The sequence below is a fragment of the Halopseudomonas pelagia CL-AP6 genome, assembly GCF_000410875.1.
Taxonomy (GTDB): domain Bacteria; phylum Pseudomonadota; class Gammaproteobacteria; order Pseudomonadales; family Pseudomonadaceae; genus Halopseudomonas; species Halopseudomonas pelagia.
The window spans coordinates 56633-114303 of the sequence record NZ_AROI01000014.1 but is presented as its reverse complement, the minus strand read 5'-3'; the positions used below and the strand labels follow the sequence as shown (position 1 = coordinate 114303).

General features: G+C 59.4%; 51 protein-coding genes and 1 pseudogene (2 of these 52 running past the window's edge). 44 read left to right on the top strand and 8 right to left on the bottom strand.

Going from position 1 to position 57671, the window contains the following annotated elements; translation table 11 throughout:
• From K787_RS22990 to tal, 19 genes are all read left to right on the top strand, one after another.
• Positions 1–586, top strand: partial view of a PA2778 family cysteine peptidase gene (locus K787_RS22990; protein ID WP_022963070.1) — the 3' portion only. 413 nt of this gene lie to the left of the window's left edge; 586 of the gene's 999 nt are visible here — the last part of the coding sequence; its start codon lies off the left edge, out of view; it ends in the stop codon at positions 584–586.
• Positions 587–1309: 723 nt separating this feature from the next.
• Entirely contained in the window at positions 1310–2878 is a 1569-nt protein-coding gene (gene tssA / locus K787_RS0112090) for a type VI secretion system protein TssA (RefSeq protein ID WP_235801933.1), read from the top strand.
• Positions 2879–2889: 11 nt separating this feature from the next.
• Positions 2890–3399 (top strand): type VI secretion system contractile sheath small subunit, encoded by a 510-nt coding sequence (gene tssB, locus K787_RS0112085; protein ID WP_022963068.1) that lies wholly within the window; start codon positions 2890–2892, stop codon positions 3397–3399.
• A gap of 37 nt (positions 3400–3436) precedes the next feature.
• Complete coding sequence (gene tssC, locus K787_RS0112080; RefSeq protein ID WP_022963067.1) at positions 3437–4912, top strand: type VI secretion system contractile sheath large subunit; 1476 nt, start codon at positions 3437–3439, stop codon at positions 4910–4912.
• A 3-nt stretch (positions 4913–4915) separates the two neighbouring features.
• Positions 4916–5320 (top strand): type VI secretion system baseplate subunit TssE, encoded by a 405-nt coding sequence (tssE, locus tag K787_RS0112075; protein ID WP_022963066.1) that lies wholly within the window; start codon positions 4916–4918, stop codon positions 5318–5320.
• An 89-nt stretch (positions 5321–5409) separates the two neighbouring features.
• A complete protein-coding gene (gene tssF, locus K787_RS0112070) occupies positions 5410–7197 on the top strand; it encodes a type VI secretion system baseplate subunit TssF (protein ID WP_022963065.1) in 1788 nt (595 codons plus the stop codon).
• Positions 7161–8180: a type VI secretion system baseplate subunit TssG gene (gene tssG / locus K787_RS0112065; protein ID WP_022963064.1), complete on the top strand. Its 1020-nt coding sequence runs from the start codon at positions 7161–7163 to the stop codon at positions 8178–8180. Before tssF ends, tssG begins: the two co-directional genes overlap by 37 nt.
• 14 nt (positions 8181–8194) lie before the next feature.
• Positions 8195–10783: a type VI secretion system ATPase TssH gene (gene tssH, locus K787_RS0112060; protein ID WP_022963063.1), complete on the top strand. Its 2589-nt coding sequence runs from the start codon at positions 8195–8197 to the stop codon at positions 10781–10783.
• Between the two features lie 16 nt (positions 10784–10799).
• Positions 10800–12347: a sigma-54-dependent Fis family transcriptional regulator gene (locus K787_RS22985; protein WP_052185366.1), complete on the top strand. Its 1548-nt coding sequence runs from the start codon at positions 10800–10802 to the stop codon at positions 12345–12347.
• A gap of 58 nt (positions 12348–12405) precedes the next feature.
• The gene (locus tag K787_RS0112050; protein WP_022963061.1) at positions 12406–12543 is read left to right on the top strand and encodes a hypothetical protein; all 138 of its coding nucleotides are present in this window, start codon (positions 12406–12408) and stop codon (positions 12541–12543) included.
• A 20-nt stretch (positions 12544–12563) separates the two neighbouring features.
• Positions 12564–13763, top strand: a complete 1200-nt coding sequence (gene tagH, locus K787_RS0112045; protein ID WP_022963060.1) for a type VI secretion system-associated FHA domain protein TagH — start codon at positions 12564–12566, stop codon at positions 13761–13763.
• 5 nt (positions 13764–13768) lie between these two features.
• Entirely contained in the window at positions 13769–14251 is a 483-nt protein-coding gene (tssJ, locus tag K787_RS0112040) for a type VI secretion system lipoprotein TssJ (protein WP_022963059.1), read from the top strand.
• 3 nt (positions 14252–14254) lie between these two features.
• Positions 14255–15586, top strand: coding sequence for a type VI secretion system baseplate subunit TssK (gene tssK, locus K787_RS0112035; protein WP_022963058.1), 1332 nt, complete (start codon positions 14255–14257; stop codon positions 15584–15586).
• A gap of 5 nt (positions 15587–15591) precedes the next feature.
• The gene (gene icmH, locus K787_RS0112030) at positions 15592–16506 is read left to right on the top strand and encodes a type IVB secretion system protein IcmH/DotU (protein ID WP_022963057.1); all 915 of its coding nucleotides are present in this window, start codon (positions 15592–15594) and stop codon (positions 16504–16506) included.
• Position 16507: 1 nt separating this feature from the next.
• Entirely contained in the window at positions 16508–20032 is a 3525-nt protein-coding gene (tssM, locus tag K787_RS0112025) for a type VI secretion system membrane subunit TssM (RefSeq protein WP_022963056.1), read from the top strand.
• A complete protein-coding gene (locus K787_RS0112020; protein WP_022963055.1) occupies positions 20032–20763 on the top strand; it encodes a PP2C family protein-serine/threonine phosphatase in 732 nt (243 codons plus the stop codon). The genes tssM and K787_RS0112020 overlap by 1 nt, the downstream gene beginning before the upstream one ends.
• Before the next feature lie 17 nt (positions 20764–20780).
• Entirely contained in the window at positions 20781–21758 is a 978-nt protein-coding gene (locus K787_RS22980; RefSeq protein ID WP_022963054.1) for a serine/threonine-protein kinase, read from the top strand.
• 514 nt (positions 21759–22272) lie between these two features.
• Positions 22273–23316 (top strand): tRNA dihydrouridine(20/20a) synthase DusA, encoded by a 1044-nt coding sequence (dusA, locus tag K787_RS22975; RefSeq protein WP_022963052.1) that lies wholly within the window; start codon positions 22273–22275, stop codon positions 23314–23316.
• Positions 23317–23370: 54 nt separating this feature from the next.
• Entirely contained in the window at positions 23371–24321 is a 951-nt protein-coding gene (gene tal, locus K787_RS0112000; RefSeq protein ID WP_022963051.1) for a transaldolase, read from the top strand.
• Here tal and rssC read toward each other — a convergent pair.
• Positions 24310–24795, bottom strand: coding sequence for an anti-sigma factor antagonist RssC (gene rssC, locus K787_RS0111995; RefSeq protein ID WP_028614880.1), 486 nt, complete (start codon positions 24793–24795; stop codon positions 24310–24312). The genes tal and rssC overlap by 12 nt on opposite strands.
• On the bottom strand, positions 24795–25985 hold the full coding sequence (locus K787_RS0111990) for a PP2C family protein-serine/threonine phosphatase (protein WP_022963049.1): 1191 nt from the start codon (positions 25983–25985) through the stop codon (positions 24795–24797). Before K787_RS0111990 ends, rssC begins: the two co-directional genes overlap by 1 nt.
• A gap of 226 nt (positions 25986–26211) precedes the next feature.
• Here K787_RS0111990 and K787_RS0111985 point away from each other — a divergent pair, with 226 nt between their 5' ends.
• Positions 26212–26517, top strand: a complete 306-nt coding sequence (locus tag K787_RS0111985; RefSeq protein ID WP_022963048.1) for a PilZ domain-containing protein — start codon at positions 26212–26214, stop codon at positions 26515–26517.
• Between the two features lie 46 nt (positions 26518–26563).
• Here the strand turns inward: K787_RS0111985 and K787_RS0111980 are convergent, their stop codons facing one another.
• Positions 26564–27217, bottom strand: a complete 654-nt coding sequence (locus K787_RS0111980; RefSeq protein ID WP_152486834.1) for an MlaA family lipoprotein — start codon at positions 27215–27217, stop codon at positions 26564–26566.
• Between the two features lie 279 nt (positions 27218–27496).
• On the opposite strand from K787_RS0111980, the gene K787_RS0111975 reads away from it, so the two are divergent.
• Positions 27497–27775, top strand: a complete 279-nt coding sequence (locus K787_RS0111975) for a DUF4404 family protein (RefSeq protein ID WP_022963046.1) — start codon at positions 27497–27499, stop codon at positions 27773–27775.
• A gap of 57 nt (positions 27776–27832) precedes the next feature.
• On the opposite strand, the gene queF is transcribed toward K787_RS0111975, so the two are convergent.
• The 3 genes from queF to K787_RS0111960 form a co-directional block, all read right to left on the bottom strand.
• The gene (gene queF, locus K787_RS0111970) at positions 27833–28669 is read right to left on the bottom strand and encodes an NADPH-dependent 7-cyano-7-deazaguanine reductase QueF (protein ID WP_022963045.1); all 837 of its coding nucleotides are present in this window, start codon (positions 28667–28669) and stop codon (positions 27833–27835) included.
• Between the two features lie 71 nt (positions 28670–28740).
• Positions 28741–29532 carry an ABC transporter permease gene (locus K787_RS0111965; protein ID WP_022963044.1) on the bottom strand — a complete coding sequence of 264 codons (792 nt, stop codon included), beginning with the start codon at positions 29530–29532 and terminating at the stop codon, positions 28741–28743.
• Between the two features lie 2 nt (positions 29533–29534).
• The gene (locus K787_RS0111960) at positions 29535–30467 is read right to left on the bottom strand and encodes an ABC transporter ATP-binding protein (RefSeq protein WP_022963043.1); all 933 of its coding nucleotides are present in this window, start codon (positions 30465–30467) and stop codon (positions 29535–29537) included.
• A gap of 212 nt (positions 30468–30679) precedes the next feature.
• On the opposite strand from K787_RS0111960, the gene K787_RS0111955 reads away from it, so the two are divergent.
• The 3 genes from K787_RS0111955 to K787_RS0111945 all read left to right on the top strand — a co-directional run bounded on the left by K787_RS0111955 (position 30680) and on the right by K787_RS0111945 (position 35129).
• Positions 30680–31999 carry a spinster family MFS transporter gene (locus K787_RS0111955; RefSeq protein WP_022963042.1) on the top strand — a complete coding sequence of 440 codons (1320 nt, stop codon included), beginning with the start codon at positions 30680–30682 and terminating at the stop codon, positions 31997–31999.
• A 172-nt stretch (positions 32000–32171) separates the two neighbouring features.
• Positions 32172–34646, top strand: a complete 2475-nt coding sequence (locus K787_RS22970) for an acyl-CoA dehydrogenase (protein ID WP_052185365.1) — start codon at positions 32172–32174, stop codon at positions 34644–34646.
• 81 nt (positions 34647–34727) lie between these two features.
• The gene (locus K787_RS0111945) at positions 34728–35129 is read left to right on the top strand and encodes a PA2817 family protein (RefSeq protein ID WP_022963040.1); all 402 of its coding nucleotides are present in this window, start codon (positions 34728–34730) and stop codon (positions 35127–35129) included.
• 588 nt (positions 35130–35717) lie between these two features.
• On the opposite strand, the pseudogene K787_RS22965 reads toward K787_RS0111945, so the two are convergent.
• Positions 35718–36062, bottom strand: a pseudogene (locus K787_RS22965) (transposase); the annotation flags it as partial.
• A 234-nt stretch (positions 36063–36296) separates the two neighbouring features.
• Between K787_RS22965 and K787_RS0111935 the strand changes: the two are divergent.
• From K787_RS0111935 to K787_RS0111860, 15 genes are all read left to right on the top strand, one after another.
• Positions 36297–37196 carry a LysR family transcriptional regulator gene (locus K787_RS0111935; RefSeq protein ID WP_022963038.1) on the top strand — a complete coding sequence of 300 codons (900 nt, stop codon included), beginning with the start codon at positions 36297–36299 and terminating at the stop codon, positions 37194–37196.
• A gap of 483 nt (positions 37197–37679) precedes the next feature.
• Positions 37680–37889 carry an AlpA family transcriptional regulator gene (locus K787_RS0111930; RefSeq protein WP_022963037.1) on the top strand — a complete coding sequence of 70 codons (210 nt, stop codon included), beginning with the start codon at positions 37680–37682 and terminating at the stop codon, positions 37887–37889.
• A 30-nt stretch (positions 37890–37919) separates the two neighbouring features.
• A complete protein-coding gene (locus K787_RS0111925; protein WP_022963036.1) occupies positions 37920–38783 on the top strand; it encodes a ParA family protein in 864 nt (287 codons plus the stop codon).
• A complete protein-coding gene (locus K787_RS22960) occupies positions 38767–38952 on the top strand; it encodes a hypothetical protein (RefSeq protein ID WP_022963035.1) in 186 nt (61 codons plus the stop codon). The genes K787_RS0111925 and K787_RS22960 overlap by 17 nt, the downstream gene beginning before the upstream one ends.
• Positions 38953–38962: 10 nt before the next feature.
• Complete coding sequence (locus tag K787_RS0111915) at positions 38963–40633, top strand: ParB family protein (protein ID WP_022963034.1); 1671 nt, start codon at positions 38963–38965, stop codon at positions 40631–40633.
• A gap of 18 nt (positions 40634–40651) precedes the next feature.
• On the top strand, positions 40652–41212 hold the full coding sequence (locus K787_RS0111910; protein WP_022963033.1) for a DUF2857 domain-containing protein: 561 nt from the start codon (positions 40652–40654) through the stop codon (positions 41210–41212).
• 4 nt (positions 41213–41216) lie between these two features.
• Positions 41217–42368, top strand: a complete 1152-nt coding sequence (locus K787_RS0111905) for an STY4528 family pathogenicity island replication protein (protein WP_022963032.1) — start codon at positions 41217–41219, stop codon at positions 42366–42368.
• A gap of 293 nt (positions 42369–42661) precedes the next feature.
• On the top strand, positions 42662–43453 hold the full coding sequence (locus tag K787_RS0111900; protein ID WP_022963031.1) for a PFL_4669 family integrating conjugative element protein: 792 nt from the start codon (positions 42662–42664) through the stop codon (positions 43451–43453).
• The gene (locus K787_RS0111895) at positions 43450–44001 is read left to right on the top strand and encodes a DUF3158 family protein (RefSeq protein ID WP_022963030.1); all 552 of its coding nucleotides are present in this window, start codon (positions 43450–43452) and stop codon (positions 43999–44001) included. The genes K787_RS0111900 and K787_RS0111895 overlap by 4 nt, the downstream gene beginning before the upstream one ends.
• On the top strand, positions 43998–44393 hold the full coding sequence (locus K787_RS0111890) for a single-stranded DNA-binding protein (protein ID WP_022963029.1): 396 nt from the start codon (positions 43998–44000) through the stop codon (positions 44391–44393). The genes K787_RS0111895 and K787_RS0111890 overlap by 4 nt, the downstream gene beginning before the upstream one ends.
• Before the next feature lie 241 nt (positions 44394–44634).
• Positions 44635–46653 (top strand): DNA topoisomerase III, encoded by a 2019-nt coding sequence (locus K787_RS0111885; RefSeq protein ID WP_022963028.1) that lies wholly within the window; start codon positions 44635–44637, stop codon positions 46651–46653.
• Positions 46654–47465: 812 nt separating this feature from the next.
• Positions 47466–47711: a hypothetical protein gene (locus K787_RS0111875; RefSeq protein ID WP_022963026.1), complete on the top strand. Its 246-nt coding sequence runs from the start codon at positions 47466–47468 to the stop codon at positions 47709–47711.
• A 23-nt stretch (positions 47712–47734) separates the two neighbouring features.
• The gene (locus K787_RS0111870) at positions 47735–48127 is read left to right on the top strand and encodes a hypothetical protein (RefSeq protein ID WP_022963025.1); all 393 of its coding nucleotides are present in this window, start codon (positions 47735–47737) and stop codon (positions 48125–48127) included.
• A 95-nt stretch (positions 48128–48222) separates the two neighbouring features.
• Positions 48223–48936, top strand: coding sequence for a DUF5983 family protein (locus K787_RS0111865; protein WP_022963024.1), 714 nt, complete (start codon positions 48223–48225; stop codon positions 48934–48936).
• A 312-nt stretch (positions 48937–49248) separates the two neighbouring features.
• Positions 49249–50046 (top strand): hypothetical protein, encoded by a 798-nt coding sequence (locus K787_RS0111860; protein ID WP_022963023.1) that lies wholly within the window; start codon positions 49249–49251, stop codon positions 50044–50046.
• Between the two features lie 274 nt (positions 50047–50320).
• Here the strand turns inward: K787_RS0111860 and K787_RS0111855 are convergent, their stop codons facing one another.
• On the bottom strand, positions 50321–52474 hold the full coding sequence (locus K787_RS0111855) for an AAA family ATPase (RefSeq protein WP_022963022.1): 2154 nt from the start codon (positions 52472–52474) through the stop codon (positions 50321–50323).
• Positions 52475–53529: 1055 nt separating this feature from the next.
• On the opposite strand from K787_RS0111855, the gene K787_RS0111845 reads away from it, so the two are divergent.
• The 5 genes from K787_RS0111845 to K787_RS0111825 form a co-directional block, all read left to right on the top strand.
• Positions 53530–54414 carry a DUF3577 domain-containing protein gene (locus K787_RS0111845; protein WP_022963021.1) on the top strand — a complete coding sequence of 295 codons (885 nt, stop codon included), beginning with the start codon at positions 53530–53532 and terminating at the stop codon, positions 54412–54414.
• A 181-nt stretch (positions 54415–54595) separates the two neighbouring features.
• Positions 54596–55423 carry a DUF932 domain-containing protein gene (locus K787_RS0111840; protein WP_022963020.1) on the top strand — a complete coding sequence of 276 codons (828 nt, stop codon included), beginning with the start codon at positions 54596–54598 and terminating at the stop codon, positions 55421–55423.
• A 91-nt stretch (positions 55424–55514) separates the two neighbouring features.
• Entirely contained in the window at positions 55515–56186 is a 672-nt protein-coding gene (locus K787_RS0111835) for a DUF3275 family protein (RefSeq protein ID WP_022963019.1), read from the top strand.
• Between the two features lie 136 nt (positions 56187–56322).
• Positions 56323–56979: a hypothetical protein gene (locus tag K787_RS0111830; protein WP_022963018.1), complete on the top strand. Its 657-nt coding sequence runs from the start codon at positions 56323–56325 to the stop codon at positions 56977–56979.
• A gap of 67 nt (positions 56980–57046) precedes the next feature.
• Positions 57047–57671 carry the 5' portion of a DUF6094 domain-containing protein gene (locus K787_RS0111825; RefSeq protein WP_022963017.1) on the top strand. Its footprint extends 485 nt past the window's final position, so only the first 625 of its 1110 coding nucleotides appear in the window; it begins with the start codon at positions 57047–57049; its stop codon lies beyond the right edge, outside the window.

Sequence of the window (57671 nt, the reverse complement as noted above, 5' to 3'; positions counted from 1 at the left end):
GCACTACGCTGTGGTGGTTGGCTACGATCTGGAGCAACGTGAAATGATCGTGCACAGCGGTCTTAACAAGGCGCAGCGCGAACCTTTCAAGGTATTTATGCGCACCTGGGATCGAGCAGATCGCTGGGCCAGAGTCATGCTACCCGCACATCAGCTGCCGGCCACCGCCGAGCCCCTGGTTTACCTGCGCGCAGCCAGTGATCTGGAGCAAACCGGGCGTCTGGACAGCGCCAGGCAAGCCTACGCTACAGCGTTGAGCACCTGGCCGGAGCAGCCTACCGCACGATTCGGCCTTGGCAACGTCGCGTGGGCCCAGCAGCAGCCCGAGATCAGCGTGGAGCATTTCCGCACCCTGGTCACTGATTTCCCCGATTTCAAGCCAGGCTGGAACAACCTGTCTGTCGCGCTTGAGGCGATTGGTTGCGCACAAAGTGCGGCAGCGGCGAAAGCTTGTGCCGCAGATGATGCGGCAACGGAAGCTGCCACGCCGGAAGACGCCGCGCTGGATCTAGACAAAAACGCGCCAGAGACCGGCCGTTGTGCCATTCCCCGCTGTACTGATCGAGCCCCGACTCAGTCTGATTGAGCTCCTAATTACAGCGCATGCGGTAGTTTTACCCTATGCGCTGTAATTCGGCATTATCTATTAGAGCCTCTCACCATTAGCACCTTTCGGTACTGCTCCGCAAAATAACACCTACCCTACTCCCCACACTCCAATTCTAAAAACATGGTTTGCCTAAATTAAACCTGGTATTTACGGAAAATTGATTAGAGTGGAAATCAATACTCGCTTTCCAACTATGCGATACAGTTCGCATTTTCGACCAAAGTCATCACAGCGTCTCACTCGAGTACAACTACTAGAGCAGCCGCCAAAAGACAAAACATAAAAGTCATTTTAATCAATATCTTACAGGCTATTTTGAAATCCTTATCTAGAGGCAATAGTATGACTTTTCGTGCCAATAAAAACCTTCCAGACAGGAAGAGGTTTTTTTGACGCCATTTACTTATAAGAAAACTAATTAGCCATAAAGCAAAACAGTTCACATTTTCTCGCCTTGCTACTGACTTTACGCACGACTAGGATACACCCCGTTCACAGCCTATGCGCAACTTGTTGCACATAGATAACTGCGCCAAAAGTTGCTCAATTTAATAGTTGCGCAACTTATTGCGCAGTTAGTGATGAATGAAAGTTGTGCGTTGTGCAATGAACTTGGCTGATCCTGCTTTATTTCAGACTGGAATAAACGGATGAGTACCGAATCAGGGATTGATGTCGCTTATGCTCGCAGATCGCTATATGAAATTGGCCGAAACGCCCATCAGCGCCGGGGACTTCTACGGCGCTGACGTGCGCTATTCTGCTGAGTTCGAACGCATCGAGAATGAGCTGAGCAAAGCCAGTTCGCTACACGCACAGCAAACTCCTGACTGGTCGCTGGTGCACGATGGTTGCGAAGCATTGTTGCTCTCCCAATCCAAAGATCTACGCGCGGCGGTCTGGCTGGCATGGAGTCTCTACCAGGTGGAATCAGTTCCTGGCCTGGAGGCTGGCTTGACCGCGCTCAATGCGCTCTGCGCCCAGCACTGGGAGGCACTGCATCCCCGCAAGCCGCGCACGCGCTTGGCAGCGCTGACCTGGCTGACCTCACGCATCGATCAGGCCATGGCTGACCTGCCCACAGCCGCACCAGACACACTGAAACGCTTGGCTAGCCAGTTGCGCAAGCTTGATGAATGCCTGGCTGGCCACTTTGCCGATCAGGCGCCGCTGCTGTTGCCCATCTGCCGCCGGCTTGATGCCCTCGTTAGCAGCCCCCAGAGTCAACATCAGGCGGTTGAAGACGCCACGCGGTCAGCGCTGGCGGCAGTACCCAGTGCTCAGGTTATACCCATAAATCCTAACAGCAGTGACACGCTGAGCGCGATTAACGATAGCCGCGACGCGCACAAATGCCTGCGAATCATTCAGGATCAGGCGCGCCTGTTGAGTCACTGGTGGTCGCAAGAGTCGGTTACCGACCCGCGGGCATACCGGTTGACCCGCACCCTGCTCTGGTTACCCATCGACACCCTGCCGGAACATGATGCCGACAAAAACACCACTTTGCGGGGGCTGCCAGTTGACCGGCTGGCGAGCTATCGAGAACGTCTTGCCCAGGGCCAATTCAACGCCCTTCTGATCGATCTGGAGGGCAGCCTGACGCGTTCGCCGTTCTGGCTCGACGGTCAGTATATGGCCTGGCAATGCTTGCAGGCGCTTGATGCACAGCCAGCCATGCACGAGATTGAAGTTCAACTCGCGCTGTTCCTACAACGGCTTCCAGGCCTCCAGCTGCTGTGTTTCCACGATCACAGCGCCTTTGCTGACGAGCAAACCCGTGCTTGGATCGAGTCGCGCGTGCAGCCACACACAGCAACGGCCAATCAGCGCGTCGAATACGCCGCAGAGGCTTCGCCACAGCGCGCCCAAAGCCCATGGGAAGATGCCTTGGACGCAGCCGTCCAGCAGTTGCGCAAGGGCTCGCTGAAGGCCGGCATTCAGCTCATCAAGCAGGCCATGCCGGTTCTACGCAGCGACCGCGAGCGCTTTCACTGGCAGCTTGCGCAAGCTCGGCTCTGCTATCAGGCCAGACAGTACGAACTGGCCTATCACCAACTCGAATCCCTTTATCAAGTTCTCAAGGACGTCCATCTGGATCGTTGGGAACCCGATCTCGCTTTGACCCTACTGCGTTTGCTACTGGACTGCTGCAACAAGCTGCCAGGCAGCTCCGCCCTGCGTGAACGCAAAAGCGAGATTTACCAAAGGCTGTGCCAACTCGACCTTGAAGCGGCACTCGACCAGGCCTCAGGGCCATCACAGTAACGGAGAAGATCATGGCCAAAGAAGGCTCAGTAGCCCCAAAAGAACGCGTCAATGTGACGTTCACACCTACCACCGGTGGCGCTCAGGAAGAAGTCGAGTTGCCCCTGAAGCTGATGGTGCTGGGTGATTTCACCCAGCGTCCCGATGACCGCAGTATCGAACAACGCAAGCCGATTGCCATCGACAAAGGCAACTTCGACGAGGTACTGGCCAAGCAGGAATTGAGTCTGGACTTCGTAGTAGCCAACCGGCTGCACAACGACGAGAACGCTGACGACAGCCTCAACGTACACCTGAAGATCGACTCGATGAAAGATTTCAATCCCGCCAGCCTGGTCAGTCAGATACCTGAGCTGCAGAAGCTCATGGAGCTGCGCGATGCGCTGGTCGCCCTGAAAGGGCCCCTGGGTAACGCGCCGGCTTTTCGCAAGGCAATCGAAAGTGTGCTTAGCGACGACGATTCCCGCGAGCGCGTACTCGCCGAACTGGGTCTCGACGCTCAAGACCAGCCCGAAGCCTGATCACCCAAACTGATCAACTGAACAAGGACGCTTACCCATGAGTACCCGTGCAGCAGCAAAAAGCGGCCAGCAGGCCGGAGCAGTCAGTATTCTCGACAGCATCATCGCTGAAACCCGTCTAACCCCCGATGACGAGGCCTACGGCATCGCCAAGCGCGGCGTATCGGCCTTTATCGAAGAACTGCTGAAACCGCAGAACGACAAGGAACCGGTCAAGAAAGCCATGGTCGATCGCATGATCGCCGAGATCGACGCCAAACTCAGCCGGCAGATGGATGAAATCCTGCACCAACCCAGCTTCCAGGCGCTGGAGTCATCCTGGCGCGGCCTGCAGGTGCTGGTAGACCGGACCAATTTCCGCGAAAACATCAAGCTGGAGCTGATCAACGCCTCCAAGCAAGACCTGCTGGAAGATTTTGAGGACAGCCCCGAGATCGTTCAATCCGGTCTGTACAAACACGTTTACACCGCCGAATACGGGCAGTTTGGCGGCCAGCCGGTCGGCGCCCTGATCGCCAACTACTATTTCGATCCGAGCTCGCAGGATATGAAGACGCTGCAGCACGTGGCCAGTGTCGCCAGCATGTCCCATGCGCCCTTCATTGCGGCGGCCGGTCCCAAGTTCTTCGGCCTGGAAAGCTTCACCGGGTTACCTGATATCAAGGACCTGAAAGACCATTTTGACGGTCCGCAGTTCGCCAAATGGCAAGCCTTCCGCGAACAGGAAGACGCGCGCTATGTAGGGCTGACGCTGCCGCGCTTCCTGCTGCGCAACCCCTATGATCCGGAAGACAACCCGGTCAAAAGCTTTGTGTACAAGGAAAACGTCTCCAACAATCACGAAGACTATTTGTGGGGCAATACCGCTTTTACCTTCGCCACACGGCTGACCGACAGCTTCGCGAAATTCCGTTGGTGCCCGAATATCATCGGCCCACAAAGCGGCGGCGCAGTGGAAGACCTACCCCTGCACCACTTTGAAAGCATGGGCGAAATCGAGACCAAGATTCCGACCGAAGTACTGGTCTCTGATCGCCGCGAGTACGAACTGGCCGACGAGGGCTTTATTGCCCTGACCATGCGCAAGGGCAGCGACAACGCCGCGTTTTTCTCGGCCAACTCCACGCAGAAAGCCAAGTTCTTCGGCAACAGTGAAGAAGGCAAAGCTGCCGAGCTGAACTACCGCCTGGGCACGCAACTGCCCTACCTGTTTATCGTCAACCGCCTGGCCCACTACCTCAAGGTATTGCAGCGCGAACAAATCGGCTCCTGGAAAGAGCGCACCGATCTGGAGCTGGAGCTGAACAAGTGGATTCGTCAGTACGTGGCCGATCAGGACAACCCGAATGCAGAAGTCCGCGGTCGTCGCCCGCTGCGCGCGGCGCAGATCACCGTCAGTGACATCGAAGGTCAGCCGGGCATGTATCGGGTAGGCCTCAGTGTGCGTCCGCATTTCAAGTACATGGGTGCGGACTTCACCCTGTCGCTGGTCGGCAAGATGGAGAAGGAATAAACCATGGGGTACGGCAGCCTGTTTGAACGCCTGGCCGGCGAACCTGGAAAGCGCAGCAACCTGAGTGTGGATCAGGCGATTGTTGCCTCGATTGCCGCGCATCTGGCGAAGATGCTCAGCACCCGCGCAGGCAGTGTCCAGGCGCTTCCGGATTACGGGCTGCCCGACCTCAACGACATGCGCCTGTCACTGCACGATTCGTTGCAGCAAGCCCGTGTCGCCATCGAGAGCTTTATCGAGAGCTATGAACCGCGCCTGTCCCAGGTCCGGGTCATTGCTCTGCCCCGGGAGCAAGACCCGCTGAACCTGTCGTTTGCGTTGGAAGGCATGGTCGACCTAGACGGGCAACGACGCCCGGTCAGCTTTACCGCGCGGCTCAACGGCAGCGGCCAGGTACAGGTTCAATAGGCAAGGCGAGCCCTTCACCTATTGGCAACACACTAAACACGACGCACACCCGATTACCGTAAATACCGCAAAAACCAGGGACTGGCTGAATGTCATTCAATCATTACTACCAAAGCGAGTTGACCGCACTGCGTCAGCTTGGCAAGCGCTTTGCCGAACGCAGCCCGGCACTAGCCCCGTTTTTGGGCCAAAGCGGTCGCGATCCCGATGTTGAGCGTTTGCTCGAAGGCTTTGCGTTTCTCACCGGGCGTTTGCGGCAAAAGCTCGATGACGAATTGCCTGAGCTGACTCACTCGCTGATGTACTTGTTGTGGCCGAATTACATGCGGCCATTACCAGCCTTCAGCATGCTGCAATTTGAACCGCTGAAGACCCCCGGTGCCGCCGTGGTAGTACCCCGTGACACCCCGGTGGAGTCCAACCCCATCAAGGGCGTGGCCTGCCGATTTCGTACCACCAGCACGACCGAATTGAGCGCTCTGGCCATGCGCGGCGTGGATTACTCGGTCAAGGGCGACGGCGCGCTGCTCAGTCTGCGCCTGGGGGTTAACAGCGGCACCCTGGCAGACATGCCGCTGACCAGCCTACGGCTGCACCTGGCCGGTGAGCGTTATATCAGCCAGACCTTGTATCTAAGCCTATTGCGTCATGTAGAGGATATCTACCTGGTGCCCCTGGACGCCGCCAACAAGCCGCTGAAAGATAGCTTTGATCGTCCGGTGGCTGGCGTAAAACTCGACCGCGGCCTGATCACACCGGGTGGGTTTGCGGAAGATGAGGCATTGGTGCCCTACCCCATCAACACCTTCCGCGGCTACCGCTACCTGCAGGAGTATTTCGCCTTTCAGGAAAAATTTCTATTTGTCGATATCGGCGGCCTAAACGCCCTGCAGAGCTTGTCTGCTGACCTGCTCAAGCGCGCCAGCGGTTTCGAGCTGCGCATCGAGTTGAACCGTTCAGGCTCCCAGCGTATCAACCCGACCCTGGACAACATCCGCTTGTACTGCACCCCGGTGGTAAATCTGTTTGCCCATGACGCAACGCCTATCCGCCTGGATGGCCGCCAGGACAAATACATGTTACGCCCGGCAGAGTATGAAAGTGCGCACTGTGGGGTGTTTTCCGTCGACCGGGTCACCGGGTGGAAACCAGGTGGCATGGGCTATGAGGAATATGTGCCCTTTGAGTCGTTCGAGCATGACGCCAGCTTCGACTTTCCCGAGGCACGCCCCTATTACAGCCTCAGGCAGAACCCCTCCCTGCTGGATGGCAGCACGGATACCTATTTGAGCTTCGGCCTACGCAGCCTGGAGCAGCACGAAACCTTGTCCGTAGAATTGACCTGCACCAACCAGAACCTGCCATTGCAGTTGCCACTCGGGGCGATTTGCCGGCCCAGCGAGGGTACGCCTGAGCACCTGCGCTTTCGCAACATCAGCGCGGTAACCGCTACCTATGCACCGCCACTGCAGCAGGACTTTCTCTGGAAGCTGATCAGCAACATGTCGCTGAATTACCTGTCACTGGCGAATGTGCAGGCACTCAAGGTCATTCTGGAAACCTATGACCTGCCGCGTCACTACGACCAACACGCCGCCAAAGTCAGCCAACGCCTGCTTAACGGCCTGCAAAGCATCAGCCACAGCAGTGTTGACCGCCTTTACCGTGGGCTGCCGATACGCGGCGTGCGCACGGAACTGGTGATGGATACCGATGGCTATCTGGGCGAAGGCGATTTGTTCGTGTTCGCGTCAATTTTGAACGAGTTTTTTGCGCTGTACGCGAGCCTCAATTCCTACCACGAACTTACGGTACGCAGCACCAAGGGAGAGATTTACCAATGGACACCACGCATGGGGCAACAGCCCCTGCTTTGAACCTGCTGAGTCGCAACATCCGCGAGTACAGCCTGTTTCAGGGTGTGCTGCTGGTGATGGAGCGGCTGCGCAACGAGTATCCCGAGCGCGATGAACAGGCGCTCTACAGCCTGATTGAATTTCAGGCGAATCCGAGCATGGGCTTCCCGGGCAGCGATATAGAGCGCGTCGAGTTCTTCCGTGAAGATGGGGAGACCCGCGCACGCTTGCGACTCAATCTGGTCAGCCTGTTCGGTGCCGGATCACCCCTACCGGCCTTTTACGGCGAGCAGGCGCTGGGCGACACGGTTGAGGGCAATCCAACGCGGCAGTTTCTCGATCTGTTCAATAATCGCCTGCAGCGCCTGCTGCTGCCGATCTGGCAGAAATACCGCTATTACTCACGCTTCTCCAGTGGCGCGCTTGACCCGTTTTCCTCGCAACTATTCTCGCTTGTCGGACTGGGTAGCGAGTCGATTCGTTCGGAGTCGGAGCTGAACTGGAAACGCCTGTTGCCGTATCTGGGCCTGCTTAGCCTGCGAGTTCAGTCCGCTGCGGTTATCGAGTCAGTGCTGCGTTATTACTTCCGCCATCAGGACCTGCACATCGAGCAGTGCATGGAGCGTCAGGTAGAGGTTCAGGCCGATCAGCGTAACGGCCTCGGACTGGCCAATAGCGCCTTGGGCGAAAGCCTGGTGATTGGCGATCAGGTACGCGACCGCAGCGGCAAATTCCGCATCCACATTCAGCAACTGGACTGGGAGCGCTTTCACGAATTTTTACCGACGGGAACCGGTTTCCGGCCGCTGTGCGCATTGGTGCGCTTCGCCCTGCGCGACCCGCTTGACTATGACATCCGACTTCAACTGTGCCGCAACGCGGTGCGCGAGCCGCGCCTGGAAGCAGGCACCCCGTGCCTGCTGGGCTGGACCAGTTGGCTTGGCAGCGATGCTATCGACGCCTGCGCCGACCCCGCAGTAACGCTCAGCAGCAAAGCCTATTAAAGGACTGATAACCCATGATCAATGTCGATCTGCAACAACTGGTACAGGCACTAGATGCCCAAAGCCGGCAAGACCTGGAAACCGCTGCCGAACGTTGCGTAGTGCGCCACGGCAGCAAAGTACTTGTCGAGGATCTGCTGCTAGGTTTGCTGCAACGCAGTGACGGTCTGCTGCAGCGCGCCCTGCAAGATGCGCACCTGGATGCCGGCGAGTTCGCGCGTGTTCTGCAGCCCTGCAGCGAAGATAACGCTTCGCGCAATCCAGCCTTCTCGCTGGAGCTGGTCCAGTGGCTACAGGATGCCCTGTTGGTGGCGAGCCTGGAGTTTGGTCAAAGCCAGATCGATCAAGCAGCCTTGATCCTGGCACTACTGCGCAACCCGATGCGCTATGCCGGCAGCCAGCTCCAGCCGATGCTGACGCGCCTGGACGCCGAGCGGCTGCGTGACTACGCCCTGGCGCAACAAGACGCCAACCCAGTGTCAGCGCCCACGCAAGGTGCACAGTCTGCTTTGCAGCGTTTTACCCATAACTTCACCCAACAGGCCCGCGACGGCCGACTGGATCCGGTGCTATGCCGTGATGCCGCGATCCGTCAGATGATCGATATCCTCGCCCGGCGGCGCAAGAACAACCCGATCGTGGTAGGTGAGGCCGGCGTCGGTAAAACCGCACTGGTGGAAGGCTTGGCCCTGCGCATTGTTCAAGGCGAGGTGCCTGCGGCCCTGCAGGATGTCGAGCTGCATTGTCTGGATCTTGGCTTGCTGCAAGCAGGCGCGAGCATCAAGGGTGAATTTGAAAAGCGCCTTCAGGCAGTCATTGATGAGGTAAAAGCGGCCGTCAAACCCATCATCCTGTTTATCGATGAAGCGCACACCTTGATCGGCGCCGGCGGCCAAGCCGGTAGCGGCGACGCCGCCAATTTGTTGAAACCTGCGCTGGCACGCGGCGAACTGCGCACTATCGCCGCCACGACCTGGAGCGAATACAAACAGTACTTTGAAAAAGACCCGGCCCTGGCCCGGCGCTTCCAGCCAGTGCAGCTGCACGAGCCGAGCATCAGTGAAGCGGTGACCATCCTGCGCGGTCTGGCGCCGGTGTACGAGAAAAGCCACGGTATCTATCTGCGCGATGATGCGGTGGTTGCCGCTGCCGAATTGTCCGCCCGCTATCTGGCTGGCCGGCAGTTACCCGACAAAGCCGTTGATGTACTGGACACCGCCTGTGCCCGCGTCCGCATCAGTCTCGCAGCCGCCCCCGATGCATTGGAGCGGCTACGCACTGCGCTCGCCGAAGACCAGCGCCAATGGCTGGCGCTGACCCGTGACCAGCAGGCCGGACTGGCCGTTGACGAAGAGCAATTGAGCAAACTGCAAGACAAACGCGAACAGGATCGGGCGGACGCTAGCGCATTGGAGCAGCGCTGGCTGACGCAGAAAGCACTGGCTGATCGATTGCTCGAGCTGCGCCAGCAAGCCGCCACCCTGCGTGCGGCGGAGCAGCCGGACACCAGCGCCGATCTAGCCGACATCGAGACGGCTTTGCGTGCTACCCAGGCCGAGTTGGCTGTGGCCCAAAGTGAAGAGCGGCTGGTTAGCCATGAAGTCTGCCCACGTCTGGTCGCAGAAGTGATCAGCCACTGGACCGGGGTACCGGTAACCCAGCTTGCGCGCGAACATAACGCCAGCATTACCCGCTTTGCCAGCGACTTGCGCCAGCGCGTACGCGGCCAGGAGCAGGCCATCAGCGCTCTGGATCGGGCCATGCGCGCCAGCGCAGCGGGCCTGAACCGTGCCGAAGCACCGGTCGGTGTGTTCCTGCTGGTCGGCCCCAGTGGCGTCGGCAAGACTGAAACGGCGCTAGCCCTGGCCGACCTGCTGTATGGCGGTGAGCGTTTCCTGACCACCATCAACATGTCCGAATTCCAGGAAAAACATACGGTATCGCGGCTGATCGGCGCGCCGCCCGGCTATGTCGGCTACGGCGAAGGCGGCATGCTCACCGAAGCAGTACGGCAGAAACCCTATTCAGTGATTCTGCTCGATGAAGTCGAGAAGGCCGATCCCGACGTCATGAACCTGTTCTATCAGATCTTCGACAAGGGCGTGGCCAATGACGGCGAGGGGCGCGAAATCAACTTTCGCAACACCTTGATTCTGATGACCTCAAACCTCGCTAGCGAGCACATTGAGCAACTCTGCCAGGGTGCCGAGCACCCCGACGCCCAAGTGCTGGAAGACGCCATACGACCGCGCTTGAGCCAGCATTTCAAGCCAGCTCTGCTGGCTCGCATGCGCGTTGTGCCTTACTACCCAATAGCCGGAGAAGTACTGCAGGAGCTGGTCGGCATGAAGCTCGCACGCTTTGCTGAGCGCTTGCAACGTCGCGACCTGACATTTACTCACAGCTCTGCGCTGGTGAGCTATTTTGCTGATCGTTGCGCTCAGGGCAATAGCGGTGCGCGCCTGGTTGACCGCTTGATTGATCAGCACCTGCAACCGCTGGCGGTCGACCGTCTGCTAGAGGCGATGGCGTGCGGCGAACAGCTGCAGCGCGCCCATGCCACCCTCGACAATGAAGGAGCGGTGGTCTGTGAATTCGCCTGATAATCCAACGCCGCAGATGTTCGCCCAAGTGCCGCAGCCGCTGCATTTTGCCGAAGCCCTGCTGGAGCGTTTCACCGCGCTGTCGCTGCTGCGTACGCCGAGCGCACTATGCAGCGGGCTGGTGCAAGCCTGTGCCGAGCTCAGCGACGCAACGCTTAGCCAGCTGTATCTGCTGGACGCCACTCAAACTCGGCTGTCACTCTGCGCCCAGTGGCATCAGGGCCAAATGCAGTTGCCTGATAGCGTCAGTCTGCCAAGCGACTATTCCGACATGCATCTGTTGCAATATTGCCTGTGTCAGAACCGCCCGCTGCTGATGAGCAATCTGGACGCCAATCTGCATAGCACTGCCTTTCTGCCAGACAGCGATCAATCCTGGCGCAACCTCATGTGCCTGCCGCTGACAGACGGCCAACAGCACGTCCGCGGCCTGTTGGTGACCGCCAGCCGCCACCAGCGCGAGCTGGATCATATGGATGAAGCCCTGCAGATGCTTGGCAACTTTGCCGTTGCCCAATTGCAACTGCTCGGCCGGCCCGCAGCCCCCAGCTTACCCGCGCTGGCAGTCGCGGATATCACTCCACCTAGCCGGGAGCATTTTGGCCTGATCGGCGAGAGCGCCGAAATGAAACAGGTCTATAGCCTGATCAGCAAAGTGCTGCACAACCCGGTCGCGGTGCTGATCACCGGCGAAACCGGCACCGGCAAGGAGCTGGTAGCGCGCGCTATTCATGAGTACGGCCTACGCCGCAGTAAATCCTTTATCGCCCTGAACTGCGCCGCCATGCCGGAAAACCTGCTCGAAAGCGAGCTGTTTGGTTACCGCAAGGGCGCGTTCAGCGGCGCTGACCGGGATCACAAGGGGCTGTTCGACGCCGCTGACGGCGGCACCCTGTTCCTTGATGAAATCGGTGACATGCCCCTGCTGCTGCAAGCCAAGCTGTTGCGGGTATTGCAGGAAGGTGAACTGCGGCCGTTGGGCAGCAACGACACCCACAAGGTCGATGTGCGTGTGGTGACCGCCACCCATCATCACCTGCGCGAGCAAGTCCAGGCCGGCCTGTTCCGTGAGGACCTGTTTTACCGCCTGACGCATTTTCCGATCCACCTGCCACCGCTACGTGAGCGCGGTGAAGACATCCTCCTGCTAGCCCGCGAATTCGTCGAATCTGCCTGCTGCTTTCTGCAGCGTGAACCCTGCCGCTGGTCCGACGCCGCGCTGGAGCAACTGGCCAGCTATGAATTCCCCGGCAACGTTCGCGAATTGAAGGGTCTGATCGCCCGCGCGCTGCTGCTGTGCGACGGCAACCTGCTGCTCGCAGAACACTTCAACTTGCCCGGCACTGCGCCGAATGAAGCCCAACTGAGTCTGCGCGAACGGATGGAACGGGTCGAGCGCAACTTGCTGATCGACTGCTTACGCAAAAACCAGGGCAATCAAACCAGCGCTGCCAGCGAGCTTGGCCTGCCGCGCAGGACGCTGCTTTATCGCATGCAACGGCTGAACATCTGCCCCGCAGAACTCAAAGCCAGCCGGGGTAAGAACAATGCCTCGGCACACTGACCCGGCTTTATTCGCCCAAGAATCCAGCATTACGCCACCCGAAAAAGAGGAAGTACCCATGATCACACGACGCTACTGGCCTGCCGCCCTGTTATTACTGGTCGTTAGCCTGAGCGCCTGCTCGGGCAACCACAAGTTCAACGACGGCGAATACCGCCCCTTGGGCGACCCCCAATCGGTGAAGCGCGGCGAATAGGCGCAAAGGAGAGCAACATCATGGAACTGATACTGGATATGGTTGGCTCTGAGCAATTTATCAGCGGCATGCCGGTCAGCAAAACCTTCCGCCAGGCCGGAGGCATCATCGGCCGCGCCGAGGACTGCGACTGGGTGATACCCGACCGCAAGCGGGTAGTGTCCGGGCGGCATGCCCAGGTGAGCTTTGAGAACGGGGCTTTCTACCTTACTGACACCAGCAGCAACGGCATACTCCTGAAACCCGGGAATACGCCGCTGCCCAAGGGCCAACCGCAGCGCATCGAACACGGCACGCTCTATTCGCTTGGCGATTTCGACATTCGCGCAAGGGTCGTGCAAGACCCTGCGGTGTTTAGCGAAGATCTTGGCCGCCCACAGGACGCTGGCAGCATCATCCCCGATGATGCCTTTCTTGATCTGGATCCACTGCACGCACTCGATCAACAGGAAGAAATGTACGCCGCCGGTGATGATCTAGCCACGTTCAGCCTCCCACCCTCAGCTGAACCCGCCCAGGCACCAGATTACGCCCCGATCAATATGGAGAATCTGACGATCCCGGAACTGGTCGCCGCCCCGCCCCCAGTCCAGGCCGCGCCACAAACGGCACCCGCACTTGCCGCGCAACCAGAGCTGTTCTGGCAGCAGTTTGCTGAAGCGCTGGGTATCAGTCTGGATGAACTGGACGAAACACAACGCCAGGCATTGGCAGTCAAGGCCGCCCGTTTGCTAAAGCAACAGGTTGGTAGCCTGCAACAGAGCCTGCGCAACCGCAATGAGCTGAAAAGCGAGATGAAGCTGGCGGTTACCAGCGTCGAGCAGGTCAGCAACAATCCGCTGAAGTTCAGCAGCGATAGCCGCCAGGCACTCGGCAGCCTACTGCGTCCGAGCGCTACCGATATGCCCGCCGAACAGGCGATCAATCGGGCGTTTCGCGATCTGCAGGCACATCAGGTGGCGCTGATTGCCGCCAGTCGCGCAGCAATCAAAAGCATCCTCGAGCATTTGTCGCCAGACCAGCTGACGCTGCGCTTCGAGCGCGAAAACAAATCACTGATGAATACCGCCGGCAGCCGCTGGCGCGCCTACACCCACCTGTATCAAGCGCTGCAGCGCGACGACAACTGGAGTCAGCGTCTCTATGCGCGTGACTTTGTTGTCGCCTACGAAGAGCAGATACGCCTGATCGCCACCCTCAACACCGATCATCAAGGATGACCACCATGTGTAAAACGCTTTTCCTGGCCCTGACTGCCAGCCTGTTTGTACTGGTCGGCTGCTCGACCGTATCGCCCTATTCGGACCTGACCAAGCTTGATCTGAACTTGGAGGGGAGCAGCCAGCTTAATCCAGACCTGAATGACCGGCCCTCGCCCATCGTGCTGCATCTGATGGAGCTCAAACACCCGGTGGCATTTGAAAATGCCGATTTTTTCAGCCTGTACCAGCGCCCGCGCGAAGCCTTGTCGCCTGACTTGATCGCCATTGAAGAACTGGAGTTACGCCCCGGCGAACGACGTGAGTTGAAGCTGAGCGTGCAGGAAGGCAGCCGCTATGTAGCCGTTCTCGCCGCCTATCGCAATCTGCCCGACACCAACTGGCGTTTTATTATTCCTCTGCAAGAGAAAGGCCTGAACCAGATTAATCTGCGTCTGGACGCCGAAGGGATTCATGAGCTGGACAGCGCCACCAAGGACAGGAACTGAGCCATGATGATTCAAAAAGTCGTCTGGCAGGAGGGCATGTTGCTGCGCCCACAACACTTCCAGCAAAACGACCGCTACCACGATCACCAGTTGACCAGCCGCACCCGGCGCATGAGTCATTACGCCTGGGGTTTTTTCAACCTGGAGATCGATACCCAGTTTCTCAATATGGGCAAACTGGTGATCAGTCAGGCCAGCGGGCTGTTACCCGACGGCAGCTTTTTCGAGCTCGGTAACGAGCGTGAGGCGCTGGCCATGGATGTACCCGCCAACACCAGCAACAGCCCGGTTTATCTGGCCCTGCCGCTGGTAACCGGCAACCACGTGGAAACCCGCCGGCCTGAACAGCGTGATGTACTGGCGCGCTATACCGCGTTTGACAATCAGGTCGCCGACTCCAATGCCGGGGATAGCAGCAGTAGTCAGGTCAGTTGCGGGCTTCCCGACTTCCGCTTGTTGCTTGGCGAGCAGCATAACGATCATGCCTACGTAAAGCTGAAAATCTGCGACGTGCTGGATACCACGCCCGATGGCGCAGTCAGCCTGGATGCGGACTTCGTTCCCGCTTACCTGCATTTTCACGCCAGCCCTTTTTTACAGTCGTGCATGAAAGAAGTGATCAGCATGCTGGCACACCGTGGCGACATTCTTGCCGAGCGCATCCGCGCCACCGGTAAGGTCGGCGGCGCCGAGGTCGGCGACTTCATGATGCTGCAATTGATTAACCGCCATGAACCCGTGCTGCGGCACTACCAGGGCATAGAGCAGGTGCACCCGGAGCAGATGTACCGCGAGCTGCTGGGTTTGCTTGGCGAGCTCTCAACCTTCGCCAGCGAGACCAAGCGGCCACGCCTGGATGGCCGTTACCAACACAACGATCTGGGCCAGAGCTTTCGCAAGCTGATGGACGCCATACGCCAGGTCCTGTCGATGGTCCTCGAACAGCACGCGGTGGAATTGGTACTGCAGCAACGTCAATACGGCATTCAAGTGTCGCCGTTGCAGGATCATACCTTGCTCGGCAGCGCCTCCTTCGTACTCGCTGCCAGCGCCGATTGCGACTCTGAAGAACTGCGCAAGCGCTTGCCGTCACATTTGAAAATCGGCCCGGTCGAACGCATTCGTCAGTTGGTCAACCTGCACCTGCCAGGCATCAAGGTCAAACCGCTGCCAGTCGCTCCACGGCAGATTCCGTTCCACTCGGGGAAAACCTACTTCGCGCTGGAACTGAGTGCTGAAGAGCTCTCCCAGTTGGAGCGTTCCGGAGGTTTTGCCTTCCATGTATCCGGTGAATTTACCGGCCTTGAGCTGAAATTCTGGGCTATCAGGAGCTGACCGTCATGATCAGGGAAATGGATTACAACCAGGATGATCATACGGTCATCGTCAATCGACAAGGTTCGGTACCGGCGCAGAGCCCGCTGACCGATTCCGCCGCCCCTCAGAAGTTCGACAAGCTGGAAGAGCGCATGGTTTATGCCGCGCGCCTGCGCCCGGCGGAAACGCTGAACCTGGGGATCAATCCGCTGGTCGCTGTGGCCTCGGCGCTGCTCTCGGAAATGGTGCGCCTGCAGCAAAACGTCGAACGCGAAGATCTGTTCGCGCTCAAGGATCGGCTCACTGCAGAAATCAAGCGCTTTGAGCATCGCGCCTTGCAAGATGGCGCAGAGAGCAGCCAGGTCATGGCCGCCCGTTACGTGCTCTGCACGGCCCTCGATGAGGCCGTGGTAACCACCCCGTGGGGCAATGAAAGCGAGTGGTCGCAGATGAGCCTGCTGAGCAGCTTCCATAACGAAACCTTTGGCGGCGAAAAATTCTTCCAACTGCTAGAGCGCCTGTCGCGCGACCCAGTCAAGCATCTGCCGATGCTGGAGCTGATGTATATCTGCATGTCGCTGGGCTTTGAGGGTAAGTACCGGGTGCTACCCCGCGGTATGCTCGAACTGGAAAGCCTGCGTGACAGCCTGTACCGCCAGATCCGCCAGCTTCGCGGCGACGTGCCGCGCGATATTTCGCCGCACTGGCAAGGTTTGACCGACAACCGCAGACGTCTGATCCGTATCGTGCCCTTGTGGCTGGTCAGCCTGTTTACGCTGATATGCCTGGGCGTCATCTATGGCGTTTTCAACTGGATGCTCACCGAACAGCGCGGCGCGGCCCTGCAGCCCTTTGTGATGGCTGAAATCCTGAGTCCAGAACCTGCACCGAATGCCACTGCTGTAAATGAATCAACTGACTCTTCAGGGATGAACTGATATGAAGTCCTTTTTCCTCAAATCCGGACGTTTTTTCCGGAAAAGCTGGGTATGGAGCCTGTGCCTGGTATTTGCCCTGGCCTTGCTGGTGTGGTTTGTCGGCCCCTTGCTAGCCGTCAGCGACAAACGTTTCTGGGCCTCCGCCAGCAGCCGCCTACTGACCATCAGCCTGATCTTCCTGATATGGGGACTCTCGATGGTCTACGCCAGTTGGCGCTCGAGCGTCGAGAACAAGCACAACGCCGAAGACGAAGACTACCAGGCGCGCCAGCAACGTCAGGAGCTGATACTCGAAGAGCATGTGCAACTGACTGGCCGATTCAAGGATGCCATGCGCACGCTGCGTCGCTCCAGCCTCTATAGCGGACGTAGCGAACGCTGGCGCCGCGAATTGCCCTGGTATCTGGTACTCGGCCCGGAAGGGAGCGGCAAGACCAGCTTACTGGACTTTTCCGGCCTCGAGTTTCCGCTCAACAAAGGCGACAAGCAGCGTTTGACCCGCGATGTCAGCAGCACCCACTACGCCGATTGGTATTTTGCTGAGCATGCAGTGCTGATCGATACCGCCGGCCGCTATCTCAGCCAGCCGGCCGCCGATGTGGATGCAGCCGGCTGGTCCAGCTTGTTGGGCCTGCTGCGTAGCCGCCGGCCGCGCCCACTGAATGGCGTGCTGATCAATCTGCCGGCCGAGCTGCTGCTGCGCGGCAGCGAGCTGGAACTGGAAAGCCTGGCGCGTCAGACCCGCTTGCGCTTGCAAGAGATAAATCAGCGCCTGGGCGCTGACGTACCCGTGTATCTGGTCATCAGCAAGGCTGACGGCATTGTTGGTTTCAACGAGTTCTTCGACCAGTTGTCACGCGAGGAAAGCGATCAGGTTCTGGGCGTGAGCTTTCGCAAAAGCCAGGACGGTACCGACATACAGGTAGTGCGTGGCGAATTCGAAACCCTGATGCAGCGGCTCAATAGCCAGGTAGTGATGCGCATGCACCAGGAACGTGATAATCAGCGGCGCGGACGCATTCTTGATTTTCCGCTCAAGCTGGGCCAGATCGAAGAGCATCTGGGGCTGTTTATCGAACTGGCCTTCGCGGGTAACCGCTATCAGCGCGCCAGCCAGCTGCGCGGCTTCTATTTGACCAGTGCGCCACAGGTACTGGATCACGCCCATCAACCGGCACTGCGCCAGGGCGGGGCAAACAGCCTACCGACCTTCCATGCCAGCCATGGCCGTTTTATCAAGAATCTGCTCAGCCGGGTGATCTTCCCCGAGGCGGACCTGGCCGGACTGGACGAGCGCGAGGTCAAGCGCATCAATTGGAGCCAACGGCTAATGTACACCATCGCCCTCGCCTGCCTGCTGGTGTTCGGGGTGATCTGGGGTAGCAGCTTCTCGAGCAATCACCAGCGCCTCGAGCAGCTGCGCGAAGTGGCTCAGGCGCTAACCGGTGACAAAAAACTGATCCAGCACCAGGATGACGCCGCCGAAGTGTTAAGCGCGTTGGATACCAGCTACGCCGCCACGCGGGTATTCCCGCCACGCGATCAAGTAGGCACTTTGCAGCGCGGCGGTTTGTATCAGGGCGACCAGGTGGACCCTGTGGTCTATCAGGCCTACCGCCAGGAATTGGAGACGCTGTTGCTACCACGTGTGGGCGCACAACTGGAAAGCCAGATCCGCACGAGCCTGGCTGACCGGGAAAGTCTGCTAGGCAGTCTGCGCGCTTATCTGATGTTGAATCTGGAAAAACGCCGGGAACCCCCCTACCTGCAGGAGTGGATGGCTACCGAATGGTCCTTTTTGTATCGCGGTGATACCGATACTCAGAACGGCTTGAATACCCATTTCTCCCGTTTGCTCAGCGAGCCATTCACAGCCTACTTGCTGGATGACCAACTGGTCGCAGATGCCCGTCAGGAGCTGCGCAGCGAATCCCTGGCTACCGTGGTCTACCGCATGCTCCGCGATCAGGCCGCCAGCTTGCCAGAGTACCGCTTAAGCCAGCGTCTGGGGCCCCACGCCCGCCTGCTGACCAGCAACGACAACAGTATCCCGGGCTTTTTCACCCGCCATGGCTACGAGCGCACTTTTATGGCAGAAGGCGGTGAACTGGTCCGCGAGATTCTCCAGGACAACTGGGTACTCGGCGATAGCGAACGCCTCAGCGCCAGCGATCTCGGGCGTTTAATGGTGGAAATGGAACAGATGTACTTCCAGGACTACGCCAGCCACTGGAGTGAAGCTTTGGCTTTGCTGCATCTGGAGCCGCTGGCCAGCGCCGCGCTGGGGGTTACCCAGCTTGGCAAGCTGACTGCAGCCAACTCACCCCTGCTGCTGCTACTCACCGAAGTACGGGATAACACCCTGCTCAGCGGCATGCTGGATACCGAAGTATCGGCACGGGATCTGACTGATACCGCCCAAGCCGCCGGAGTCCGGGTAGGCCGTACCGGGCGCCTGGCCGCGGCTGCGGCAGAACAGGCCCAGTCTGCAGTGGCGCAGAGCTTGCCGGACACCGCACGCAAGAATCTGGCCCGCCAGTTCGAGTCACTGCACCGCTTGCTGGATGTACAGGGTGCGCCGGGAACAGAAATGACCAGCGCATTGCAGGCACTCGACGCCTTGAAGATGCAGCTCAGCGGTCTGGCCAACGCCAGTGTGCCTGAGCAGGCGGCGTTCGAAATGGCCCGCGTGCGCATGCAGGGCCGCAGCGATGCAATCAACCAGTTGCGCAGCAGTGCCGATAGCCTGCCCGCACCCATGACCGACTGGCTAAAGACCTTGGCCGCCGATAGCTGGATGCTGGTGCTCAACGATGCCTACCAATACCTCAATCAGCGCTATCGCAGCGAGCTGTATGCCGCGTACACGACCTCGGTAGGCAAACGCTATCCCTTTGTAGCGACTAGCGAAAGCGATGTAGCCCTGGCGGACTTCCGTGAATTCTTCAAGGCTCAGGGTACCGCCGACAGCTTCTTTGACCGCTATCTCTCTGGTTTTGTCAGCGACAACAGTGGTGCTTTCCAATTGCGCCGGGTAGATGGTCGCAGCCTGCCAATGTCACGCGAATTCCTCAAACAGATGGCTACGCTACAGACCATTCGGCGCAGCTTCTTCGCCGAAAATCCGAACGAGCCGCAGATCCTCTTCAAGCTGGAACCGCACTCCCTGGATTCAAGCCTTGGTCGCGCCAACTTCCGCTTTGGTAATCAGAATATGGAATACCGCCATGGCCCGATCGTGCAGACGGCGTTCCGCTGGCCCGCCGAGGATAACGAGGGACGCACCAGCCTGATGGTCGAAGACCTGGGCGGGCGCAGAGTCGGCATCGAACAGAACACCGGACCCTGGTCGCTATTCCGGTTGCTGGATCTGATGGACGTGGACCACCACAGTGATCGCGACGTATTGATGTTGCGCGCCAACCTGGACGGCATGCGCGCGCAGTATCTGCTGCATAGTCAACGCTCGCCCAACCCCTTCGACCTAAGCCTGCTGCGCGGCTTCAGCCTGCCGGCGCGTCTGTGATGGCGGAGGTAACCATGCTCTGGCAAAGCACTGCCAGGACCGACAAAGGCAAGGTACGCAAACGCAATGAGGACGCCGTGCTGGATCTTCCGGAACGCGGCCTCTGGGTGGTCGCCGACGGCATGGGCGGCCACCAGAATGGTGCGTTAGCCAGCCGGCTGATTATTGAGGAAATGCTCGAGCTGCCCGATCAGCTGAGCCTCGATGAGCGCCTGCTAGGCGTGCGCGACTGCCTCTATCGGGTCAACCGGCTGCTGGGTCACGACATTACCGTCACCGCTGACCGGCCTGACAGCATCATGGGTAGCACCGTGGTGATATTGCTTGCAGAGGGCGAACGCGCCATCTGTGTCTGGGCCGGTGACAGTCGTTGCTATCTGTGGCGCAGCGGCCGACTGTTTCAGTTGTCACGGGACCACTGTCTGATGCAGGAGCTTATGGAGGAACAGCAGATGAGCGCAGAAGAAGCCGCCAGCCACCCCTCCGCCCGTGCATTGACCCGCGCGGTGGGCGCTAACGATCAACTGATGCTTGATGTCGTCGACTTCACCGTCTACCCGGGTGACACCCTGCTGCTGTGCAGCGACGGGCTTTACCAGGACGTCAGCAGAGCGGCGATTGGCGATGCGCTCGCCCTGGAGTCAACCGGCCACGCCGTGCAGCGCCTGTTCAAGGAGGCCCTCGACGGTCCGGCTCGTGACAATATCAGCGCCGTTGTGGTGCGCCCATGAACTCTCCGGACTCTGCCATGATCTCTGTAGAACCGAAACAGCCCCCTTCTGCGCTGCACCAATTAGCTGAAAACCCGGAGGCCCTTGCCCGCGAAATAGCCGATAACGCGGGCACCCAGACCACCGAGCTACCTGAGATCCTGTGTAAGCGTTACAAGATCGAACGCTTGCTGGGCGTGGGCGGTATGGGGGCGGTCTACCGCGCCCGCGACCTGCTGCGCGAGCAGTATGGTGATCCTGATCCCTATATCGCCATCAAAACCTTGAACGAGGAGTTTGCCGAGTACCCTGACGCCAACGCGCTGCTGTATACCGAGTTTGCCTTGACCAGCCGCCTGCGTCACAGCAACGTCATCCGCCTGTACGCGTTTGATGTGGATCCGCAAAGCCAGCGGGCGTTTATCACCATGGAACCGCTCAAGGGGCCAACGCTCGACCAGCTGCTGGAGAGCCACCCCGACGGCCTTCCCTGGGAGCAGTACCGCAGCATCGCGCTGCCGCTGATCGAAGCCCTCGCCTGCGCCCATGAGCGCGGGGTGCTGCACGGTGACTTGAAGCCCAGCAACGTTATGTTGGCCAAAGACGGGTTGCGGCTGTTCGATTTCGGTTTGGGCCAGCCCGTACAGGGCCAGCTCAATGGTCTACCAAAGCTTAGCCGCAAACGGATCGCCGCCTGGACGCCTCGATACGCTGCACTGGAACTACTCAATGGAGGGAACCTGACCAGTACCTCAGATATCTACGGCCTGGCCTGTGTGCTCTATGAGCTGATCAGCGGGTTGCATCCTTACAGCCGGCTGACGGCCAAGCAGGCAAAATCCATGGAACAGGACAAGAGCCTGCAAAAACCCGCCAATCTGCCGGCCCATTGCTGGCCAGCGCTGCGCCAAGCCCTGGCCTTTGACAAGGAAGTGCGGCAAATCGATGCCCGCGGCTTACATGATGCGTTCAGTCAGCCGATGCCAAGCCTGATAAAGCGCTTGTTCAGAAGGTAGGAGACGATAGAAGAAGGTAGCCAAGGTATCTGTGCACCCGGGAAGCTAAAAGCCGGAACCACTGTCGGCCTTATTTGCGGGTAATGCGCGACCGCCTCCAGCCGCCATGGCTGGAGAACTCTCCGGTATCACCGCGCAGCAAAAATCGCGTCGCGCGGTAACCGGCATGAAAAACTGAAACGTGATAACTGCGAGCCTTACGGTAGGCCCATACCCATCCATGTTTGTTCTGGTCCATTTTGGTTCTTTCCCAACCCCCACGATATTGAGATGATATTAAATTAGACTGCATGCTACCAATCAAAGCGTCAAAGATAACGCTATTTTTTTGCATGTCGACAAATAATTGACTGGCACGCCTCAAGATTGGCTGTCGCCGCTAACCGGACAGGTTCAGCAAGACCACTTTGCTGATAAACTACGCCGCCACGGCTGCGGCGACGGATCAGCAGCGTGATCGTATCCGAGAATAATGACAGTCTCCGGACACGCATGTTCTGAACAGGTAGCCATGATGAAAGCGGAATTACCCACAACCTTCGTCTTCAAACGCCCCGGCCCCTCCCGGCGCTTCTGCGTGGCGCCGATGATGGACTGGTCGGATAGGCATTATCGTTTTTTCGCCCGGCTGATTAGCCGGCGCGCTCTGCTCTACACCGAAATGGTCACTACCGGCGCGATCATCCACGGTGACCGCTCGCGATTTCTCGGTTACAACGCCGAGGAGCAACCGCTGGCATTGCAACTGGGCGGCAGCAACCCTGCTGAACTGGCGATCTGTGCGGCGCTGGCCGAGGGCGCCGGCTTTGCCGAGGTCAATTTGAACGTCGGCTGCCCCAGTGATCGGGTGCAGAACAATATGATTGGCGCCTGCCTGATGGCCCATCCGGCGCTGGTAGCCGAGGGCGTACGCGCGATGAGTAACGCTTGCGGCCTGCCCGTCACGGTTAAACACCGCATCGGCATCAATGGCCACGACAGCTACGAGCAGCTCTGTGATTTTATCGGCCAGGTGCATGAGGCCGGCTGCGACAGTTTTATCGTGCATGCTCGTATCGCCATTCTCGAGGGCCTGTCGCCGAAGGAAAACCGGGATATTCCGCCGCTGCGCTACGACGTCGTGCACCAACTGAAAAGCGATTTTCCGCAATTGGAGATTGTGCTCAATGGCGGGCTCACCGACTTTGACGTGATGCTGGATCACCTGCGCGTGCTTGATGGGGTCATGGTCGGCCGCGAGGCCTATCACAACCCCTATCTGCTGGCTGAAGTAGACCAACGGTTCTACGGGGATAGCCATACAGCGCCCGACAGAATCGCGGTGATGGCCGCCATGCGCCCTTACATTGCCAAGCATATGGCCACTGGCGGGGTAATGAATCACATCACCCGGCATATGCTCGGGCTGTTCCAAGGGCTGCCGGGCGCGCGGCATTTCAGAAGGCAATTAAGCAGCGCAATCCATCAAACCGACGACCCTCTAGCACTCTACGACCAATTGCTCGTAGATATGGCTCAGCGTCAACAGGCACGGGATTGCTCAGCGCAGCAGGCATAAGGTAAGGTCGGGGTAACTCTTCTGAAAAAATCACTCTGAATAGACCACGCGCCCATGCCCAGCAAACTAGACAGCCTCAAACAGCATACTCTGATCGTCGCCGACACCGGCGACATAGAGGCGATTCGCCGCTTGCAGCCGATCGACGCAACCACCAACCCGTCGCTGCTTCTCAAGGCTGCCCAGCAAAGCGAGTACCACCCATTGCTTGACGCTGCCTTGCGTAGCTCAGCTGCATGCCATGATCCGATTGCCGAAGCCAGCGATCATTTCGCGGTAGCCGTCGGCAGTGAGATCATAAAATTGATCCCCGGGCGCATTTCCACGGAAGTAGATGCGCGGTTGTCATTTGACCGCCAGGCGACTCTGGATAAAGCTCACAGACTGATAGAGCGTTACGAAGAGGCTGGCGTGACGCGTGATCGGGTGTTGATCAAGATTGCGTCGACCTGGGAAGGCATCCAGGCCGCCGCCGAGCTGGAAAAACAAGGTATTCAGTGCAACCTCACACTGCTCTTTTCCTTCGCCCAGGCTCAGGCCTGTGCTGATGCCGGGGTATTTCTGATTTCGCCGTTCGTTGGGCGTATCTACGATTGGTACAAACAGCGCGACGGCCGGGAATTTCATGGCCAGGACGATCCGGGCGTGCAGTCAGTGGCGCGTATCTACCGCTATTACAAACACCACCAGTATGTCACTGCAGTCATGGGTGCCAGCTTTCGCAATACCGGGCAGATAGAGGCGCTGACTGGTTGCGACCGCCTGACTATCAGCCCCGCATTGCTGCAACAGCTGGCCAGCGAAGAGGGTGACCTGGCGCCTTCTGATGCGTTAACCCAGCCTTGCAACGATGCCCGGGAAGTGCTCAACGAAGCCGCCTTCCGCTGGTCTCACAATGAAGATGCCATGGCTACCGACAAGCTCGCAGAGGGCATCCGCGCCTTTGCTGCTGATCAGGTAAAGCTGGAGGAATTACTGAGGTTGCGGGCCAGATCAGTTGCTTGATTCAAGCGCGCTGACAAGATCACGGAAGGCTTCACGATTGTGCTCATTGAGGTTCATCAGAATACGATGAGCCTCAAGCACCTTATCCTTGACCAGCTCTTCGGATAGCTGCTGACCCGGCAGGTCTTCAAGCTCGGCGGACGTTGGCGTAAGCTCGCTGACAATATTAAACACCTGGTCGAATCCCATGCTCTGCAATAACCGATTCATATCGTCCTGATTGGACACCAGCGTGGGCAGAAATCCGACCTTCTGCCTGGACAGGATCGACAGCTTGGCCAGCAGGCCGAGGGAGGTACTGTCAATGCCGTCCGTTTCAGTCAAATCAATAATAATGGCGTTGAATGACAGGACACTGAATATCTTTTCAATATAGGCATCCAGCGCAGCGCACAGGGTCAGGCGCACATCCCCGACAAACTTAAGGACAAAGGTGCCCTCAGATTCTGCAAACTGGATCTTGCCAGTGCTCATCATCCTGGGTTCCTACTCAACGTCATCAGTGAAATGTCGTCCGGCATGACTTTACCGGGCTGCAGGTTCAGTTTGCCCATCAGCGCTTTCAACCCACCACCAGCCTCTTCGATCAAGTGCGGCAGTTGTTTTTCCTTCTCTCTCAGCGTAGCCCCGCTCAGGCAATCAAGCACACCGTCAGAGCACAATGTAAGCGAGAACCGCTCTGGAAGACTGATAGTATGATCCTGATACACCGCATCCTCAAACAACCCAACCGGACGTCCCTTGCCTTCCAGATAATGCGCTTGCCCTTCGCTAAAGAGGATCGGCAGCGGCAGATGGCCGCCAATGCTGTAGGTCAAGGTGTGCTGCGTTTCATCAATGATGCCGCCCAGCATGGTCACATGCTTACCCAGCTTGCAACTGATCAGGCTCCGGTTGATATGCCCCAGAACGTCCGATGGCTTGAACGCAATCGGGCGGCTGCCATCCTGTTTGCGCTGCTCATAAAGCAAGCGCGTGGTCATGAACTTGAGCAGCACGGTGGCAAAGGCTGAAGAAGCCCCGTGTCCGGACACATCGGCCAGATAGAAAGCCAGTTGCGTTTCCGACACACGGAAGTAATCGACAAAATCGCCGGACAGGTACAGGGAGGGAATAATGCGATGCTGAAATTCATATTCGCCACTGACCCAGGGCGTCTGCGGCAGCATATTGAGCTGCACCTGATGGCCCGCAGCCTGATCATCTTTGAGCTCTTGCAGATGATTCAGCAACTCGCGATTCGCCGCTTCAAGACGCTCACGTATGCGCTGATTTTCAACCCGTAGGCGGCCCTGTTCCAATGAACGCTTGACCACATGTTCGACGACGGCATTGTCGACCAGCGGCTTGAGCAGATAATCGCTGGCGCCCGCATGCAGAGCCTCTACCACATCCTGCATGCTACCGGCCGCGGAGGCCACAATCAGAGGAGTTTCAGGGGAACGTCCAGCCATTTCGCGAACCAGCGCAAGGCCGCTCTGTTCCGGCATCTGCAAATTGAGCAGGACCAGATCCGGCTTGTGCTGGCCAAAAAGCGCCAGGCCTTGTGCGGCCTGATCGGCCTGAAGCACATTAAATCCGCCGCTTTGCAAACGCATCGCGATGTCTTGCCGGACGACGTCATCATCGTCAATAACCAGCAAATTCGTGCCAGTAAGCTGCATAGGTTCCCTACGTCATTGCCCGGCAGCTGAGCAGGCTGCAGGCCACAGGGTGTGTGGGCCGATGTCAGGTAACCTGACGTTTTCAAGGGGCAAACACTACTCCCATCCGCAGGTTCAGGCAACCATCGGCTAACTCGGGTGCAAAGCTTGTGCGCGCCAGCGCAGGGAATGTAGGATGATTGAACAGCATAAACCCGCAATCATGCAGGCTTAGCGGAGATACCACATGTCATTTCATGATCAGAATTATAACGAAAAACGCGATTTCATCCGCATGAAGGTACACACCGCAGCCACACTGACCCTGACGTCAAGCGGCGAACAGCTCTCTGTGGTCTGTCAGGATCTGTCCAGTCAAGGTGTGCAACTGGTACTGGAGAAACCGCTGGCTGAAGGCACCGACATTCAACTGTCTATCCCCTCGCCGACTGAAAACCTGCAAGGGTTGCAGGCCAGCGGCCAGGTGATGCGCTGTGTTGCCGAAGGCAATGGGCATTATGCGGTGGGTATCCACTTCGACCGCCTTGAATAATCCCAAGGTAGCCAACAATGGCAGGAGCGGTGCAGTGTGCCGGGGCTTAGAAAGAATCCTCTACATCCCCGTCCTGCACCTTGAACTCACGGTTTTGCAGGAAAGCATTGCGCACGAAGCGGTAGCGATCTCCACGGATCATCTTTTCCTGAGCCAAGAGCGCAGCGCGAGTGTCGACCAGATCGGTACCCAGGGCTGAATTGCGCGTGGGCACATGGTCAATCTGCCCTGAATAGCTGTAGTTGGCCAAGGCTTCCGGAATACGCGCACTGCCATCGCGTACCGTACTCGGACCCAACAGCGGCAGCACCACGTATGGCCCGCTGGCCACCCCCCAGGCGCCGAGCGTCTGACCAAAATCTTCATCATTGCGCTGCAAGCCCATACGGGTCGCCACATCAAATATGCCTACCACGCCCACAGTGGTGTTCAACAGGAAACGCGCCATATCCACGCCCGCGTCCTCGAACTTGCCCTGAAGGGTATTGTTAACCAGATTTCGGGGTTCACCCAGATTGCCAAACACGTTGCTGATACCATCATCCAGCGGCTGCGGCATAAAGCGGTCATACGCCTTGGCAATCGGCTTCAGCGTGTAGGTATCCAGCGTGTCATTGAAGCGAAACACAACGCGATTCACTGGCTCCCATGGATCCGGATTGGCAGCCGCATCATCGTACTCGTCAAACTCGTTAGCCATTGCCGGCCCCAGCGACAAACTGGACAATACAGCCACCAACACAGCCTGTGCAGAAAGGGTTACCAGTTTCATGCGTGTTCTCCTGACGTTATTCGACAACAGGAAAGATAGCCTGTTATCCCGTTAAGCACGCGATTGTAATGCAAAATCTCGAAGAAGCACGCATCGAATGGCTCGACGACATGAACGCGCAGCGGCAGCAGCTGGGTAAGAGTTGCGCTGGGCTTTGCTGCTCTGGTGGTATAGTTGCCATAGATAATTCAAACGGAGAAAACGCTCATGCCCGCACGTCAACTGAAAATCCAGCTGGAAAGCTTGCAACAAACCCTCAACGAAACCGACGGCCCAATGTCGGAAGAAGAGCGTGATGCCCTGCAGGCCCTGGCTGACAACATCGAAGCCCGGCTGCTGGCGATTGAAACTAACGCCGATGTCGAGGGTGATCCGACGCTGGTGGATGGCGTCAACCTGATGATCGAGCAGTTCTCCGCGCGGCACCCAACAGTAGCTGCCACCCTGCAAAGTGTTGGCAAGGCACTCGCGGACATGGGCATCTAGGCATTTATAACAACCGGTCTCGGCACCGAGATCACACACCTCTGCGTCTGCGCCGGCCTACTGCCTGGCCAGGCGCAGATTGTCCGGAAAACTGGCCGCAGTAGAACGATACGGATTGATATCCAGCCCGCCCCTGCGCACGTAACGTGCGTACACCGTCAACTCAGCACCCGCCCCCAGCAACGGCAACAGATCGGTAAATATCCGCTCAACGCATTGTTCGTGGAAGTCAGAGTGCTGCCTGAAGGACACCAGATAACGCAGCACACTGGCGTGATCAAGCCGTTTGCCGGCGTAGCTGATCAGCACGCTGCCCCAATCCGGTTGCCCAGTGACAGGGCAATTGGACTTGAGAAGATGGCTGTGCAGCGCTTCTCGCGCCAGCCCACCGGCCTCGGCAAGGGCCAGCAGAGAGGCGTCATAATCATACTGGGAGATCTGCACCGGTAGATCGTCAATACATTCGCCCGGCAACTGACTGAGGCTCGCATGGTGTAACTGGCTCATGCTAAACAGACGCACCATGACCGGACCCTGGGCCGCCACGCTCAGATCTGACTCCAGGGTGTGCAACACCTCAGCACGATCCCGGAATACTGTTTGATTGAAGGAGTTCAGGTACAGCTTGAAGGATTTCGATTCGACGATCCGCTTTGCCTTGATCGGGAATACGAATTCGGCCGCCGCGACTTCTGGCTTGCCGGAGGCCGTCAGCCAGGATAACTCGTAGCAATTCCAGATATCCGCGCCATGAAATGGTAACTGCTCAGCGTGCAGCCCCAGTTCCTGCCATTTCGGCTCACGCGCGATCGGGAAAAGTAGCGACGGGGTATAGACGCTGACATAGGCACTGCTTTTACCCAGCGGCGACTGTTCTGCGGGATGCTGATCCATGGATTGATCTCCTCTCAAGCAAGCGCATAAGCATACTCCGCAGCACCCCCGCAGACCAGTAGCCAATAAGCTTACTGGCGCATGCCGATCCCTCTGAGCAACAGCCAGTAACTGACGCTGTAGAGCACAGCGACAAAAACCACCATCAATACCAGCGCCACCTCGATCGGAATATCCGAGACACCAAGAATGCCATAGCGAAACGCATTAACCATATGCAAGATCGGATTGATCAATGACACCTTCTGCCAGAATTCCGGCAGCATGCTGATCGAGTAAAACACGCCGCCCAGATAGGTCAGGGGCGTCAGCACAAAGGTGGGGATAATCGAAATATCATCAAAGGTCTTGGCAAACACCGCATTGATGAATCCGCCCAGCGCGAAGACCAGCGAGGTAAAGAACACCACCACAATTGTCAGGCCAAGATGCTGCACTTGCAGCCGCGTGAAAAACAGCGACATCAGCGTCACGATCAACCCCACCGCTAACCCACGAGCCACGCCGCCGAAGGTATAGCCAAGCAAGATCACATGCGGAGACACCGGCGCCACCATCAGCTCCTCGATGGAACGCTGAAACTTGGTGCTGAAAAAACTCGACACCACATTCGAGTAACTGTTGGTGATCACCGACATCATGATCAAACCAGGCACGATGTAATCGATATAGGCGTAGCCGTCCATCTCGCCGATACGGCTACCGATCAGATTGCCAAAAATGACAAAGTACAGCGCCATGGTAATCCCGGGCGGCAGCAGGGTCTGCGGCCAAATACGCGTGAACCGGCGCACTTCCTTGAACACAATAGTGGTAAATGCTATCCAACTGCTACGCCAATACGTCGTGGTCAAGCGCGTCATGGTCAAGCGGCCCCTTTTTCGGCGTTTTCATCAACCAGCATCAGGAAGAGTTCTTCCAGCCGGTTACTGCGGTTGCGCATGCTGAGCACCTGCACATTTTGCGCGCTGAGCGCGACAAACAGCGCATTGAGTCCTTGGTGCTTATCCACCTGCACCTCCAGCGTATGCTCATCCACCAGGCTGCACAGATAACCCGGCAGCACCGGCGCCTGCGCCAAGCTGCCCTGACAATCGAGCAGGAAGGTTTCAGTGTGCAGCTCCATCAGCAGCTTGCGCATGCTGGTGTTATGAATTATCCGGCCCTGGTCGATAATCGCGATGTTCTTGCACAACTGCTCAGCTTCTTCCAGATAATGCGTGGTCAGCACTATGGTCACGCCTTGAGCGTTGATTTCCTGCAGGAACTGCCACATCGAGCGGCGGATCTCGATATCCACACCAGCGGTGGGTTCATCGAGGATCAGCAGCTTCGGCTCGTGAATCAATGCACGGGCAATCATCAACCTGCGCTTCATCCCGCCAGATAGCATGCGCGACGGCTCGTTGCGCTTGTCCCACAGCCCCAGACGCTTGAGGTAGCGCTCGGCACGCACTTTTGCGTCAGCCAGCGCGATGCCGTAATACCCCGCCTGATTAACCAGGATATCCATGGATTTTTCGAACTGGCTAAAGTTGAATTCCTGCGGCACCACGCCAATACAGCGCTTGGCGGCCAACAGATCGGTATCCAGGTCATGGCCGAACACGCTGACCTTGCCGGCAGACTTGTTCACCAATGACGAAAGGATGCCTATGGTGGTGGATTTGCCCGCCCCGTTGGGGCCCAACAAAGCAAAAAAATCACCCTGCTGCACTTCCAAGTTAATGCCCTTGAGCGCTTGAAACCCATTACGGTAGGTTTTTTCAAGTCCACCAATACTGATAGCCGCGGTCATGCATGCCTTCCAGTCATTAGAATTGAGGGGATTTATATGGGGGCGCTGCCAAGGTTATCAACCCTAAGCAGTCAGATCACCCGGTGTTTCAAATCGAATCCAGCTACAAAACTGCTACAAATGTGACCCTCCGGTCAGTTGTGCGCTGCGCCTGCACGGCCCTATGCTGACGCCACACAAAAACAAAGCAGCACACCCTCGCGGAGACATCCATGGGCCCCAAGCCAGATCAACCTGTCGATATGGAGGACTACGCTGCCCGTATTACTCCTCGCTATCGCCGTTACGCCCTATTCCTGTTAGTCCTGGCCTATACCTCAAGCCATGTCGATCGTAATATTGTCGGCATCCTGATCGAGCCACTAAAAGCCGACCTGCTACTGTCCGATACCCAGCTGGGCTTCTTGTCAGGCATCGCCTTTGCCTTGTTTTACGCCACGCTGGGCATTCCCATTGCCGTCTGGGCTGACCGCTCCAACCGCCGCAACATTATCGCCTGGTCAATCGGCATTTGGAGTGTCATGACCGCCGTCTGCGGTCTGGCACAAAACTTCTGGCAATTGGCCGCAGCCCGGGTTGGCGTGGGTATTGGCGAGGCTGGCTCAAGCCCCCCTTCGCATTCCATGCTGGCTGATCTGTATCCCAAAGAGCAGCGCTCCAGCGCCATGTCGATTTACGCCCTGGGCGTCTACTTTGGCATCATGCTGGGCTTTATGATCGGCGGCTTCGTCGCTGAATGGTGGGGCTGGCGCGCCGCGTTTTTCGTGGTTGGCCTGCCCGGCCTGGCAATCGCCCTGCTGGTGCGCTTCACCATGATCGAGCCACCCCGTGGCTTTGCTGATGGCGGCGCTAAACCTGCCGCACTGCAAAAGGTCAACGTCAAGGCCGGCTTCGCTGTGCTCTGGCGCGTGCGCACCACCCGGCATGTGGTTATTGGCGTGACGCTGACTGCGCTGGTGGGGTACGGCAGCATTGTCTGGGCTCCGGCCTTCCTGATTCGCAGTCACGGCCTGACGCCAGCCCAAGTGGGCCTGTTCCTCGGACCGGTAATGGGTATTGTCGGCGGCCTTGGCGCCTATATCGGCGGCATACTCGCCGACCGGCTAGCCGCCAAGAGGCAAGCCTGGAACGCCTGGATCGTCGGCCTGGCCAAAGTCATGGCCATTCCTTTTATCGTCTCTTTCTACCTGATCGATAGCACCTTCTGGGCACTGGTGGTGTATATGCCAGCGGCTTTCCTTGGCGCCTTCTATCTCGGGCCCAGTTTCGCCATGATCCAGAGCCTGACCCCCTTGCGCAGCCGCGCACTGGCCTCAGCTATCATGCTCTTTGTGCTGAATCTGGTCGGCCTGGGTTTCGGACCGCAACTAATAGGTATCGCCAGTGACGTCATGCGTCAGTGGTTTGATAACGACAGTCTGCGTTACGCCCTGCTAGGCGCCGCCTTTATCAACCTGTGGGCCGCCTACCACTATTATCTGGCCGGCAAAACCATCGCCTCCGACACCGGCAACCTGCTCGATCCCGGCTAGCCGCTTGCCTTAGCGGCTCCTCCCGGAGCCGCGCCTTGACCGCGCTTGCGGGCACTATTCTCCCCTCTTTATTGTCCATTCTGTTACATCCTGCGGTTACCCTCGAGTACTCAAGGGGCTATGCTAAGGACTGTGCAGTAAATTGGATCAATGGAAAAAGGAGTGCTGAATGATCACCCTACTCTGGCTAATCGGCCTGGTGCTGGGCATTACAATACTGGCTTATTTGCGCGCGGGATTAGTCAACGGCTGTGTTGCCGTCGCCGCTTACCTGCTGGTAATGACGCTATTTGCACCGGTGCATTGGTTTATCGACCTGCTGCTGTGGGTTATCTTCCTCGCCGTAGCCATCCCGCTCAACATCCCTGACTTACGGCGCGACAGCGTCAGCAAACCCCTGTTTTCCTGGTTCAAGAAAGTCCTCCCGCCGATTTCCGATACCGAACAGGAAGCCCTGGACGCCGGTACCGTCTGGTGGGACGGCGAGCTCTTTAGCGGCCGTCCTGACTGGAACAGACTACATAGCTTTCCCAAACCCACACTCACCGAAGAAGAGAAGGCTTTTATGGATGGCCCGGTGGAAGAGCTATGCCGGATGACCGACGAATGGCAGCTCACTACCGAACTGCAAGACCTCTCAGAACAGAGCTGGGATTTTATCCGCAGCAATGGTTTCTTCGGCCTGATTATTCCCAAGGAATACGGCGGCAAGGGCTTCTCGGCCTACGCCCACTCGCAGATCGCGATGAAGCTGGCCAGCCGCAGCGGCGACCTGGGCACTACCGTCATGGTCCCCAACTCCCTCGGCCCAGCCGAACTGTTGATGCATTACGGCACCGAGGAACAGAAGCAACACTACCTGCCACGCTTGTCGAATGGCACAGATATCCCCTGCTTTGCGCTGACCTCGCCAGAAGCCGGCTCCGATGCTGGCGCCATGCCGGATAAAGGCATCGTCTGCAAGGGCGAGTGGCAAGGCCAGGAAGTGATCGGTCTGCGTGTCACCTGGGAAAAGCGCTATATCACCCTGGGTCCGGTAGCAACCATCCTCGGCCTGGCGTTTAAAGTCTTCGACCCGGACCATTTGCTTGGTGAGGAAGAGGAACGCGGTATTACCCTGGCCCTGATTCCTACCGACACCGCTGGCGTGGAAATTGGCCGCAGGCATTTCCCGCTCAATGCAGCATTCATGAACGGCCCGAATTCCGGCCAGGATGTATTCATCCCGATGGATTATCTGATCGGCGGCCAGGACATGATTGGCCAGGGCTGGGTGATGTTAATGAACTGCCTGTCTGTAGGTCGTTCGATTTCATTGCCTGCCGGCAGCACCGGCGCCGCCAAGATGGCGAGCATGACCACCGGCGCCTACGCGCGCATCCGCAAGCAGTTCAACCTGCCGATTGGCGAGTTTGAAGGGGTGCAGGAAGCGCTCGCGCGCATTGGCGGGAACACTTATGTGATGAACGCCGCACGCACCATGACCGCCGGAGCAGTGGATCTGGGCGAGAAGCCCTCAGTATTGTCCGGCGTGGTCAAATACCATCTGACCGAACGCATGCGCAAATGCATCAATGACGCCATGGACGTGCATGGCGGCAAGGGTATCTGCATGGGGCCAAAGAACTATCTCGGCCGCGGCTATCAGTCGATCCCCATTTCCATCACGGTTGAGGGTGCCAACATCCTGACCCGTAGCATGATGATCTTTGGTCAAGGCGCCATCCGCTGCCACCCTTATGTACTGCAGGAAATGCAAGCCACCCAGGATCCCGACCAGAACCAGGCTCTGGAGCGCTTCGACAAACTGCTGTTCGAGCATATCGGCTTCGCTCTGGGCAACGCCTCAGGCAGCCTGCTGCTGGGCTTGACCGCTGGCCGCCTGGTGAAAAACCCAGGTAATGCCGAGACCGGTGCCTACTACGGTCAACTGTCGCGCCTGGCTGCCGCCTTCGCTACGCTGACCGACGTCACCATGCTGATGCTGGGCGGAGAGCTCAAGCGCCGTGAGCGTATTTCTGCGCGGCTGGGCGACATACTCAGCAATCTGTATATGGCCAGTGCCACGCTCAAGCACTATCAGGACCAGGGTTGCCCCGAAGAGGACCTGCCCTTTGTCCAATGGGGCGTGGAGGATCTGCTCGCACAGACCGAGCAAGCCATGCACGAAATCCTGCTGAACTTCCCCAATCGCGCGGTAGGCATCCTGCTACGCCCTCTCATCTTCCCGCTCGGCCGACGCCTTACCCCGCCAGCGGACATCGTTGGCGCTGAAGTCGCTCGTCGCCTGATGACACCCGGCGCGGCGCGTGATCGGCTGCTGGACGGCTGCTATCGCAGCAACGATCCAGACGATGTAACCGGGCTGCTGAACAGTGCATTGGAGAAAGTCATTCTGGCCGATCCTCTGGAACTGCGTCTGAGCAAAGCCATCCATTCCGGCGAGCTGGAGCACGACAGCGAGGCAGATATGCTCGAAGTCGCCGCAGAAACCGGCGTGATCAGCCCTGAAGAAGCTGAACTAATCCGCTCGGCACGCATTGCCCGCAGCGCCGTTATTGCCGTGGACGACTTCTCCCAGGAAGAGATGTCACCCAAGGCGCGCGGGCCGGCCAAAAAGCCCAAGTCATCAGCTACGCCTGCGTAGCTGCAACAGCAGCATCACGGGCCGGCGCATCGCCGGCCTTTTTTTTGCTAGACTGCCGCGCATCGCAACAGGAGCTCTCTCATGAATCCGGAACTGCCCTACCACCGCTATCACATGGCCCTACTAAAAAGCCTGTTTGACACCCTGCGCGCCCAGTCCGTGCTGATGGAGCAGGTACCCGAGGAAAGCAACCTGCTGTTTCTCGAGCGTTTTGACGAACTGATCACCCAGCTTGAGGCGGGCGATCACGACAGCCTGCATGCCGGGCAGGACATCATCTGCCAGATTATCAGCCGCTATCCGCAGATCGCTCACCTGATCCCACGGGATCTGCTCTGGTACTTTGGTGGTGACTGTCTGCATTTCATGCCGGACGATGAAATCGCCCAGTATCAGTTGATCGACGAGCACCGTGCCGCCGCCGAGGAGCGCGGAGAAGAGTTTAATTGGGAACAGGCTCGGCAGCTGATTCAGAGCCCCTGAATCTGGCCTGATCGACCCTGGGAGTGTCGAGCTTCGTCTCGACACAGGAGTCCACCTGCTGCACCGCTGGCCGAGATCGAACTCGGCCCTCCTGGGGCAGCCCCCACCAGTTGGTGCTCCCACCAGAAGCCAGGTTTCGGCACACGCGGTAGGAGCGGCGGCCTCGCCGCGATGGGCTTGGATTTATAACGGGCACAAAAAAACCGCCATTAGGCGGTTTCTTTGTTACATATGGAGCGGGAAACGAGACTAGGACCCAGTCTCTAACTCTTTGATTAATAAAAGCTTTCCGCAATCACTGCCTTAGCAGCGGACGCAATTATGGACTTGTTTGACGCACCAGGCAAGCCCCGTGCGATTTTTTCTTTCGAGAGGGCTTGGGGGTAGCTAGCCAGCCGCCTCTCGTCTCAATTCGCCAGCTCACAGACCTGGGAACTTTGCACTCCTCTTGATGGCCTGCCCTTCTATCAAACCCCTCCTTCCAGCTGTCACCGCCAATTCAAGGATGTGGTCGTCCGCCAGCAGCGACAGAGCAGCCAATTCTAAAAACGACACGGCCTATCGGGGGAAGGGATAACCAGGGCGTATCCCAACAGCTTCATCGCTGCCACTGGCAGCACCTGCACTGTGCTGGTGAGCCCTGGCATAGCTGTCACCAATGAAAACCCATTCCATATCGGGCTCAACCACAAGCCTCTTGAAGACCTTGAACCATTTGCCTGAAGCGGACCATGCATTGAAACGCTTGTAAACCTTGTTCCAGTTTCGGAATGCTCTGGATAAGTCCCTCCAGGGACATCGCGTACGCATGCGATAGAGCATTCCTTTCACGGTCATTCGAATATCACGCTTGTTGCAGATGGTCTTGTCCAGCAGAATTTCCCGCAGCTTCGACCGGTGCTCATCGCTAAGCAGTAATCGGGGGCAATGCAAGCCCGTATCGATGTTGGGCGAGAGCTTCAACGATACGTTTTTTAATAAAGATCAATGGCTTAGCCTGAAACGGCAACAGCCCCTAGATCAGTCATGACCAAGCAAGGGCTAGAAATCACCAAGGACATTCGAGGAGTGATCTTCAGATGACGGAATCGTCTGCACACCCTCTCCTCAAAACCGGATGTCTGTGGCCTGCCCTTGAGGAGCACAGCAAAGCATGGAGGCTGTTGTATGCGGATACGTCACCTACGCTACTTCCTGGTGGTCGCCGAAGAACTGAGCTTCTCGCGGGCGGCAGCCAGAGTCCATATAGAACCATCGCCCCTCTCACGCGCCATCAAAGAACTGGAGTCAGGGTTGGGGGTCAGTTTGTTCCAACGCACAAAGGGGCGCATACGTTTGACCTGGGCCGGCGAAGTTTTCCAGGAAGAGGCACGTCGCATGCTCAGTTTCATGGAGGGTGCTCAGAGCCGCGTACTTGCTGCTGAGAAAGGCTATCGAGGCCGGCTGCGCATTGGCCTGACAGATAGTCTTGCACAACCATACCTGACCAAGTTGTTGGCTCGCTGCCGTGAGGAAGAACCCCTCACCGAGGTGAAGATCGTCGAAATGACCTTCAACGAGATGGTCAAAGCATTGGGGCACGATCAGATTGACGCAGGCTTCACCGTGCATACCGAACTCAGCACAGGGCTCATCAAAGAAGTAGTCTGGACAGATCGCCCCATCATCGCCATCCCCAGGAACCACCCTCTCCTTTCCCTGGAGAAGATTCCTCTTCAAGAGGTTGCTCGGCACACCTTGATTCTGTGCCATCCCGAACTGTGCTCGGGTGGATACGATGTGATTCATCGCTGGTTTTGCGAATCTACGTTGCCGTTCCCCACGAACGCCGAATATGTCTCCGGGCACGAACCAATGATGATGTTGGTAGCTGCTGGCTATGGCATTGGTGTTGGGCTGGCCTCGCAAATAACGTTGTACAGTCACCCCGACGTTATCGTCCGCCCTGTCACGGACGATGTACCGAGCACGGCGACGTTCATTACCATGCTCGATCAGCCTCACACGGAGGAGCTAAGCAGATTCATCAGCCGCGCCCGGCAAATTGGTGAATTGGCTATCGTGTAATGAGCGTTTCTCAACGCTCTTAATCCGGCCCTGGACTTGACCGCCAGGGTCGTTTTTCGTCGCTGCTCGGACGTTTAAGGTCCACTCATCGCAGAACAAATGCCAATTCTCGATCTGCATCTGGTGGCCGGCCGCCGATGCAGCCCCCGACAACAGATGAGAATCACTCCCAGCTTACGAAGACTTTTTGGGTCACCTTGGTGACCAAAAGATGCGAACCCACCAACTCATCAATCCCGCAAATGAGTACTGTTCCTTTTTGATCTTGATTGCCCCCGAAGCGCTATCAATAGTGGATCGCCTGCGGGTCGGTATGACGCTGTATGCCATCAAATCAGCAGGAAATCGGAACAGCCGAATGCCACGGCTCTCCGATGAAGCCGGTGGTCAGCACGACCCGATTGTTTGATGCGCCAACGGAGTGACGCTCTTCTAATGCCAGTCACCCCTACGAGTGCTGCCAAGCATAAAGGAGTGACCACTATGTCCACTGAGCAAACCGCGACTGCCGAGCATCGCATCCTCCGCCGCGCAGAAGTTGAAGCAAAGACCGGCTTCAAGCGCGCCCATATTTACAACCTGATGAAAGAAGGCAAGTTCCCCAAGGCCTTGCGCCTGGGGATCCGAGCCGTCGGCTGGGACTCCGCCGAAATCGACGACTGGATCACCGAACGCCTCAAAGAGCGCGTTTGACGCGGCTCCACTACAGACAGGGAGTGAGCCATGCACGTGATCGCCATCATTTCGACCAAAGGTGGGGTCGGTAAAACGACCGTTGCCGCCAATCTGGGCGGCTTTATCGCCGACGCCGGCCGGCGGGTCCTACTGATCGACCTCGACGTCCAGCCGACGCTATCGTCCTACTACGCGCTCACCCAGCGCGCCGCTGGCGGTATCTACGAACTGCTGGCATTCAATGAGCAGTCGCTGCCGCAGTTGGTCTCCCAGACCTCCGTGCACAACCTGGACGTGGTGCTGTCCAACGACGAGCATCAACAGTTGGGAACCCTGTTGCTGCATGCGGCAGATGGACGCTTGCGGCTGCGCAACCTGCTGTCGTTGTTCCGCCCGCATTATGACCTGGTGCTGATCGATACGCAGGGCGCCCGCAGTGTCATGCTGGAGATGGCTCTGCTCGCCGCAGACCTGGCCGTCTCCCCGATCACCCCGGAAATTCTGGCAGCGCGGGAGCTCCAGCGCGGCACGCTGCAGCTTATCGATGCCATCGCCCCCTACCGCTATCTGGGCATCCATCCGCCGCCCCTGCATCTGCTGCTCAATCGCGTGCCGGCCGTCTCGTCGAACGCCAAGTTGGTGCAGCAGACGCTGCGGCTGATCTTTCGTGAGCACAGCGAGGTGCGGATACTGGGCAGCGAACTGCCCGCGATCGAAGCCTTCCCGCGGGCGGCGACCGCGGGCCAACCCGTGCACCGGGCTGAGTACCGACGCCCGAGCGGGCGCCAGGCACCGGCGGCGCTGGAGATCATGCGCGCCCTGGCCAGTGAGCTGCTGCCCCAGTGGCAAGAGTCGTTTGCCAGCGTGACCGGTCGCGTCGGCAGGAGGCTGTCACATGTCGAGCACCTTTGAGCGCTGCCGCGGGCACCAGCGGTTCCTGGCGCTGATTGAGTTCGCCTTGCGTGAAGGCTGGCACGTCCGCCGGACGCCTGCAGGGCAGCTAAAGCTCGTGAAGCCCGGCCTGCCGCCGATCTTCACTCGCTCACCGGTGAGCGACGAGCAGGCAAGCCAGAGCCAGTAGGGAGGCCGTCATGGCGACTGTCACGCCTGAGGAAATGGCCGGCAAATTGATGGCCGAGGGGTTTTCCCGCTCCGGCCCTGCCGCACAGGAGTTGAGCGACCCGGTGACCGACACGCCGATGGTGGTCACGCTCGATGACCTGCGCCCCTACGAGCTCGATCCACGCCTGACGCGCAATCCGCTGTACGACGAAATCAAAACCTCCATCCGTGAACGGGGCCTGGATGCCCCGCCACCGATTACCCGACGCCCCGGTGCCGAACACTTCATCATTCGCAACGGCGGCAACACCCGCCTGGCGATCCTGCGCGAGCTGTGGTCGGAGACCAAGGACGAACGCTTCTTCCGCATTCCCTGCCTGTTCCGGCCATGGCCGGAGCGCGGCGAAATCGTCGCCCTGACCGGGCACTTGGCGGAGAACGAACTGCACGGCAGCCTGACGTTCATCGAGCGGGCGCTCGGCGTTGAAAAGGCCCGCGAGCTCTACCAGCAGGAAAGCGGCAAGTCGCTGTCGCAGTCCGAACTCGCCCGCCGCCTCAGCACGGACGGCTATCCCATCCAGCAATCGCACATTAGCCGCATGCAAGACACCGTCCGCTACCTACTGCCCACCATTCCCAACGTGCTGTACAACGGCTTGGGCAGGCATCAAGTCGAACGCTTGGCAGTGTTGCGCAAAGCCAGCGAGCTCACCTGGGAAATGCATGCGAGCGGCAAAGCGTTGGCCGTCGATTTCGAGACGCTGTTCCATGACGTCCTCGTCCCCTTCGATGGACAGCCTGACACCTTTTCCGTCGGCCGCGTCCAGGACGAACTGATCGGCCAGATGTCGCAGCTGCTCGATATCGACTACAACGTGCTGGAGCTGGATGTCGACAGCACCGAGCACCGCCAGCGGGCGGTAACCAGTCCACCCCAGCTGCCGGTTGAAACCGCAACCGTCGTTCAACCTGGACGTGGAGTCACTCCATCGCCGGATGCCACTCAGAACAATGGCACTGCAGCAGGCGCTTCAGGAGCCATACCGAACAACGACACCGCCCCGCCGCCAGCCCAAACGCCGACACCAGTGCCAGGTGTTTCTCCCGATGAAGGTGATCCCGAAGTGCGCCTGCAGGGCCACATCGTCTCACCAGCCGGCAACACCGAGCGTCTGCAAGGCATCCAACACATGCTCTCCGAGCACACCGGCGAGCCACTGCCGACCTTCGCGGACAGGGTGTTGCAGGCCATTCCGGTGCAAGCCGGCGGACTCTTTCCGATCAGCGACGTCTGGTACATCGAGCCGGGACTGGATGCGCCTGATCGCCTGCGCATCCACATTGCCCAATTCGCCCAGGAGATCGCCGAGGAAGCCGAGCTGCTCGACGGCATCGAAGCGACCGAGATCGGCATAGGCTTCACCTGCATTGCACCCCAGGCGGACGTGTCGCCACCGGCCTTCGGCCAGGTGGTGTTGGCGCTGTTACGCACCTTGAGTCTCCCCCACACCGCGGCGTCCGATCAGGGTGATATGCGCCTGGAGGACAACCTTGGGGCACTGTTGCTGGGAGGCGGCGTCAGGGGTACAGGCGTCCTACCCCGTCTCAGCGATAACGGCTTGGTCAAGTTGTTCCGGCTGGTCCGGCTGGCACGCCGGTTGTTGGATCTGGAGGCCAATCCAGATAAGGCCACCCCCTGAAACAGGCCGGAGGGAACCATGTCGGCACCTCATCCGCTTAATCAAGCTGTGGTTGCACAGGCGCTGCACGATCTGCGCAACGGCCAACTTCGCCGCTGCCAGTCGATGGGTTTCAGCGAGCGGGAACTGGATGTACTGAAGCAACCGGCGCTGGTGAGCCTGCTGGCCAATGCCCAGGTGCCCTGGTGCTCTGTGACGGTCAATACGGCCGTCCTCTGGCGCCTAGTCAGCCAGATGAACGACATCGAGCAGGAGATCGCCACGATCGATCGCATGCTGCGCCTGGGGGCCAGTACCGAGATGGTCAGCAAGTTCTATGGGTTGACCCATCAGGAGGTCGCACTGCGCCGCGACATCATTTGCCTGCCCAAGCGCCGAGGGCGACATCCGGTGCTGAGTGAGGAACAGGAGATGGCCCTGTGGAAGCAGTGGAAAGCCGGCATCACCGAGCGCGGCATCGCGCTGGATGACGACAGCACGATGCTGGAACTGACGATGGATCTGGCCGAAGCCCTCGCCTTGCCCATGTCCGTGATCTGGGCGGCCATCGCAAGCTGGATCGACCAAGGCCTGGTGTAGGGCCATGGTCGCGCAGGCAGGCCCCGCCGCGCTTTCAACACTGCTCGACGACGCCCTGCGGCACCTGCCTCCCAACCGGGAGCACACGCCCGCCAGCGATGGATTTCTCTACAGCGGCAATCGCCATGAAAGCGTGCCTCGGGCGCTATTTTTCGACACGCGGCTGACGCCGCTGGAGCGCAATGCCTGGCAAATCATCCGGCTCATGCTCAACGCCGATGGCGTGACGGCGTTCCCCACCTACGATCAACTGCGTCCCTACCTGGCCTCGACGCCCTGCGCGCAGCAGGCGTCGTACGAAAGCGTCGCGCGGGCGCTGACGCTCCTGCGCCTGACACGCTGGCTGAGCCTCGTGCGCCGCCGGCGCGATCCCAAGACCGGGCGCATCAAGGGCAATCTGTACGTCCTGCACGATGAGCCCCTCACCCCCTTCGAAGCCATGCAACTCGACCCCGAGTACCTGGGGTTGGTTAGCCATGCGCTTGAGCATGCCAGCAAGGCGGTGCAACGGGTGGGCTACCGCACCATACAGGACATCAGCGAAGACCCGTTGCTCAGCGGCCGCGTGTTGCCGACGCGGCTGCAAATGCTGGTACAGCGCATGACCCAGGGCGGCGTCAGCCCTCAGGAAAGTTATCCACAGGCGCGGCCCATCCACGAATCCGAAGACGGTGAAAACGCCCTTCTTCGGAATGGCGAGCCGCCGTCTTCGGATGCCGAAGCAGGCACGAAACCCAGCAAAACCGCCCCTCTTCGGAATCCGAAGCGGGACCGTACTAGTACTCGTATAGATAAAGCAGTACGTACGGTACCGCGTGCGCGAGAACACCCGCATCTGCGCCTGCCTGAACGCTTTCTAGCATTGCGCGATGAACAGCAGGCCGGCGCGCTGGTGGCCCTGCAGCAAGTGCAGGTTGAACAGCAACAAGCCGTGCTCGATGAATGGGCCGCGCGCTGTAGCAGCAGCGAGGTGCGTAAACCGGCCGGCTACCTGTTCGGCATCATCCAGGCGGCCATTCGCGGTGAGTTCAACGCCTGGGCCGGACAGGACAAGAGCAAGGCCGCCGCCGATCCGCCGCCCGCACCCCGAACGGCAAACGCCGAAGTGGTACAGGCCCACCTCGCCCAGCTGCACGCCCTGCTAAACAAGAAATGACGGTCGAGTAACCCTCCCTGGAACTCTCTAGAACTATCCCCTGGGGATAGTTGCAACACACAGCCTTCCGGAAACGAGCCACGCCCTGCTCTGCACCAGCAACGTCCGCCTGCTGAGTGGATCTCCCTGGAGCTATCCCCCGGGGATAGTTGCAACAGGCAGCCTTCCGGGAGCAAACCCTCGCCCGACTTTTCGCCAGCAAAGCCGGCTGGCGGTGGCTGCGCTTTGTTGACTGACCGCCTTCCGCGCGCTGGCCAAGCTGGCGACTCGTTCCCCTCACGCGAGTCGTCCCCATGGCCACCGACACCTCCTTGCAACTGAATCTCGGATCGCTGCGCAGTGCCATGTCGCTGACGCTGCACACCCATCACGCCTCGCGCATCTGGCACGGCCGAGCGGCCAGCGAGGGCAAGCCCGGCATCGTCGGCTTGAACGGTTTCATCGCCATCGCCAACAAGATCAAGCGTGGCGCCGAGCAGGACGATCCCTACTCGGACTGGTGGATGCTGAGGCTCGAGGAAAAGCTGACGCAGACCAAGGACAGCCTGCAGGCCTTGCGTGAACAGGTCGACCAGGCCCTGGCCGACGTGCCGCCGGGGCTGTCATTGGGCGAGAACATGAACGTGCAGCCGGTGAAGCTGCCGCTGTTCGTCAACGCGCAGCTCGGCTTCCTCGCGGTGTACTTGCTGGCCGACTACGACGACCTGGCGCGCAAGCTGATCCTGGCCCACCACACCGCGCTGATCGATCGCAGCACGCTTGAGCGCTGGCTCAACGAAGGGGCGCACGCCCTGCGCAGCCTGTTCTCGCTGGCGCAACAGTACCGCTACTCGGGCTGCACCCGGGATGACTTCGCGGCCAAGAATGCCGCCGCCCGGGCCGCCCTGGAGAAGCTCGGGCAGCTGCCGCAGGAGGTGCTCGAAGGCGCGCTGCGCTCGCGCTATGCCCCACCGATCATCCGGCGCTCGGCGCTGGCCGCCTCGGCTCAGCAGGATGCCGCGGATGCCAGTGACGACGATGCCCTGCCTGAAAGCGCCGATATCACCCTGACCGCGTCCGGCGATAACGAGGAGGCATCCGCATGACCTCGACTCCGAGTTGTGCAGCAGCCCGCCGCTTTTACCCCCTGGAACAGGCTGACTTCCTCAAGCTGGAACAGGCGGCCTCTCTAAAAGGCCTTTTACAGCCTTTTAAAGGTAAGGGGGCACTTACCCAGTGGGCCAGCCAGTGCCACAGGCTTCGCGATGAGCTGATCGAGCTGGCGCAGCGGCGCGTCCTGGCGCAGGCGAATGCCTATCCCTTCCGCCTGCTGCCGGTGGAGCTGGCCCAGCAGACCACGGGTGCCGGCACGACCTTTCTGCGCTGGCGCAAGCCGGATCGCTCGGCCATGGGCGTGGCGCTGTGGCAGGCGCTGATCGGCAGCGCCACCACGCCCGACACCCTGCTCGATGACCTCTACGCCATGGAGCTCCAGCGCATCGTGCTGAACATGCAGATCAGCCTCTTGCACACGCTGGGCCGGCAGGCTCACGAGTGCGCCAGCAAGGTGGCCCAGGCCGAATCGCTTTACCTGCAACGCGTCCCCGGAAGCGCTGCGTCCATCCGCACCACCTGTTCCAAGGAGTCACTATGAGCACGCACTTTGTTGGCGAAGGCAACATCGGTTCTGCGCCGGAGTTCAGGGAGTTTCCGAGCGGCAACGACGAGCCCAGGCGGCTGTTGCGCCTGAACGTGTATTTCGACAATCCGGTTCCGACCAAGGAGGGCTATGACGATCGCGGCGGCTACTGGGCGCCCGTGGAGTTGTGGCACCGCGACGCCGAGCATTGGAAGACGCTGTACCAGAAAGGCATGCGCGTTCTGGTGGAAGGCCGCACGGTGCGCGATGAGTGGGAGGACGCGGACGAGAACGAGCGTGTGACCTTCAAGATCGAGGCGCGGCGTGTCGGCATCCTGCCGTACCGGATCGATGCAGTAACCCTGAGCCCGAAACAGGCCAACGAGCCCGCCCAGCCAGCCGAGTAAAACCGCAAAAGACCTCCATGGAACTATCCCCTGGGGATAGTTCCATGGAGTTCCACTGAGTTCCGGCGCCGCCGTGAACGAAGCTGCGGGTGATTGCACAACGCCGGCCCTGTTCACCTCCCTGAAAGGACGCCTCCCCCGCACAACTGGGACGCTGCTGCTGTCATGTTGTTTGCTGCCGCCGAGGCCGCGGATGGCCATGCTGAGAGCCAGTCGATAACCATCACGCCCTGGAGGCCGTATGCGCCTGTTCCTCTGCGAGAAGCCATCCCAGGGCAAGGACATCGCCCGTGTGCTGGGGGCTGGCCAACGCGGCAGCGGCTGCTACAACGGAGCGGGCACCGTGGTGACCTGGTGCATTGGTCACCTGATCGAAGCGGCGCCACCGGAAGCCTACGACGAGCAGTACAAACGCTGGTCGCTTGAGCAGCTGCCGATCATTCCCGAGCGCTGGCGGGTCGAGCCGAAAGCGGCAACCGCTGCGCAGTTGAAGATCGTCAAACAGCTGGTTGGCCAAGCCAGCGAGCTGGTGATCGCCACCGACGCCGACCGCGAAGGCGAGATGATTGCCCGCGAGATCATCGAGCTGTGCGGCTATGGCGGGCCGATTCAACGGTTGTGGCTGTCGGCGCTCAACGACGCGAGCATTCGCAAGGCGCTGGACGCGCTGAAACCGTCGAGCGAGACGCTGCCGCTGTACGCAGCGGCGCTCGCGCGCTCCCGAGCGGACTGGCTGGTCGGCATGAACCTGAGCCGCCTGTTCACCCTGCTGGGGCGTCAGGCCGGCTACGACGGTGTGCTCTCGGTCGGCCGGGTGCAGACACCGACGCTCGCCCTGGTGGTCACGCGCGACCGCGAGATCGCGGGCTTCGTCTCGGTGCCGTTCTGGAGCATCGAGGTCGGCCTATTGGCAGGCGGGCACAGCTTCCTCGCCAGTTGGATCGCCCCTGATGGCTGCAGCGATGATGCGGGTCGCTGCCTGCAGCAGGCGGTGGCCCAACACGCCGCCGATCGCCTGCGCGCAGCCGGCAGCGCCCAGGTGGTCGCCGTCGCAACGGAGCGCGTGCGTGAGCCACCCCCGCTGCCCTTCGACCTGGGTACGCTGCAAGAGGTGTGCTCGCGGCAACTCGCTCTGGATGTGCAGGAGACGCTGGACATTGCCCAGTCCCTGTACGAGACGCACAAGGCAACGACCTATCCGCGCTCGAATTCCGGTTACCTGCCCGAAAGCATGCTCGCCGAGGTGCCGGCCGTACTCGCTGCCGTGCTCGCCACCGACCCCGGCCTGCGTCCGCTGCTTGAGCAGCTTGATCGGACTCAGCGCTCACGCGCCTGGAACGACAGCAAGGTATCGGCCCACCACGGCATCATTCCGACGCTGGAGTCGGCCAACCTGGCGGCCATGAGCGACAAGGAGCTGGCGGTCTACAGGCTGATCCGCGCGCACTATCTCGCACAGTTTCTACCGCATCACGAGTTCGACCGCACGACGGCGCAGTTGCTGTGCGGCGGCCAGACCCTGCAAGCCGTTGGCAAGCAGGTGATCATCCCCGGCTGGCACCAGCTGCTGGCCGTCCCGGAAGCGGACAACGCGGACGGCGAAGCAGCACCGCGCAGCCAGGTGTTACCGGCTCTGCGCGAAGGAGTGTCCTGCCAGGTCGACCACGTCGATCGGAAAGCCCTCAAGACTCAGCCGCCAAAACCTTACACCCAAGGCGATCTGATCAAGGCCATGAAAGGCGTCGCCAAGCTGGTCACCGACCCGCGTCTGAAGCAGAAGCTGAAAGAGACCATCGGCATCGGCACCGAGGCGACACGCACCAGCATTATCAAAGGCCTGCTCGAGCGTGGTTACCTGCTCAAGAAAGGTCGCGCCGTGCGCGCCTCCGACGCGGCGGGCACGCTGATCGATGCCGTGCCCGCAGCCATCACCGATCCCGGTACGACCGCCATCTGGGAGCAGGCCCTGGACATGATCGAAGCCCGCGAGATGACGCTGGAGACCTTCCTCGCCAAGCAATCCATATGGATCACCCAACTGGTGCAGCAGTACCGCGTGGCCACCCTGGCCATCAAGCTCCCCAAGGGCCCCGCCTGCCCGCTGTGCAGCAGCGCCACGCGTCAACGCACCGGCAAGACTGGCCCGTTCTGGTCCTGCTGCCGCTATCCCGATTGCAAAGGCACCCTGCCTGTCCAGAATGGCCGGCAGGCCAGCACCAAGCGCAGCACTTCACACAAGCCGCGGCAGATGCCAAAATAGATCGCACTCCCCATCGTATCGACCACGGTCGATGCGCACACCTCGCGCCCGCGGGGAACCCAGCACGCCCCCTCCTTCTGCAACGCGTGCCCGTCTCCAGTGTGTCGCTGGATCGACGGGAAGGCTGACTCATCCACCGTCCGCCATGCCCGGACAGCTTGATCTGCTGAGTGTCGCGATGAAGGATCCCCTGGTGCCTTGCCCTGATAGCAGGACGAGGCTCCAGGAGACCCTTCGGGTCGATGCGTATTCAGTGCCGGCTCCCACCGGCGAAACAACGGGTTCCTTTTGTGCGCAGATGCGTGCCAAAGGATGTCGACCCCAGCCACGACACGGGTCGAGTGCAATCGCTGCGTAGCGGATGGCTTTGACGACGGCCACTCCCTGCATCAGCTCACAGGTGGTGTCTTCCTCGACAGCCGAAGGTCCAGGCCTTCGGCTCCTTTCTCCTGTCTGCCCACCCAGTACGACGGCGAATCGTCGCGAGCCATCAACTGAATTAGCCAAAATGCACCCTCAGCCCAGCTGACAACGCGCGCTTTTCCCTGCAGCACAAACGCGAGTGCTCCGGCCATCCGCAAAATCTGGAGGCCACCGGTTTCCCATTTCCCGCTGAATCCCTCCCCTAGCCGCTCGAAGCTGCCCCCATGTGTCGTCGACCTCGGTCGACACCATGCCCGCAGCACGGGTCCTCGGCTGCAACGCGGAATCTTCCTTCCGCGCCGACCCGACCAGTCCGCTCCGCACCGCATGACGGACGAACGCCGGTCAGGCGTCGGTGCCTCGTTCCATCACAGCCAGGAGGCTTTTCCATGTCCCATGCTCCCGCTTCATCCGTTGCCACCCAGGCCCGAGCCGAATCCATCGGCTATCTGGTCCTGACCTACGTGGGTAAACGCCTGCCCTTGCAGGTGCGCCAAAGCGCCGCCGGCCACTTCATCGGCACTGCCGACGACAACGGGCCGGTCTCGCGCGAGTCTGTCGAGTACTTCCGTTCATACGAAGCTGCAGAGCAGGCCCTGAGTACAGGGCACTGGCAGCAGCGCCTCCATCCCTGAACCCTACCCATCGGGAGAACATCATGAATCAGTCCTTACCCCCTGACGTCCTTGATCAGATCGCGCGGGAAATGCTGCACTTCGACAATGCCCCTGCGGCATTTCTGCAGGCATGGAAACGCAGCGTCCAAATTGCCGGTGCCGAGTGGTTCGGCGATGGCACTCGCTCGGGATTGCAGCAAGCCAAGAGCAAGTGGGAGCTGCGACCGAATGTGCAGCGACTCAACGAGGCCCTGGGCGTGCTGAGCAGTGGCCAACGGCTATTCCTTGCCGCGATGGTCAGCTTTTACAACGCCAGTGAAGGCGGCGTGATGCTCAAACGCTGCCAGTTCGAGGGGCTTGCCGATCTCGGCGGTCTCGATCTGGAGCGCCGCAAGGTCATCGCCGAGCTGGTACTCCACTACGACGGCTGGTGAGCCTGCTGCTCTCAGCCTTCAGATTTTCCAGTCCATGAGGGACATGCGTCCCTTGGGGGCCATGTCCCTCTGTCTTTTTCGACAGGAGCGACACCATGAACAGCCCGATCAATCCGTTTACCCGTGGCTACCAAGGCTTTGATATTCAGCGAGTCGCCGTCATCGGCTACGACAACCGCTGCCCGATGACCTATCTGCCGTTGCATGGTTCACAAAGCCATATGCTGGACGAACAGTTGATCCACCGTCGCTGCATCTTCAGCGACGATTTCGTGTACGTCACTGAAAGTCAGGAGATTGCACCAGAGCTCGATGCGCTCTGCAGCGGAACCGGCATGATCCTGGCGGTGCTCTACAGCATTTACGGCGACGACAATGGCGCATCCCGGCATATCGGCGATGCCCAGGCCCTTGAAGCCGCGCGCGAAGTGGTTCAGCGCCTGAGCTTCGAGACTGGGCATTACAGTCGCTGCTGGGAGATCAGCAGTGCGCATGCCACCGAGGGTGCGATGCGCTACCTGGAAGATATGGCGGATACCCAAACGCCCAGCGGCCTGCTGTTCACCGCCTTTCACATCCCCTGCTCACCGGCTGTCGGGGTGAAGCTGATCGCCACGCCCTGGACGAGCGCCAACCTGTCGCACGTCGAAGGCATCACGGCTGAACAATTGCGGCAGGAGCATCTGGATCAGGGCATCCCGCCGTCATTGGTGGAAGTTCTGCATCAGGCAGCCGCTGCCGACGTCCGCATCCTGATTCTGGATGCCGATGCCGCCACGCTCGGCGGCCTCAGGCTGTATCAGGTGTAGCGCCTGAAGCTCGAAGTGCTACGTAGTCTTTCCCATGCCCCCTCGCCGAGGGGCCTTTTCCTGCGTGGAGGACCGTTAATACGGTGCCCAGTGACTTCGGTTTGCCTCGCGCAAACCGCTCACCTGCGCCCCATCGTGACCCGCATGTTCGCTGGTGTCGCCGGCAACATCCCAGGCAGCCAAGACCCTCAAGGCTGCGGTGCGGTTTACCGCACTGGTTGCAACTGTTATCCGGCGCCAGTCGCGCCATCCACCCCTCAAGGGACACCCTCCCTTGCGGGCGGGAGTCCCTTTTCTATCAAGGAGTCTCCAATGGATACCCAAGCCATCCGCGCACAAATGCCCGTTCTGGTCGCCGGTCACGTTCCGCGCAATGTCCGGACCTTCAAGTTCAATATCTTCGACGGGAAACCCAAGGTCTCGACGTGGGGCTTCCACATCGACCCGAAACCGTTCGAGGGCAAGGTGATCGTCGACACCGGCGATGCCATCGTCGTCAAAATCGGTCGGGCCGAATTCGCCGTGCTCGATCGCGCACTGCTGACCGAAGTGCCTGTTGAGGGTGCCAAGGTGCAGGTCCAGCCGTATGCACGACGCCGTTTCGACGGTTTGCGGGCCGACACACCGGAAGAACGTACCGAGTACGCCGCAGACGGCACACCCTTCACAATGCAAACGCACATTCTCGGTTCCGCACCCGCCAAGCTACCACTCACGCAACCACGTTGCCCGGAGCTGCAGGAACTCATCAACCAGCTCGAACAGCTGCCGGCTCCCGATGGTTTTCGCCACATCACCCACTTGCTGGTGGATGCCGGCGCACGGGAGTTTTCCGTTGTCGATCCACTACCCGACGAAATCATCAAGACGCCGCCGGCGATCAGCTTCACCGTGGCCACCGAGAAGTTCCAAGGACAGGTCACCCTGCTGTACGACCGCGCCGATGACCTCTATGTGATCGAGCTGAAATGTGATGGCGAACTCATCGAACGCGTTGATCAGGTGTTCTTCGACTCGCTCGGAGAAACGCTGGAGCAATTGATCGACGATGGCAGCTGGCGGTACATCCAGGTGCAGTGCCTGTCTGCCCCCAAAACTATCCGTCACTGAGCCGCAGAAGCCGGTACTGCCGACGTCAGGCGGCCAATGCCTCCCGATGACAGCCCCCGTTCGAGGGGGCTTCTTCTGTTTGCATCGCCCCTCATTCACGCCCGCACCGTCTCCCGACCGCACCGGCCTCTCTCGCCGGCTGACGCCGCCCCCAGGAGAAGTCCGCATCAACGACAGGTGACGCCCTCTGACTGAGTGTCGAAGGGAAGGGAGGGGGCTTTGACTCACTTTATCCGTTCCCATTCCGGCCAACCCGGAGCACGCCCAAACGCAGTCAGGCCATCATCTTGTCGAAGTGAGCTTCAAAATTGGTTTTGGTGAAAACCTCCTTGAACCGTTCGACGAAGACTTTCGGGTCAATCTCACCAAAGTCAGTCAGATTGACAGAGTCAGCATGAGATTCTCGGTTCACGTACCTGTAGAGTGCCCGGAACTGTGGATTCTCGTCACTCAGCTCCAGCAAGGCTTTGCGCAAGCTGTCCTTCTGATGCACGAACGTGAAGTAATGCTCCAGGATATTTCGCATGACATTGGGAATGACATTCGGGGAAGCTGAGCCGTTGAGCGCATCCTTGAGCGTCTGCCAGAGCGCTTGGTAGTCATTTTGGATTTCGCTCTCTCCCATGGGTACCACGGTGCTGTAATCGGCTTTGGTAATGCGAAACAGCGCGAGCGAGTCTTCCTTGTCTTCCTTCAGCAGCTTGTGCATCTCATGGAAGAAAAACAGGTTGTGAGTCAGGATGACGACCTGCTTGAAGCGTGTCTTGGGATGGAGAACCAAGCGGCGGATCAGCGAAGCAATGTCGTAGACGTAGTTGTGGGACAGGCTCGAAATTGGGTCGTCAATCACGATGATGCGTTCACTCTTGAGGTTTCCACCCTCCGCGTTTAGCTCCCCGTTGCAGACCTCCAGGAAGTAAAGAAACGAGATTAGTGTTTTCTCGCCTTCACTCAGTGTCTTGAATACGCCATCATTTTGTGCCGGACGCTGCAGGCGGTACTGGGGAACAGGCCCCTCCTCCTTGATCAGCTCGAAACCCTTCAAACCCAAGATTCGAAGCCACTGGTTGATATTCTCCACGGACTGATCAACGTTCGTGGTCGCAGCGCGAGACGTCGTGATGATGTCACGTTGGGCAACTATTTCGGCGCGCACCTGCAAAACTCCATCTTTGGCTGTCTGTCGCTTTTGCGCCAGCAACTGATCTTCCGAGTTAAATGCTGCGAGGTGGGGCTCGCACGCATTTCTAAGCCAGCCCCAGAACCGATCTTTGATGCTGTCCAGATGGGACTGCTTGTGTTTGATCTTGGCGTTGATCCCATCGATTTTTTGCTGCTCGACGCTAATCGCATCGTTTAGGGATGTCATCATCGCGTCAGTAGCCTCAAGGGTAACAACCGTTGAGGGGCTAGCCACCTTGGCCGCTATGGCCTGGATGTTCCTCTGAAACACAGAGCGCAGGTTCGCCACATGGATCTGAATCGACTCTACGTTGTAAATCGGGGCCTCGCTTTGGCGAAGAAACTGTTCGACAGCGCTTACGTATTGCTGCTGGAGCGAGGTCAGTGCTGTCAATCGCCTCTCGTAAGTCTGATCAAAAACCTTATGTAGCTCGGTGTAGAAATTTCCCGGCAATGGTTGCTGACACAAGGGACACTGGTCTTTCGAGTGCGATTCGAACTTCAGCGCATGCTTGACCCAATCCGAGTTGCCCAGCTCTTGGATCAGTGCTGACAAGTACGAATCGCCTGCGCCGGCGATGACTTCCGCCAAGATTGGATCGGCTTCCATTCCAGCGCCCTGAAACCTCAGATGGGGAATCCCCGGAAGCTCGACATCGCTCGCACTTTGCAACTGAGCGGCTTCGGCAAGGAGCCCTTCAGCCGTGTCATTCGTGCCAGCCAATGCAACCTGAGAAATTGCATCAAGCAACCGGTCTTTGGTGTTCAACCGGTTGAAACAGTATGCAAGAGCACTGCCATCAAAAGGGCCCTTGTGCTTCCAGACATTGTCCTTGAGCGCCTCTCTGGCCGCCTCCTGCGCAGCTTTTGCTTGGGTGCCTGCCGCCATATGCGTATCGAGGATAGCAGTGAGCGAGTTGATGGCCGCCTCGGCCGCCGCAATCGCCTTGTCCGCTTCGATATTGCCCTCGTTGAGGGTGAATACCCCGGGTTGAGAGGCTGTTTCATGGAAGTTCTTCTCCATGAAGATATGGTTATAAACCAGAATTTCCCGGTCAGCTTTGACTGGCTCAAGCTGGCACTCGGTGAACCGAGCATCGGTGGGTGCCTGCAGGTAGTTACCGATGGTTGTTTTGCCTGTGCCGTTTTGGCCGTAGAAGACGCTTACGCGTTTCAGGGGCGCTATGGTTACGACGGAGGTGGGGGAATAGCTGGAGACATTGCGCAACAGGATTCTGTTGATCATGGGCTGTCCTTCGCAAGGGCGTATGCGCTCCAGCCTATGTTTAAATTAGCCGATTGCAAAGTGCCGCCATTCACCCCGAGCTCTTAACGAAATACAGGTCAGCTCGGCATGACTGAGCCTCAGACAGGCCACAGATCCCATCACAGTCGCTTTTCACAACACTTGTAGCGATGATGGCATTAGGCCTGCAGCTACCACCCAGTACTCTCCCTCCTGCCCCACGCATAAGCTTGCTTTGCATATGTCGTGTAAAGGCTGTCAGCGGCCCGCTGAGATCAGATGGAGAAAACGCCATGAAAGATGGAAAAGTTGTCCTGGTTCGCCAGTATGACCGTTTCCGGTTTGGGCAGTGGGAAACCGTGTGCCAGCACATGCGCTCCCTTCCGCGCCGGTAATTGAACGTTCCCGTGGTGGTAGCTGCACCCCTCCGATACCAGGCGCTGCTGTTGGCGCGCTCCGTTAAAGCCCTCGCCCCCGTCATTTATTCCTAATAGTCACATGGCTCCCGCGTCATGCGTCCCGTATGGCCAGAAGGGCTCAGGCCAATCCGGCCACGAGCACTGGGGTTGAAGGTTGAGACTGCAGGAATTCTGCCTAGAGCGTTACACGCGAACCCTTCACAGCACCCGACGGCCGTCAACGGGTGAACTCAAACGTTAGCATCTTCTTTGGGCCGACCGCGGCGGGTCACGACTGCCGACTGGCCGACAACACAATCAACAAACACCAACGAGCCCCCTTCCTCTTATTGCGGCCACTGATGAATCAGGTCGCAGCCAGTTGCCGATTCCCCGTGGCCCCGCCACCTGTACAGCGCCAGGCTCAGCCCATGTTCCGCTGACGTCGTCAGCGACATGCCAGGCAGCTTCGGTCTTCAGGCTGCCCGCGGATCCTTCCGTGTGACCGAGCCCGTTCGCACCGCATCCCTCGCGCGAACGACTACCGGCTTGCCGGTGGCGGATGCCGATGTTCCTCAACCCACCGCGGGGTTACGCACCTCCCCGCTCTGGGTCGGTGTGTCTCCGTGTTCTTGTTCCCAAGTCAGGAGATTCACCATGAGCAGCACTACTTCCAACCCGAAGTCGTACTTCGACATCCATACCTCGGGCATCGGCTACATCCAGCGTGTCCGAGAAGTACCGGTAAAGGGTGGCCGCAAAGCCACTCCATTTCTCGCCTGTACCGTAGCGGCGCTCGTCGGGCCGGCACAAAACCCGACCCGGCGCTACTTCGACGTGCGGGTTTCCGGCGCCGAAGCCAAGCAACTGGTTCTGCCCTACATCGGCATCGATGATCCCCAGCAACGTCCGCTGGTTCGCTTCCGTCTCGGCGACCTGTGGGTCGATCCATTCCGTCGTCCCTCGGGCGATCCGGCGGCCAGCATGAAGGCCCGGCTACTCAAGGCCGAGTTGCTGGATCGCAGTGCCCTCGACGAAATCGAGTATCACGAGCTGCTGACCCGCGGTATCGGCTACTTGAACAATCCCAGGATGATCCCGAACGGCGGTGATCCATTCCTGTCGTGCGCCATCGCAGCCCTGGCCGGCCCGGTCGACGAGCCCGAGTATCGCTATATCGAGACCACCGTAGCCGACGACAGCGCCCAGCACCTGGTGCAGCGCTGCATTCAGGCCGTTGAAGCGAAGAAGAAGGTGCTGCTGGCCTTCACGCTCAACGACATGAAGGCCGAGGCCTACGTCCGTAGCAAAGGCGAGCACGCCGGAGAAGTGGGCGGCAGCCTGAAGTCGAAGCTGATGGGCATCGGCCTGATCAAAGTCGATGGGGTACAGGTCTATCCGCCGGAATCCGCAGCGCCCGCTGACGAAGACGCTCCTGCGTCCGATGAGGCGGTTCACGCCGAGGACGACAACGGTGACCCACAATCCACCGCCCCCACTCATGCCCCTGTCGAGGAGCCCGCGCGGGAGGCTTCGTTCTGACCCGCAGGGCCTCAGGCCCTGCCCCTTCCTCTCCCCCATGCCCCGGCACCTCGGTGTCGGCGGCATACGCACCACCTCCCTTCATCGCCCTACCCTTCGGGGCTTTCTTCATCCCATGCAATCACTGCTTTCGGCCTCCAGGTCGAGCATGCGATTGCCGCCATTCTCAAGGAGAACGACCATGCAACTCGCCTCTCATTTCGCTCCCCGCTCGCCGATCCTGCGCGCGGATCATCCGCTGTCCGATGAGCAGATTCGCGCGGTGGCACCGTCGATCTTTGCCGATACCCCGCATGAGAGCCGGTCCGAGCGCTACAGCTACATCCCGACCGCTTCGGTACTTGCCGAGCTGCGCGGAGAAGGTTTCCAGCCTTTTATGGTGTGCCAGACCCGCGTGCGTCACGAGGACCGCCGCGAATTCACCAAGCACATGATCCGCCTTCGCCACGCCAGCCAGATCAACGGCAACGAAGCGAATGAAATCATCCTCCTCAACTCGCACGACGGCACCAGCAGTTACCAGATGCTCGCCGGCATGTTCAGGTTCGTCTGCCACAACGGCTTGGTCTGCGGTAACACCCTCGCCGATGTCCGCGTGCATCACAAAGGCAATGTCGCCGAGCAGGTGATCGAAGGTGCCTACGAGGTCCTCCATGGCTTCGAGCAGGTGCAGGAGTCTCGCGACGCGATGCGCCTCATCACCCTGGATCAGGGCGAGCAGGAGGTCTTGGCCCGCTCTGCACTGGCGCTCAAGTACGACACGCCCAACAAGGTAGTGCCGATCACCGAGGCACAGGTGCTGATGCCCCGACGCTTCGATGACCGCGGCAGCGACCTGTGGTCCACCTTCAATCGCATTCAGGAGAACCTCGTCAAAGGCGGTTTGAATGGACGCAACGCCCGTGGCCGTCGCCAGAGTACCCGGCCGGTTCAGGGCATCGATCAGAACCTGCGGCTCAACCGCGCTCTGTGGATGCTCGCCGAAGGCATGCAACAGCTGAAGGCCTGAGGCCACGCGGACTACGCCCCTGGGCGTGGTCCGCTCTTTTCTCATCCAATGGATGCCCAGCATCCTCACCCTCATCGCAAGGAGATCCGCCATGGCCGCTTCAGCCGCCCAGCAGCTACCTCCATCATCCATCGTCGTGCCCGGCCAGCTCACGCTGCGCACCATCCACGGTCGCAACGGGCCGTTCAACGTCGGCCGCCTGGTCACAGCCATTGGCAAGTTTGCAGTCAAGGACGCGGAGTTGGAGCAGTACCCCGAAGGCAAGTACGACGGGGAGTTCGTCATCCGCTACATCGATGCGAAAGCCTATCCCACCTGTGATGGCATGCGCTTCGAGATCCGCGCCAGTCTGGACGGAATGACGCTCTCGGGCATCGACAAACTGAGCAAGGCCGAGGCCCGTGCCTTCGCCACACAGGAAGTCGATCCACTCGACGAGGAACTGGCCGCGCAGCCGCTGACAACGGCGGCACCGCCAGAACCAGAGTCCGTTCCCGTACGGGCATCGACGGACCCACTGATCGATACCAGGCCCTTCGGCGTGGATGTACCCGCCGCTGCGGCCGCTGCCTCCAGCAGTCCCGACAGCGACGATGCCGCCTTGTTCGGACTGCTGTGGCCGCTGGGCGAGTCGGTGAAACTGGACTCGACCATCGACCGTCGCACGCTGCGTGTACAAATCGCGCGCCTGGGTGTACTGGGCTACGCGCTCGACTTCAAGTCGCAGCAATGGAACCGGCAGCCTGACCAGCAGGCCGCGTGACCTTCGCCACCTAGCTTCAGGGCTTTGCGTCACCCCTCAACAACCTGGACTCAGAACCAGTTTCATCATCCACCCCACGGGGCAACGCCTGCCCCTGCGGCCGGTGTTGCCCCCTCACTTCATCGAGGACATCACCATGCCTTTACTTTCATCGCCTGCCACGCTGTATCGCATCGACGAGTGCGCCGACCTGATGGCCGACGTCTGCATCCGTGACGAACAGGGAAACCTGATCTTCATCTCGGTCTGGGCGCGGGATACCGCTATCCAGCAGTTCCTGGCCCGGCTGACCTTGAGCCGCGACGAGGATGGGCTGGACTCATTCCACCTCATCACCGAGCAAGGGGGCAGCGTCCCCGTCTTCATCGGTACGGTCGAGCGTTTGGAAAAACGCCTGACCCGCGCCTATCGCCGCACGCTGTTCGGCTCAATGGTCAATCTCTGGCTATTCGACCGGCGCTGCTTACGGCCCGACAAGAGCACGGCCAGCGCACTGGCGCTGCTGCCGCGTTCGTTAAGCGATCCGACGTCACGCCTGTGGCAACTGGTCAGGGACACCTGTCCGCTGCCGTTGCTGGAACACTGGCAAGCCCCTGTGCTGACGCTGCTGCGCGAGCACAACATGCTTCAGGACCTGCCGGTGGCTCTCGGGCCACTGCGCGGATTACGCCTGCAGTTGGACGTTCCAGCGCTGACCGAAGCGCTGGGTGAGTTGATCCGCCGCGGCGTACTCACCGCCTACCCGCCACAGCAGCCGGCAATCACCGACCTGCCGCTGCAAGCCGTGGCTTGATCCACCTGCGCGAGTGCACGCGCCCCGCGTATTCGCCCCCTTCATCCCCGCCAATCAGGAGACTCCCATGGCCCTCATGTTCCCCAGGCTCGCACGGAATTTTGCCAAGAACGGCTACTACCCGACCGACGAAGCCACCCTCGAACGAGCGCTCAGCGCACTGATGCCCAGCGATGGGTCGATGTGCGTTCTCGATCCTTGCGCTGGCGAAGGCGTCGCCATTGCAGAAGCCGCGCATGCCCTTGGGCGTGATCAGACCACCGCCTATGCGGTGGAGTACGACCCGGAACGGGCAAACCATGCCCGCCGGCTGGTCGATCACTGCATCCAAGGCGATTTGATGGATGCGTTGATCGCTCGGCAGAGCTTCGGCCTGCTGTGGCTCAACCCGCCTTATGGCGACTTGTCGAAGGACGCCAACGGCACTATCGGCTACGACGGCAAAGGCCGCGCCAGGCTGGAGAAGCTGTTCTATCAGAAGACGCTGCCGCTGCTGCAGTACGGGGGTGTTCTAGTCTTCATCGTGCCGTCCTACGTGCTCGACCCGGAGCTGGTTGGCTGGCTCACACGGCACTTCGCCGACCTGTGCATCCACCGAGCGGTGGACACGCAGTTCAAGCAGGTTGTCGTGTTCGGTCGCCGTATCCGCCAGCGCGAGCTGGTGGGCGACGAGGTGAAATCCATCCGCACCC

Coding starts and splice junctions, on each gene's coding strand:
- K787_RS0111845 (WP_022963021.1), top strand. CDS start 53,530: ATGAGCAGCACTACTTCCAACCCGAAGTCGTACTTCGACATCCATACC.
- K787_RS0112050 (WP_022963061.1), top strand. CDS start 12,406: ATGATCACACGACGCTACTGGCCTGCCGCCCTGTTATTACTGGTCGTT.
- K787_RS0111900 (WP_022963031.1), top strand. CDS start 42,662: ATGGCCACCGACACCTCCTTGCAACTGAATCTCGGATCGCTGCGCAGT.
- K787_RS0111930 (WP_022963037.1), top strand. CDS start 37,680: ATGTCCACTGAGCAAACCGCGACTGCCGAGCATCGCATCCTCCGCCGC.
- K787_RS22980 (WP_022963054.1), top strand. CDS start 20,781: ATGATCTCTGTAGAACCGAAACAGCCCCCTTCTGCGCTGCACCAATTA.
- tssB (WP_022963068.1), top strand. CDS start 2,890: ATGGCCAAAGAAGGCTCAGTAGCCCCAAAAGAACGCGTCAATGTGACG.
- K787_RS0111945 (WP_022963040.1), top strand. CDS start 34,728: ATGAATCCGGAACTGCCCTACCACCGCTATCACATGGCCCTACTAAAA.
- tagH (WP_022963060.1), top strand. CDS start 12,564: ATGGAACTGATACTGGATATGGTTGGCTCTGAGCAATTTATCAGCGGC.
- tssE (WP_022963066.1), top strand. CDS start 4,916: ATGGGGTACGGCAGCCTGTTTGAACGCCTGGCCGGCGAACCTGGAAAG.
- K787_RS0111985 (WP_022963048.1), top strand. CDS start 26,212: ATGTCATTTCATGATCAGAATTATAACGAAAAACGCGATTTCATCCGC.
- tssG (WP_022963064.1), top strand. CDS start 7,161: ATGGACACCACGCATGGGGCAACAGCCCCTGCTTTGAACCTGCTGAGT.
- tssK (WP_022963058.1), top strand. CDS start 14,255: ATGATGATTCAAAAAGTCGTCTGGCAGGAGGGCATGTTGCTGCGCCCA.
- K787_RS22960 (WP_022963035.1), top strand. CDS start 38,767: ATGTCGAGCACCTTTGAGCGCTGCCGCGGGCACCAGCGGTTCCTGGCG.
- tssM (WP_022963056.1), top strand. CDS start 16,508: ATGAAGTCCTTTTTCCTCAAATCCGGACGTTTTTTCCGGAAAAGCTGG.
- K787_RS0111990 (WP_022963049.1), bottom strand. CDS start 25,985: ATGCAGCTTACTGGCACGAATTTGCTGGTTATTGACGATGATGACGTC.
- K787_RS0111840 (WP_022963020.1), top strand. CDS start 54,596: ATGCAACTCGCCTCTCATTTCGCTCCCCGCTCGCCGATCCTGCGCGCG.
- K787_RS0111870 (WP_022963025.1), top strand. CDS start 47,735: ATGAATCAGTCCTTACCCCCTGACGTCCTTGATCAGATCGCGCGGGAA.
- K787_RS0111895 (WP_022963030.1), top strand. CDS start 43,450: ATGACCTCGACTCCGAGTTGTGCAGCAGCCCGCCGCTTTTACCCCCTG.
- K787_RS0111905 (WP_022963032.1), top strand. CDS start 41,217: ATGGTCGCGCAGGCAGGCCCCGCCGCGCTTTCAACACTGCTCGACGAC.
- tssF (WP_022963065.1), top strand. CDS start 5,410: ATGTCATTCAATCATTACTACCAAAGCGAGTTGACCGCACTGCGTCAG.
- K787_RS0111955 (WP_022963042.1), top strand. CDS start 30,680: ATGGGCCCCAAGCCAGATCAACCTGTCGATATGGAGGACTACGCTGCC.
- K787_RS0111980 (WP_152486834.1), bottom strand. CDS start 27,217: ATGGCTAACGAGTTTGACGAGTACGATGATGCGGCTGCCAATCCGGAT.
- K787_RS0111830 (WP_022963018.1), top strand. CDS start 56,323: ATGCCTTTACTTTCATCGCCTGCCACGCTGTATCGCATCGACGAGTGC.
- K787_RS22985 (WP_052185366.1), top strand. CDS start 10,800: ATGTTCGCCCAAGTGCCGCAGCCGCTGCATTTTGCCGAAGCCCTGCTG.
- K787_RS0111915 (WP_022963034.1), top strand. CDS start 38,963: ATGGCGACTGTCACGCCTGAGGAAATGGCCGGCAAATTGATGGCCGAG.
- K787_RS0111860 (WP_022963023.1), top strand. CDS start 49,249: ATGGATACCCAAGCCATCCGCGCACAAATGCCCGTTCTGGTCGCCGGT.
- K787_RS0111910 (WP_022963033.1), top strand. CDS start 40,652: ATGTCGGCACCTCATCCGCTTAATCAAGCTGTGGTTGCACAGGCGCTG.
- K787_RS0111890 (WP_022963029.1), top strand. CDS start 43,998: ATGAGCACGCACTTTGTTGGCGAAGGCAACATCGGTTCTGCGCCGGAG.
- K787_RS0111935 (WP_022963038.1), top strand. CDS start 36,297: ATGCGGATACGTCACCTACGCTACTTCCTGGTGGTCGCCGAAGAACTG.
- icmH (WP_022963057.1), top strand. CDS start 15,592: ATGATCAGGGAAATGGATTACAACCAGGATGATCATACGGTCATCGTC.
- K787_RS0111975 (WP_022963046.1), top strand. CDS start 27,497: ATGCCCGCACGTCAACTGAAAATCCAGCTGGAAAGCTTGCAACAAACC.
- queF (WP_022963045.1), bottom strand. CDS start 28,669: ATGGATCAGCATCCCGCAGAACAGTCGCCGCTGGGTAAAAGCAGTGCC.
- tssH (WP_022963063.1), top strand. CDS start 8,195: ATGATCAATGTCGATCTGCAACAACTGGTACAGGCACTAGATGCCCAA.
- rssC (WP_028614880.1), bottom strand. CDS start 24,795: ATGAGCACTGGCAAGATCCAGTTTGCAGAATCTGAGGGCACCTTTGTC.
- K787_RS0111865 (WP_022963024.1), top strand. CDS start 48,223: ATGAACAGCCCGATCAATCCGTTTACCCGTGGCTACCAAGGCTTTGAT.
- K787_RS0111965 (WP_022963044.1), bottom strand. CDS start 29,532: ATGACGCGCTTGACCACGACGTATTGGCGTAGCAGTTGGATAGCATTT.
- K787_RS0111855 (WP_022963022.1), bottom strand. CDS start 52,474: ATGATCAACAGAATCCTGTTGCGCAATGTCTCCAGCTATTCCCCCACC.
- tssA (WP_235801933.1), top strand. CDS start 1,310: ATGAAATTGGCCGAAACGCCCATCAGCGCCGGGGACTTCTACGGCGCT.
- tssC (WP_022963067.1), top strand. CDS start 3,437: ATGAGTACCCGTGCAGCAGCAAAAAGCGGCCAGCAGGCCGGAGCAGTC.
- K787_RS0111835 (WP_022963019.1), top strand. CDS start 55,515: ATGGCCGCTTCAGCCGCCCAGCAGCTACCTCCATCATCCATCGTCGTG.
- tssJ (WP_022963059.1), top strand. CDS start 13,769: ATGTGTAAAACGCTTTTCCTGGCCCTGACTGCCAGCCTGTTTGTACTG.
- tal (WP_022963051.1), top strand. CDS start 23,371: ATGCCCAGCAAACTAGACAGCCTCAAACAGCATACTCTGATCGTCGCC.
- K787_RS0111875 (WP_022963026.1), top strand. CDS start 47,466: ATGTCCCATGCTCCCGCTTCATCCGTTGCCACCCAGGCCCGAGCCGAA.
- K787_RS0112020 (WP_022963055.1), top strand. CDS start 20,032: ATGGCGGAGGTAACCATGCTCTGGCAAAGCACTGCCAGGACCGACAAA.
- K787_RS0111960 (WP_022963043.1), bottom strand. CDS start 30,467: ATGACCGCGGCTATCAGTATTGGTGGACTTGAAAAAACCTACCGTAAT.
- K787_RS0111925 (WP_022963036.1), top strand. CDS start 37,920: ATGCACGTGATCGCCATCATTTCGACCAAAGGTGGGGTCGGTAAAACG.
- dusA (WP_022963052.1), top strand. CDS start 22,273: ATGAAAGCGGAATTACCCACAACCTTCGTCTTCAAACGCCCCGGCCCC.
- K787_RS0111885 (WP_022963028.1), top strand. CDS start 44,635: ATGCGCCTGTTCCTCTGCGAGAAGCCATCCCAGGGCAAGGACATCGCC.